Annotated in this window: 40 protein-coding genes and 1 pseudogene; 15 read left to right on the plus strand and 26 right to left on the minus strand. The window is 70.8% G+C overall.

Annotated elements, in window-relative coordinates; genetic code table 11:
* Positions 1–352 precede the first annotated feature (352 nt).
* From ACF1B9_RS34935 to thyX, 3 genes are all read right to left on the minus strand, one after another.
* Positions 353–2,038 carry a ribonuclease J gene (locus tag ACF1B9_RS34935; RefSeq protein ID WP_391746615.1) on the minus strand — a complete coding sequence of 562 codons (1,686 nt, stop codon included), beginning with the start codon at positions 2,036–2,038 and terminating at the stop codon, positions 353–355.
* Between the two features lie 129 nt (positions 2,039–2,167).
* A complete protein-coding gene (dapA, locus tag ACF1B9_RS34940) occupies positions 2,168–3,067 on the minus strand; it encodes a 4-hydroxy-tetrahydrodipicolinate synthase (RefSeq protein ID WP_376286619.1) in 900 nt (299 codons plus the stop codon).
* A 152-nt stretch (positions 3,068–3,219) separates the two neighbouring features.
* Positions 3,220–3,957: an FAD-dependent thymidylate synthase gene (gene thyX, locus ACF1B9_RS34945; RefSeq protein WP_351084661.1), complete on the minus strand. Its 738-nt coding sequence runs from the start codon at positions 3,955–3,957 to the stop codon at positions 3,220–3,222.
* Between the two features lie 186 nt (positions 3,958–4,143).
* Between thyX and ACF1B9_RS34950 the strand changes: the two genes are divergently transcribed.
* Both ACF1B9_RS34950 and ACF1B9_RS34955 read left to right on the plus strand, forming a co-directional pair.
* On the plus strand, positions 4,144–4,383 hold the full coding sequence (locus tag ACF1B9_RS34950; RefSeq protein ID WP_391746616.1) for a hypothetical protein: 240 nt from the start codon (positions 4,144–4,146) through the stop codon (positions 4,381–4,383).
* Positions 4,384–4,477: 94 nt separating this feature from the next.
* Entirely contained in the window at positions 4,478–5,029 is a 552-nt protein-coding gene (locus ACF1B9_RS34955) for a hypothetical protein (RefSeq protein ID WP_391746617.1), read from the plus strand.
* A 143-nt stretch (positions 5,030–5,172) separates the two neighbouring features.
* On the opposite strand, the gene ACF1B9_RS34960 is transcribed toward ACF1B9_RS34955, so the two are convergent.
* The 6 genes from ACF1B9_RS34960 to eccD form a co-directional block, all read right to left on the minus strand.
* Positions 5,173–5,631: a hypothetical protein gene (locus ACF1B9_RS34960; RefSeq protein ID WP_391746618.1), complete on the minus strand. Its 459-nt coding sequence runs from the start codon at positions 5,629–5,631 to the stop codon at positions 5,173–5,175.
* 12 nt (positions 5,632–5,643) lie between these two features.
* Positions 5,644–6,396, minus strand: coding sequence for a 4-hydroxy-tetrahydrodipicolinate reductase (dapB, locus tag ACF1B9_RS34965; RefSeq protein WP_391746619.1), 753 nt, complete (start codon positions 6,394–6,396; stop codon positions 5,644–5,646).
* Between the two features lie 22 nt (positions 6,397–6,418).
* Complete coding sequence (locus ACF1B9_RS34970; RefSeq protein WP_391746620.1) at positions 6,419–7,798, minus strand: M16 family metallopeptidase; 1,380 nt, start codon at positions 7,796–7,798, stop codon at positions 6,419–6,421.
* Entirely contained in the window at positions 7,795–10,032 is a 2,238-nt protein-coding gene (locus ACF1B9_RS34975; RefSeq protein WP_391746621.1) for a polyribonucleotide nucleotidyltransferase, read from the minus strand. Before ACF1B9_RS34975 ends, ACF1B9_RS34970 begins: the two co-directional genes overlap by 4 nt.
* A gap of 334 nt (positions 10,033–10,366) precedes the next feature.
* Complete coding sequence (gene rpsO, locus ACF1B9_RS34980) at positions 10,367–10,657, minus strand: 30S ribosomal protein S15 (RefSeq protein WP_351084700.1); 291 nt, start codon at positions 10,655–10,657, stop codon at positions 10,367–10,369.
* Positions 10,658–10,959: 302 nt separating this feature from the next.
* Complete coding sequence (eccD, locus tag ACF1B9_RS34985; RefSeq protein ID WP_391746622.1) at positions 10,960–12,441, minus strand: type VII secretion integral membrane protein EccD; 1,482 nt, start codon at positions 12,439–12,441, stop codon at positions 10,960–10,962.
* A 186-nt stretch (positions 12,442–12,627) separates the two neighbouring features.
* Between eccD and eccCa the strand changes: the two genes are divergently transcribed.
* Positions 12,628–16,587, plus strand: coding sequence for a type VII secretion protein EccCa (gene eccCa / locus ACF1B9_RS34990; protein ID WP_391746623.1), 3,960 nt, complete (start codon positions 12,628–12,630; stop codon positions 16,585–16,587).
* A 309-nt stretch (positions 16,588–16,896) separates the two neighbouring features.
* Positions 16,897–17,130, plus strand: a complete 234-nt coding sequence (locus ACF1B9_RS34995) for a DUF397 domain-containing protein (protein WP_351084679.1) — start codon at positions 16,897–16,899, stop codon at positions 17,128–17,130.
* Between the two features lie 71 nt (positions 17,131–17,201).
* Here ACF1B9_RS34995 and ACF1B9_RS35000 read toward each other — a convergent pair whose 3' ends face one another.
* The 4 genes from ACF1B9_RS35000 to eccB form a co-directional block, all read right to left on the minus strand.
* Positions 17,202–17,507 carry a WXG100 family type VII secretion target gene (locus ACF1B9_RS35000; RefSeq protein ID WP_391746624.1) on the minus strand — a complete coding sequence of 102 codons (306 nt, stop codon included), beginning with the start codon at positions 17,505–17,507 and terminating at the stop codon, positions 17,202–17,204.
* Positions 17,508–17,560: 53 nt separating this feature from the next.
* Positions 17,561–17,911, minus strand: a complete 351-nt coding sequence (locus ACF1B9_RS35005; RefSeq protein ID WP_351084682.1) for a hypothetical protein — start codon at positions 17,909–17,911, stop codon at positions 17,561–17,563.
* Between the two features lie 261 nt (positions 17,912–18,172).
* Entirely contained in the window at positions 18,173–19,396 is a 1,224-nt protein-coding gene (gene mycP, locus ACF1B9_RS35010) for a type VII secretion-associated serine protease mycosin (protein ID WP_391746645.1), read from the minus strand.
* Positions 19,397–19,443: 47 nt separating this feature from the next.
* Positions 19,444–20,988: a type VII secretion protein EccB gene (eccB, locus tag ACF1B9_RS35015; RefSeq protein WP_391746625.1), complete on the minus strand. Its 1,545-nt coding sequence runs from the start codon at positions 20,986–20,988 to the stop codon at positions 19,444–19,446.
* A 224-nt stretch (positions 20,989–21,212) separates the two neighbouring features.
* Between eccB and eccE the strand changes: the two genes are divergently transcribed.
* From eccE to ACF1B9_RS35055, 8 genes are all read left to right on the plus strand, one after another.
* Positions 21,213–22,550, plus strand: a complete 1,338-nt coding sequence (gene eccE, locus ACF1B9_RS35020; RefSeq protein ID WP_391746626.1) for a type VII secretion protein EccE — start codon at positions 21,213–21,215, stop codon at positions 22,548–22,550.
* On the plus strand, positions 22,550–23,272 hold the full coding sequence (locus tag ACF1B9_RS35025) for a hypothetical protein (protein WP_376279653.1): 723 nt from the start codon (positions 22,550–22,552) through the stop codon (positions 23,270–23,272). The genes eccE and ACF1B9_RS35025 overlap by 1 nt, the downstream gene beginning before the upstream one ends.
* A gap of 318 nt (positions 23,273–23,590) precedes the next feature.
* The gene (locus ACF1B9_RS35030) at positions 23,591–26,293 is read left to right on the plus strand and encodes an SCO5717 family growth-regulating ATPase (protein ID WP_391746627.1); all 2,703 of its coding nucleotides are present in this window, start codon (positions 23,591–23,593) and stop codon (positions 26,291–26,293) included.
* A 197-nt stretch (positions 26,294–26,490) separates the two neighbouring features.
* The gene (locus ACF1B9_RS35035) at positions 26,491–28,362 is read left to right on the plus strand and encodes an ABC transporter substrate-binding protein (RefSeq protein WP_391746628.1); all 1,872 of its coding nucleotides are present in this window, start codon (positions 26,491–26,493) and stop codon (positions 28,360–28,362) included.
* A gap of 91 nt (positions 28,363–28,453) precedes the next feature.
* A complete protein-coding gene (locus ACF1B9_RS35040) occupies positions 28,454–29,536 on the plus strand; it encodes an ABC transporter permease (RefSeq protein ID WP_391746629.1) in 1,083 nt (360 codons plus the stop codon).
* Between the two features lie 11 nt (positions 29,537–29,547).
* Positions 29,548–30,468, plus strand: a complete 921-nt coding sequence (locus ACF1B9_RS35045; protein WP_391746630.1) for an ABC transporter permease — start codon at positions 29,548–29,550, stop codon at positions 30,466–30,468.
* Complete coding sequence (locus tag ACF1B9_RS35050; protein WP_391746631.1) at positions 30,465–31,496, plus strand: ABC transporter ATP-binding protein; 1,032 nt, start codon at positions 30,465–30,467, stop codon at positions 31,494–31,496. Before ACF1B9_RS35045 ends, ACF1B9_RS35050 begins: the two co-directional genes overlap by 4 nt.
* Entirely contained in the window at positions 31,493–32,488 is a 996-nt protein-coding gene (locus tag ACF1B9_RS35055) for an oligopeptide/dipeptide ABC transporter ATP-binding protein (protein ID WP_391746632.1), read from the plus strand. Before ACF1B9_RS35050 ends, ACF1B9_RS35055 begins: the two co-directional genes overlap by 4 nt.
* Positions 32,489–32,710: 222 nt before the next feature.
* On the opposite strand, the gene ACF1B9_RS35060 is transcribed toward ACF1B9_RS35055, so the two are convergent.
* From ACF1B9_RS35060 to rimP, 9 genes are all read right to left on the minus strand, one after another.
* On the minus strand, positions 32,711–33,664 hold the full coding sequence (locus ACF1B9_RS35060) for a bifunctional riboflavin kinase/FAD synthetase (RefSeq protein WP_351086220.1): 954 nt from the start codon (positions 33,662–33,664) through the stop codon (positions 32,711–32,713).
* A gap of 43 nt (positions 33,665–33,707) precedes the next feature.
* Complete coding sequence (locus ACF1B9_RS35065; protein WP_391746633.1) at positions 33,708–37,457, minus strand: serine protease; 3,750 nt, start codon at positions 37,455–37,457, stop codon at positions 33,708–33,710.
* 204 nt (positions 37,458–37,661) lie between these two features.
* Complete coding sequence (truB, locus tag ACF1B9_RS35070) at positions 37,662–38,672, minus strand: tRNA pseudouridine(55) synthase TruB (RefSeq protein ID WP_391746634.1); 1,011 nt, start codon at positions 38,670–38,672, stop codon at positions 37,662–37,664.
* Positions 38,669–39,121, minus strand: a complete 453-nt coding sequence (gene rbfA, locus ACF1B9_RS35075) for a 30S ribosome-binding factor RbfA (RefSeq protein WP_361456037.1) — start codon at positions 39,119–39,121, stop codon at positions 38,669–38,671. Before rbfA ends, truB begins: the two co-directional genes overlap by 4 nt.
* A gap of 25 nt (positions 39,122–39,146) precedes the next feature.
* Positions 39,147–39,443 (minus strand): DUF503 domain-containing protein, encoded by a 297-nt coding sequence (locus ACF1B9_RS35080; RefSeq protein ID WP_391746635.1) that lies wholly within the window; start codon positions 39,441–39,443, stop codon positions 39,147–39,149.
* 167 nt (positions 39,444–39,610) lie between these two features.
* Positions 39,611–42,697, minus strand: coding sequence for a translation initiation factor IF-2 (infB, locus tag ACF1B9_RS35085; RefSeq protein ID WP_391746636.1), 3,087 nt, complete (start codon positions 42,695–42,697; stop codon positions 39,611–39,613).
* Between the two features lie 147 nt (positions 42,698–42,844).
* A complete protein-coding gene (locus ACF1B9_RS35090) occupies positions 42,845–43,123 on the minus strand; it encodes a YlxR family protein (RefSeq protein ID WP_391746637.1) in 279 nt (92 codons plus the stop codon).
* A 181-nt stretch (positions 43,124–43,304) separates the two neighbouring features.
* Positions 43,305–44,345 (minus strand): transcription termination factor NusA, encoded by a 1,041-nt coding sequence (nusA, locus tag ACF1B9_RS35095; protein ID WP_351086206.1) that lies wholly within the window; start codon positions 44,343–44,345, stop codon positions 43,305–43,307.
* A gap of 2 nt (positions 44,346–44,347) precedes the next feature.
* Positions 44,348–44,845: a ribosome maturation factor RimP gene (rimP, locus tag ACF1B9_RS35100; RefSeq protein ID WP_391746638.1), complete on the minus strand. Its 498-nt coding sequence runs from the start codon at positions 44,843–44,845 to the stop codon at positions 44,348–44,350.
* Between the two features lie 176 nt (positions 44,846–45,021).
* Between rimP and ACF1B9_RS35105 the strand changes: the two genes are divergently transcribed.
* From ACF1B9_RS35105 to ACF1B9_RS35115, 3 genes are read left to right on the plus strand one after another with little or no spacing between them, the layout of a single operon-like run.
* A complete protein-coding gene (locus ACF1B9_RS35105; RefSeq protein WP_391746639.1) occupies positions 45,022–45,549 on the plus strand; it encodes a hypothetical protein in 528 nt (175 codons plus the stop codon).
* Positions 45,546–46,064: a ferritin-like domain-containing protein gene (locus ACF1B9_RS35110; RefSeq protein WP_391746640.1), complete on the plus strand. Its 519-nt coding sequence runs from the start codon at positions 45,546–45,548 to the stop codon at positions 46,062–46,064. The genes ACF1B9_RS35105 and ACF1B9_RS35110 overlap by 4 nt, the downstream gene beginning before the upstream one ends.
* A gap of 28 nt (positions 46,065–46,092) precedes the next feature.
* Positions 46,093–46,995, plus strand: coding sequence for an aminoglycoside phosphotransferase family protein (locus tag ACF1B9_RS35115; protein ID WP_391746641.1), 903 nt, complete (start codon positions 46,093–46,095; stop codon positions 46,993–46,995).
* Between the two features lie 60 nt (positions 46,996–47,055).
* On the opposite strand, the gene ACF1B9_RS35120 is transcribed toward ACF1B9_RS35115, so the two are convergent.
* From ACF1B9_RS35120 to ACF1B9_RS35135, 4 genes and pseudogenes are all read right to left on the minus strand, one after another.
* Complete coding sequence (locus ACF1B9_RS35120) at positions 47,056–48,756, minus strand: proline--tRNA ligase (RefSeq protein ID WP_391746642.1); 1,701 nt, start codon at positions 48,754–48,756, stop codon at positions 47,056–47,058.
* A 121-nt stretch (positions 48,757–48,877) separates the two neighbouring features.
* Complete coding sequence (locus ACF1B9_RS35125) at positions 48,878–49,465, minus strand: GNAT family N-acetyltransferase (RefSeq protein ID WP_391746643.1); 588 nt, start codon at positions 49,463–49,465, stop codon at positions 48,878–48,880.
* A gap of 64 nt (positions 49,466–49,529) precedes the next feature.
* Positions 49,530–50,375, minus strand: a complete 846-nt coding sequence (locus ACF1B9_RS35130) for a GNAT family N-acetyltransferase (RefSeq protein WP_391746644.1) — start codon at positions 50,373–50,375, stop codon at positions 49,530–49,532.
* Between the two features lie 167 nt (positions 50,376–50,542).
* Positions 50,543–50,728 (minus strand): annotated as a pseudogene (locus tag ACF1B9_RS35135) (4-hydroxy-3-methylbut-2-en-1-yl diphosphate synthase); the annotation flags it as partial.

The following is a 50,728-nucleotide window of genomic DNA, read 5'->3' on the forward strand; positions in this document are numbered from 1 at the left end:
TCTTGCGTTTCCGACTCTATCAGACTCTTTCGTGTCCGATTCCCGGTCGAAGCGGGGCCGCTTTCCAGTTCCACGCTTTCGCGTTTCCCTTTCCGACGATTCCAATCTTACCAGACTCTTTTCTCACCGTTTCCGGTTCGAATTTGAATTCCGGTGGCCTTTGGAGTGGCCTTGCCTTTCGGCGGAACCGACTTTATCAGAACTTCTGAGTCGGAATTCCCGCTCTGTTCGGGGTGACCACTGCACACAAGTGTGCGCGGTGCTTCCCGGTCAGGCGGAGCCGTAAACGTACTGGAGCGGGGCGCCCCGATGCAAATCGGGGGCCCCGCTCCGGAGTTCGCGCCTGTCGGGGTCAGACCTCGACGACGACGGGAAGGATCATCGGTCGCCGACGGTAGGTGTCGGAGACCCACTTGCCCAGCGTGCGGCGGACCAACTGCTGGAGCTGGTGGGGCTCCATGACGCCGTCCTGGGCGGACCTGTTGATCGCTTCCTCGATCTTCGGCACGACGGCGCTGAACGCCGAGTCGTCGATGCCGGAGCCGCGGGCATGGATGTCCGGGCCGCCCGTGATCTTGCCGGATGAGCTGTCGACCACGATGAAGACGGAGACGATGCCCTCCTCACCGAGGATCCGACGGTCCTTGAGGGAGGTCTCGGTGACATCGCCGACCGAGAGGCCGTCGACGTATACGTAACCTGCCTGGACCTTGCCGACGATCTTGGCCTTGCCGTCGACGAGGTCGACGACGACGCCGTCCTCGGCGATGACGATGTGGTCCTTGGGTACGCCGGTGAGAGCACCCAGTTCGGCATTGGCCCTCAGGTGGCGCCATTCGCCGTGGACCGGCATCAGGTTCTTCGGCTTGCAGATGTTGTAGAAGTACAGCAGCTCGCCGGCTGAGGCGTGGCCCGAGACATGGACCTTGGCGTTGCCCTTGTGGACGACGTTGGCCCCCCAGCGCGTCAGGCCATTGATCACGCGGTAGACCGCGTTCTCGTTGCCCGGGATCAGGGACGACGCCAGGATCACCGTGTCGCCCTGCACGATCCGGATCTGGTGGTCACGGTTGGCCATGCGGGAGAGTGCGGCCATCGGCTCGCCCTGGGATCCCGTACACACGAGCACGACCTCGTCGTCCGGCAGGTCGTCGAGGGTCTTGACGTCGACCACCAGGCCCGCGGGCACCTTCAGATACCCCAGATCACGGGCGATGCCCATGTTGCGGACCATGGAACGGCCGACGAAGGCGACCCGACGTCCGTATTCGTGGGCCGCGTCGAGGATCTGCTGGATGCGGTGCACGTGGCTGGCGAAGCTCGCCACGATGATGCGCTTCTGGGCGTTGGCGAAGACCGTGCGCAGGACGTTGGAGATGTCCCGCTCGGGCGGCACGAAGCCGGGGACCTCCGCGTTGGTCGAGTCGGAGAGGAGGAGGTCGATGCCTTCTTCGCTCAGCCGGGCGAACGCGTGCAGGTCGGTGAGCCGGCCGTCCAGCGGGAGCTGGTCCATCTTGAAGTCGCCGGTCGCGACGGCCATGCCCGCCGGCGTGCGGATGGCGACCGCGAGCGCGTCCGGGATCGAGTGGTTGACCGCGATGAACTCGCAGTCGAAGACGCCGATGCGCTCGCGCCGGCCCTCCGCGACTTCGAGGGTGTACGGGCGGATGCGGTGCTCCTGGAGCTTCGCCTCGATCAGCGCGAGGGTCAGCTTGGAGCCGATGAGGGGGATGTCCGGCTTCAGGCGCAGCAGATACGGGACGCCACCGATGTGGTCCTCGTGGCCGTGCGTGAGGACGATGCCCTCGATGTCGTCGAGACGGTCCCGGATCGTGGTGAAGTCGGGCAGGATCAGGTCGATCCCGGGCTGCTCCTCCTCGGGGAAGAGAACTCCGCAGTCGACGATGAGCAGGCGGCCGCCGTACTCGAATACCGTCATGTTGCGGCCGATTTCACCGAGGCCGCCGAGCGGGGTGACGCGGAGGCCGCCCTTCGGGAGCTTCGGCGGGGTGCCGAGTTCGGGGTGCGGATGACTCAAAAGACTCTCCTTACCACGCGCGCCACGTACCGCTTGGGCACGTGGCGCGCATGTCATTCGTGCACTTGCTGTTGTCTGTGATGTCGCTCTTGCGAGTGTTCTTCGCTTATTCAGTTGTGAAGTCTGTGGTTACAGCTCTACCCCACCGGCGGCGAGATCGATCTTGAGCTGCGCCGTTTCCTGCGGGGTGAGTTCCACCAGAGGAAGGCGCAGAGGGCCTGCGGGGAGGCCCTGGAGCGCCAGCGCGGCCTTGGTGGTGATCACTCCCTGAGTACGGAACATGCCGGTGAAGACCGGCAGGAGCTTCTGGTGGATCTCCGTGGCCTTCTGGACGTCGCCGCCGAGGTACGCCTCGATGAGGGCGCGCAGGTCGGGAGTGACGACATGGCCGACGACGGAGACGAAGCCGACGGCGCCGACCGAGAGGAGCGGCAGGTTCAGCATGTCGTCGCCGGAGTACCAGGCGAGGCCGGACCGGGTGATCGCCCAGCTGGCGCGGCCGAGGTCACCCTTGGCGTCCTTGTTGGCGACGATGCGCGGGTGCTCGGCGAGCCTCACCAGGGTCTCCGTGTCGATCGGCACACCGCTGCGGCCGGGAATGTCGTAGAGCATCACCGGCAGACCGGTGGCGTCGGCGATGGCCGTGAAGTGGCGGAAGAGACCTTCCTGCGGCGGCTTGTTGTAGTACGGCGTCACGGCGAGGAGGCCGTGCGCACCGGAGCGTTCGGCCGTGCGGGCGAGTTCGATGCTGTGCCGGGTGTCGTTGGTGCCGATGCCGGCGACGACATGGGCCCGGTCTCCCACCGCCTCCAGTACCGCCCGTACGAGCTGGTCTTTCTCCGCGTCGCTGGTGGTCGGGGACTCGCCGGTGGTGCCGTTGACGATCAGGCCGTCATTGCCTGCGTCCACCAGATGGGCGGCGAGCCGCTGGGCGCCGTCGAGGTCGAGTGCACCGTCCGCCGTGAAAGGCGTGACCATAGCGGTGAGGACCCGCCCGAAGGGGGTCTGCGGAGTGGAGATCGGAGCCATGGGTAACACGCTACTCGTTGCTCGGCGCCGAGTGCCCCCTCGGGGGGACACGCAAGAGGAGCCCGGCACTGCCTGCTCGGGGGTTCAAGCAGTGCCGGGTCCGTTTGATCAGCCTAGATGAACTTCACGAAACGCCGCAATACGGACACCGCTTACGGGGCCACGCGTCCGTTTTTGTTGAAGGCTGCATGGGTGAGCGGCATGAGCCGGGCCCAGTGCTCTTCCATCTGCTGACCGACCATCTCGATCTCGCGCTGCGGGAAGGACGGCACCTTCGCCAGCTCGTGCTGGGTGCGCAGGCCGAGGAAGTGCATCAGCGAGCGGGCGTTGCATGTGGCGTACATCGAGGAGAACAGGCCCACGGGGAGCACCGCGCGGGCGACCTCGCGGGCCACTCCCGCAGCGAGCATCTCCTGGTACGCCTCGTACGCCTGGCGGTAGGAGTCCTCCATGATGCGGCCGGTGAGCTCCTGCTGGGCCTGGGTGCCCTCGACGAACTCGTACTTGCCGGGACGGCCCTGCTGGACGAGCTTGCGGGACTCCCCCGGAACGTAGAAGACGGGTTCCAGCTCCCTGTAGCGGCCCGATTCCTCGTTGTACGACCAGCCGACACGGTGACGCATGAACTCGCGGAACACGAAGATCGGGGCGCTGATGAAGAAGGTCATCGAGTTGTGCTCGAACGGGCTGCCGTGCCGGTCACGCATCAGGAAGTTGATGAGCCCCTTGGAGCGCTCAGGGTCCTTCGTGACCTCCTCCAGGGACTGCTCACCGGCCGTGGAGACACGGGCCGCGAACAGCACGTCGGAGTCGCCTGCAGCGTGTTTCACCAGGTCGACGGTGACATCGCTGCGGAAGCTGGGCTTTGCGGGCTCGGGGGTCTCGGTCACCGGCGGGGTCCTTCCAATTGCGTCGCTCGGGCGGCGCCCACTCTACGGGCCGCCACTGACAACGAGGGCAGGAAGGGCTGTCCAGGGATTTCTTCGACGAATTCGGCGATTCGGGGCACCGAACGGGCCTGTCGTGCGTCTGACTCAGTAGCAGCATCCACAAGAGAGTTCAAGGAGAGTTACCTCATGTTCCGCCGGCGTGAATCCGTCCCGTTCTCGTTCGTAGCCGAGGCCGACCGATTCCGCAGTAACGTCACCCCGCCCCCGCGGGAGCGCAGCAGCGTCTCCCAGCTGGCCGGGCGTTCCCTCATCGGGCTGACGGTCGTCGCGGGCCTCGTGGGGTCGCTGATCCTCGGCCTGCCCGCCCTGAGCCCCGCCCAGGGCCCGTCGGACACCCAGCAGACCCAGGCCTCGCACGGGAGCTGACTCGCACGGCCCCCCTGGGGTGGTCCCGTCGGTGATCTCCTCGATAGCCTCACCGGGCACAGCAATCGAGCGTGCTTGTGAGTGAGGATCAGTCGTGCCCCTGCCCTTTCTGACGGCCGACCGCGCGTTTGACGCGAGCGCCGAGGACATCGCGCTGCCGTTCGACGACCACGACGACTGGCGGCGCCCGTACCGCCCCGGGCCCTGGCGGGTCGGGGCCGCGGCCTTCCTGCTGCTGTTCGCCTCGTTCATCCTGTTCGCAGGGATGATCATCGCGTTCGCCGGGGCGGTACCGGGCGCCGCCGTCTGCCTGGGGCTGGCCCTCGTGGTCATCGCCTGCGCCCTGCGGCTGCTGCGGGTCGGCGCCTGGGTGAGCCGGCACGGCGTGCGCCGGGTGGGCTTCGTCACGACGACGACCGTGCCGTGGGACCAGGTCGCGGCCGTCCGTACGGTGCAGCAGCCGGTGAAGTGGCTCGGATTCCCGCGCACGGTACAGGGCCAGGCGCTGGTCGTCGTACGCCGGGGAGGCGACGCGATTCCGCCGCTGCTCACCGACAGCAACGCGGATTTCCTGACGCGGGGCGAGGCGTTCGACCGTGCTGCCGACACGGTCGAGGCGTGGGGGGACGAGTACCGGCGGGACTGAGGCGCGGGGCGACGGGGCCGTTCGGCAACCGGTTCGCCCTCCGCCCCCGGGCGCACACGAAGGGCGTCCGCGACCGCCGACCGGCCACCTGATCCGGACACATCGGCCCGGATCAGGTGGCCGGTCGGCCCCGGCAGCCCGGATCAGGGCGTGCTGGGCCGGGTGGCCTTCGCATGCAGGGCGATGGCCCGCTGCATGGCCTTACGGGCCCGAGGGGTGTCCCTGGCGTCCTGGTAGGCGACGGCCAGGCGGAACCAGCAGCGCCAGTCGTCCGGAGCGTCCTCGGTCTCCTCACGGCGGCGTGCGAACACGGCGTCGGCCGAGGCCCGGTCGATGCGACCGGACGGGGTACGGATCAGTTCGTCGACCGGCAGACCGCCCTCCGCGTCGAGTTCCGCGGCCAGCGCGTTGGCCCGCGCCACGAACTGGGTGTTCTTCCAGAGGAACCAGATACCGATCACCGGAAGGATCAGCACCGCGACTCCGAAGGCGACCGTCAGCAGTGTGCCGTGCCGGATGAGAAGGACGCCACGGCTGCCGACCAGGGCGAAGTAGAAGACCAGGACGGCAGCGGTGACGAAGTAGGTGATCTTTGCGCGCATGGCGGGGCTCAGTCAGTTCAGGTCGAGGAAGTGTTCCAGGCCGAACGTGAGACCCGGGGTGGTCACCACACGGCGTGCGCCGAGCAGGATGCCCGGCATGAAGCTGCTGTGGTGCAGGGAGTCGTGGCGGATGGTGAGGGTCTCGCCCTCGCCGCCGAGCAGCACCTCCTGGTGGGCGAGGAGGCCCCGCAGCCGGATCGAGTGGACCGGGACCCCGTCGACGTCCGCGCCGCGGGCACCGTCGAGGGCCGTGGCGGTGGCGTCCGGCTGCGGGGCGCAGCCGGCCTTCCGCCGCGCCTCGGCGATCAGCTGGGCGGTGCGGGTGGCGGTGCCCGAGGGGGCGTCGGCCTTGTTCGGGTGGTGCAGTTCGACGACCTCGACGGACTCGAAGTACCGGGCGGCCTGCTCCGCGAACTTCATCGTGAGGACGGCGCCGATGGAGAAGTTCGGCGCGATGAGCACACCGGTCTCCGGGGAGCCGGCGAGCCAGGTGTTCAGCTGCGCGAGCCGCTCTTCGGACCAGCCCGTCGTACCGACGACGGCGTGGATGCCGTGCCGGACGCAGAAGTCGAGGTTGTCCATCACCGACGCGGGAGTGGTGAGTTCGACGACGACCTGGGCGCCGGAGTCCACGAGGGTCTCCAGCTTGTCGCCGCGGCCCAGGGCGGCCACCAGTTCCATGTCGTCGGCGGCCTCGACGGCTCGTGCCGCCTCGGACCCGATGCGGCCCTTGGCGCCGAGAACGGCCACGCGCAGCTTGCTCATTGCTCTGCTTCCTTACGGGGAGTTAGGAGACCGCTTCGTCGAGGCGGTCGGCCTGCTTGTCCTTGAGCGGGCCGATGACGGAGAGCGAGGGGCGGTGTCCGAGGACCTCGCCCGCCACCGCGCGGACGTCATCGGGGGTGACCTGCGCCATCCGGGCCAGCATGTCGTCGACCGACATCTGGTCGCCCCAGCACAGCTCACTCTTGCCGATGCGGTTCATCAGCGCGCCGGTGTCCTCCAGGCCGAGGACCGTGGAGCCGGAGAGCTGCCCGATGGCGCGGCCGATCTCCTCGTCGCTCAGTCCTTCGGACGCCACTCGGTCGAGCTCGTCACGGCAGATCTTGAGGACGTCGTGGACCTGGCTGGGCCGGCAGCCCGCGTACACGCCGAAGAGACCGCAGTCGGCGAAGCCCGAGGTGTACGAGTAGACGCTGTAGGCGAGGCCGCGCTTCTCCCGTACCTCCTGGAAGAGGCGCGAGCTCATGCCGCCGCCAAGGGCGGTGTTGAGCACGCCGAGCGCCCAGCGGCGGTCGTCGGTGCGGGCCAGGCCCGGCATGCCGAGGACGACGTGCGCCTGCTCGGTCCTGCGGTTCAGCAGCTCGACGCGGCCCGCGGTGCGCAGGGTGCGGGAGCCCGCGCGCGGGGCGACCGGGACGGCCTCGGTGCGGGACAGCGCGCCCGCCCGCTCGAAGGCCTTGCGGACCTGGCGCACGACCGTGGCGTGGTCGATGTTGCCCGCCGCGGCGACGACGAGGTGGGTGGGGTCGTAGTGCTTCTTGTAGAAGCGGGCGATCCGGCCGCGGTCGAGCGCGTTGATGGTGTCGACGGTGCCGAGGACCGGGCGGCCGAGGGGGGTGTCACCGAGCAGCGTGTGCGCGAACAGGTCGTGCACGCAGTCGCCCGGGTCGTCCTCGGTCATGGCGATCTCTTCGAGGATGACGCCGCGCTCGGCGTCGACGTCCTCGGCGGTGATCAGCGAGCCGGTCAGCATGTCGCAGACGACGTCGATGGCCAGCGGCAGGTCGGTGTCGAGGACCCGCGCGTAGTAGCAGGTGTACTCCTTCGCCGTGAAGGCGTTCATCTCGCCGCCGACCGCGTCGATGGCGGCGGAGATGTCGAGGGCGCTGCGCTTCGCGGTGCCCTTGAAGAGGAGGTGTTCGAGGTAGTGCGTCGCACCGTTCAGGGTGGGGGTCTCGTCGCGAGATCCGACGTTGGCCCAGATCCCGAAGGTGGCGGAGCGGACGGAGGGCAGGGTCTCTGTGACGACCCGGAGGCCGCCGGGGAGGACGGTGCGGCGGACCGTACCGATGCCGTTGCTGCCCTTGAGAAGCGTTTGGGTACGGGCGACGGCCCGCGCCTTCGAGGAGGCGCGGGCCGTCGTCGCGGAACTACGGGACGTCACTTGGCGGCGTCGTCCTTCTTCTCGTCCCCTGCGGCGGAGCCGCCATCGGACTCAGTACCCTCGATGACCGGGATCAGGGAGAGCTTGCCGCGGGAGTCGATCTCGGCGATCTCGACCTGGACCTTGGTGCCGACGCCGACCACGTCCTCGACGTTCTCCACGCGCTTGCCACCGGCGAGCTTGCGGATCTGCGAGATGTGCAGCAGGCCGTCCTTGCCCGGCATGAGGGAGACGAACGCACCGAAGGTGGTGGTCTTGACGACCGTACCCAGGTAGCGCTCGCCGACCTCCGGCATGGTCGGGTTGGCGATCGAGTTGATCGTGGCGCGGGCGGCCTCGGCAGCCGGTCCATCGGCGGCACCGATGTAGATGGTGCCGTCGTCCTCGATCGTGATGTCGGCGCCGGTGTCCTCCTGGATCTGGTTGATCATCTTGCCCTTGGGGCCGATGACCTCACCGATCTTGTCCACCGGGATCTTGACGGTGATGATCCGCGGGGCGTTCGGGGACATCTCGTCCGGGACGTCGATGGCCTCGTTCATCACGTCGAGGATGTGGAGGCGGGCGTCGCGGGCCTGCTTCAGCGCGGCTGCCAGGACCGAGGCGGGGATGCCGTCGAGCTTGGTGTCGAGCTGCAGCGCGGTCACGAACTGCTTCGTTCCGGCGACCTTGAAGTCCATGTCACCGAAGGCGTCCTCCGCACCGAGGATGTCGGTGAGGGCGACGTAGTGGGTCTTGCCGTCGATCTCCTGGGAGATCAGGCCCATGGCGATACCGGCGACGGCGGCCTTGAGCGGCACACCGGCGTTCAGCAGCGACATGGTGGAGGCGCAGACCGAGCCCATGGACGTCGAGCCGTTGGAGCCCAGCGCCTCGGAGACCTGGCGGATCGCGTAGGGGAACTCCTCGCGCGTCGGCAGCACCGGCACGATGGCGCGCTCGGCGAGCGCGCCGTGGCCGATCTCACGGCGCTTGGGCGAGCCCACGCGGCCGGTCTCACCGACGGAGTACGGCGGGAAGTTGTAGTTGTGCATGTAGCGCTTGCGGGTCACCGGGGAGAGGGTGTCCAGCTGCTGCTCCATACGGAGCATGTTGAGGGTGGTGACGCCCAGGATCTGGGTCTCGCCACGCTCGAACAGCGCCGAGCCGTGCACGCGCGGGATGGCCTCGACCTCGGCGGCGAGCGTACGGATGTCCGTGACGCCACGGCCGTCGATGCGGACCTTGTCCTTGATGACGCGCTCGCGGACCAGCTTCTTGGTCAGCGCACGGTACGCGGCGGAGATCTCCTTCTCCCGGCCCTCGAAGGCCGGGAGGAGCTTCTCGGCGGCGATCTCCTTGACGCGGTCCAGCTCGGCCTCGCGGTCCTGCTTGCCGGCGACGGTGAGCGCCTGGGCCAGCTCGGACGTGACGGCGGCGGCGAGCGCCTCGAAGACGTCGTCCTGGTAGTCCAGGAACACCGGGAAGTCGCCGGTGGGCTTGGCGGCCTTGGCGGCGAGGTCCGACTGGGCCTTGCAGAGGACCTTGATGAAGGGCTTCGCGGCCTCGAGACCGGCGGCGACGACCTCTTCGGTCGGGGCCTCGGCGCCGTCCTTGACCAGCTGGATGGTCTTCTCGGTGGCCTCGGCCTCGACCATCATGATCGCGACGTCGCCGTCCTCCAGGACACGACCGGCGACGACCATGTCGAAGACGGCGTCCTCGAGCTCGGTGTGCGTCGGGAAGGCGACCCACTGGCCCTTGATCAGGGCGACACGGGTGCCGCCGACCGGGCCGGAGAAGGGCAGGCCGGCCAGCTGCGTGGAGCAGGAGGCGGCGTTGATCGCGACCACGTCGTACAGGTGGTCGGGGTTGAGCGCCATGATCGTCTCGACGATCTGGATCTCGTTGCGCAGGCCCTTCTTGAAGGAGGGGCGCAGCGGGCGGTCGATCAGGCGGCAGGTGAGGATCGCGTCCTCGGAGGGCCGGCCCTCACGACGGAAGAAGGAGCCGGGGATCTTGCCCGCGGCGTACTGCCGCTCCTCGACGTCCACCGTGAGGGGGAAGAAGTCGAGCTGGTCCTTGGGCTTCTTGGACGCGGTGGTGGCCGACAGCACCATGGTGTCGTCGTCCAGGTACGCGACGGCGGAGCCTGCGGCCTGCTTGGCCAGGCGGCCCGTCTCGAAGCGGATGGTGCGGGTGCCGAAGGTTCCGTTGTCGATAACGGCCTCGGCGTAGTGGGTCTCGTTCTCCACTAGCGTTTTCTCCGATACATATCGTCTTCTCGTCCCCACGCCCGTGTGGCGGGGGACGGTAGCGGAGAAGCCCTCCATCGGCGGGCCGGTCTTCGATCGAAGCACCCGGGTCGATGAGTCCGGGGGCCACTACCGAGGACCGGCGGCGGGGAGGTCTGCTTCTCGCTCGTCCGTGGGTCGTCCTGCGACCAGGTTACTGAGATTCGGCTCAGCTTGGCATTCCGGTGGTGCGGGCGGACGCGCCACACCCCGTACATGCGTACGTACGCATTCCTGTACGTACAGCAAAGGGAGCGGCCCCCTCAGTGGTGGGAACCGCTCCCTTCACGGCGTACTACTTGGCGCCGCCGGCCGCACCGCGGCGGATGCCGAGGCGGTCGACCAGGGCACGGAAGCGCTGGATGTCCTTCTTGGCCAGGTACTGCAGAAGGCGGCGACGCTGGCCGACCAGGATCAGCAGACCACGACGGGAGTGGTGGTCGTGCTTGTGGACCTTGAGGTGCTCCGTCAGGTCCGAGATGCGACGGGAGAGCATCGCGACCTGGACCTCGGGGGAACCGGTGTCACCCTCCTTGGTGGCGAACTCGGCCATGATCTGCTTCTTCGTAGCGGCGTCGAGCGACACGCGGTACTCCTCTTTGATGTTCGATGCGTCCACGAGTGCCCCTGGTCTTGGTCTCAGGGGGTCTTCCGTTACTCGGGGGCGAGGGTCCGATGGGCGCAGCTTCCAGGATGTTCCGGAAGCGCGTACACAAACGGCCGTCACACAGCGTACCAGCCCCTGCGGGGCGCAGTGCGTCGGGGCGGTTCCGGTGGTCCGGGAACGGTCCGTGCCGCTGCGTCCTCGGTCGTCGAGGGCCCGATCGCGCCCGGTCGGCCCGGTTCCGGCCGGCCGGGGCGACAGGGCCCGGCCGGGCTCAGCCGGGCTCAGCCGGTCAGGGACCTGGCCCTGGCGAAGACGTCCAGTACCGCCAGGCAGAGCGGGACCAGGGAGAGGAGGACGGTGCTCTCGGCCAGGTCGAGCAGACGGCCCCAGAACGGCGAGAGGCCCTTGCGGGGAATGATCAGGCCGATCGCGGTGAGCAGCGCGGCCCCGGCGGCCACGGCCGTGGAGAGCCAGATCGTTCGGATGTCCAGGGAGCTGCGGTCCCCGTACCGGACCAGATCGAACAACAGGTCCGTCGGCGGATTGAGGGAGAGGCCGAGGACGAGCAGGGCGACCGCGCCGAGGCCCGCCACCAGCACGCAGGCGACCTGCGAGGTGTAGCGGAAGAGGCGGGCGCGCAGCAGCATCGCGAGCCCGGCGGCGAGCGCCAGGAACTGCCCCCAGACGTTGTCCGAGAAGCCGAGGACGGCCGCGCACCCCACGACGACCGCGGCGCAGCCCCCGACCAGGCCCAGCAGCATCTCGTGGCCGCGGCGGGCCTGGGCCGCGATGCGGTCGGCCTCGACGGGGGTGGTCTGTGCCCGGGGTTCCGCGTTCGGGTCGGCGACGTTGTCGTCGTAGCCGCCGGGGGCGGTGTGGGGCGAGGCGTAGCCGATGGGCAGCCGGGCGAAACGGGCGGAGAGGCCGGGCAGGAAGGCGACGAGACCGAGGGCGACGGGAGCGCAGACCGCGGCGGTCTCGGTGGCGGACGCGTCGGTGAGGATCGCGACGAAGGTCGCCAGGGTGCCGACGGTGGCGAGGAAGGTCGCCGCGACGAACGGGGCGTCGCCGCTCGGAGTGAGGGCGACCAGCGTGACCGAGGCGACCAGGACCGCGACGCAGCCGAGGAGGAACTGGAGCCTGCCGGGCCCCTGGCCGGCGTCCGGGCCGATGATGCCGGAGCCGGCGATGAGGACGAGGGGCAGGGCGCCGAGGCCGAGCGCGACGGCGGTGGCCCGGTCCGCGTAGACCCGGGCGCGCACCCCCGCGAACGCGGTCAGCAGGAGCCCGGCGGAACCGGCGATGATGCCGGGCAGGCTGTGCATGTCGTGGCGGACCGGGTCGGCGAACCAGAGCACGAAGCCCATCAGGACGAGCAGCAGTACACCGCCGACGAGGCCCGCACCGCGCAGCAGTTCATCGCTCCACAGGTGGCGGTCGCGGGTGACGGCCGAGGCGACAGCGTCCGAGACGTCGTCGAAGACGGCGGGCGGCAACGACTGGGCGAAGGGGCGCAGGCTGAGGAGTTCGCCGTCGAGGACCTGCTGGGCGGCGAGGGTGCGCGCGCCGTCGAGGACCGTGCCGTCGCGGCGTACGAGGTGATACCCCGTGGGACTTCCGGCCTCCTGGGTCTGGCCGGTGAGACGGAGGATCTCCGGGTAGACGTCGGCGACGGCGATGTCCTCCGGCAGGGCCACATCGATCCGGCTGTCGGGTGCCACGACAGTCACGCGGCAGAAGCCCGTCGCTGCGGTCGAACTCACGTGTCTGGTCCCCCTGATTCGCGGTTGCGCACGGTGCGCGCGCCACCCTACCGGGAGGAGGGCAGGTCATCTGCAAGTAGGATCGCCGTCTCGCGGAGGGACGTCCGCAAGCACAGGCAGCCACGGGGGCTTCGGTGCACGTCCGGCCGGCCTTCCGTCCGTCCGTACCGAGGGATTGATGTTTCGGTGAGCCAGATCGTCGTGAAACGACCTCCGCGGTCCCTGCCGCCGGAAGTCCCCATGGACGAGTTGACGTTGGAGTCTCCTCCCGAACTGCCCCGCGGGCAGCAGGAGGGCATGCTGATGCAGATCCTGCCGGTGCTCGGCATGGGTTCGTCGGTGGTCTTCTTCTTCTCGCCCCAGGCGCCTCCGTTCATGCGGATAATGGGCGTTCTGATGCTTGTCTCGACCGGCGGGATGGTGGTCGCGCAGCTGGTCCGTCATCGCCGCGGTACGCAGGGGCAAATGGCAGATGTCAGGCGCGACTACCTCAAATACCTGGCGCAGACGCGGCGTACGGTACGCCGGACCGCGCGTCGGCAGCGGGATGTGCAGCTGTATCTGCAGCCGGCTCCCGAGCAGTTGTGGTCGGTGGTCGCCGAGGGCAGCCGGGTGTGGGAACGGCGCGTCGGCGACAACGACTTCGGGCAGGTGCGGGTCGGGCTGGGGGTGCAGCAGCTGGCCACGCCGCTGATCGCTCCCGACACCGCTCCGGTGGACGAGCTGGAGCCGTTGTGCGCGGGTGCGATGCAGCGGTTCCTCGCCGTGCACGGGTCGTTGGACGGACTGCCGATGGCCGTGTCGATGCGGGCGTTCTACCACGTGACGGTCTCCGGTCAGCCGGAGGCGGCGCAGTCGGCGGCGCGCGCGCTCGTCGCGCAGTTGGTGACGCTGCACTCCCCCGAGGATCTGATGGTCGCCGTCGTGACGGCGCGGGGCGCGGTGCCGCGCTGGGAGTGGACGAAGTGGCTTCCGCATCTGCAGGTGCCCGGGCAGATCGACGGGGCCGGCACGAAGCGGCTGTTCGGGGACGACCTGGGCGAGCTGGAGCAGTTGCTGGCGAGCCGGCTCGACGGGCGGCCGCGGTTCGGCCGGGAGGGTCAGCCGTTGCTGGACCAGCCGCACATCGTGGTGGTGCTGGACGGTGCGATGGTGCCGCCGGACTCGTTGTTCGCGGCGGCCGAGGGCATGCAGGGGGTGACGATCGTCGAGGTGGTGCCGGGCGAGCTCGACGAGCCGCGCGGCGGTCTCTCGGTGGTGGTGCGGCCGGGGCTGCTGCGGCTGGAGTCGGGTGCGGGGCTGGTGTACGAGGGGGTGCCGGACGGGATCTCGCTGCCGGCGGCCGAGGCGCTGGCCCGGCAGCTCGCGCCGCTGCGGATGGGCGGGGGCGACGGCGACGAACCGCTGCTGGCCAATCTGGACTTCACGGATCTGCTGAATCTGGGCGATGCGGCTTCGGTCGACGTGGCACGGACCTGGCGGCCCCGGTCGGTCTCCGAGCGGCTGCGGGTGCCGATCGGGGTCGGCGAGGACGGCCAGCCGGTGATGCTGGACCTGAAGGAGGCCGCGCAGGACGGCATGGGGCCGCACGGCCTGTGCGTGGGCGCGACGGGGTCCGGCAAGTCGGAGCTGCTGCGGACGCTGGTGCTCGGTCTCGCGGTCACGCACTCCTCGGAGACGCTGAACTTCGTGCTCGCGGACTTCAAGGGCGGTGCGACGTTCGCCGGGATGTCCCACATGCCGCATGTGGCGGCCGTCATCACCAACCTCGCGGACGACCTGACGCTGGTCGACCGCATGGGGGACGCGATCCGCGGTGAGCTCCAGCGCAGGCAGGAGCTGCTGCGGTCCGCGGGCAACTACGCCAACATCCACGACTACGAGAAGGCGCGGGCGGCGGGGGCGGCGCTGGAACCGCTGGCCTCGCTCGTCCTGGTGATCGACGAGTTCTCCGAACTCCTCACCGCCAAGCCCGACTTCATCGACATGTTCATCCAGATCGGCCGGATCGGCCGTTCGCTGGGTGTGCATCTGCTGCTCGCCTCGCAACGTCTGGAGGAGGGCAAGCTGCGCGGTCTCGACACGTATCTCTCGTACCGGATCGGGCTGCGGACCTTCTCCGCCGCCGAGTCGCGTACAGCGCTGGGTGTGCCCGACGCGTACCACCTGCCTTCGGTGCCCGGTTCCGGATATCTCAAGTTCGGTACGGACGAGATGACGCGGTTCAAGGCGGCGTACGTGTCGGGGACGTACCGCACCGGTGGCCCCGATCTGTCGGTGGGGGCGCTGCCGATCGAGCGGCGGGCCGCGGTGTTCAGCGCTCTTCCGGTGCCGGTGGTGTACGCGGCGCCCGACCCGGCGCATCTGGTGGCCGCGCGGGCGAGCGCCGAGGACGAGGCGCTCGCCGACACGGTGCTCGATGTGATCGTGCGCCGGCTCGAAGGACAGGGGGTGCCCGCGCATCAGGTGTGGCTGCCGCCGCTGGACCGGGCGCCGACGCTGGACCAGTTGCTGCCGGGGCTCGCACCCACCGCCGAGCGGGGGTTCACGGCCACGGAGTACACGCGTCCGGGCGGGCTGACCGTGCCGCTCGGGCTCATCGACAAGCCCTTCGAGCAGCGGCGCGAGGTGCTGTACCGGGACTTCTCCGGCGCGGCGGGCCACATGCTGGTCGTCGGCGGGCCGCAGTCCGGCAAGTCGACGCTGGTACGGACGCTCATCTCGTCGTTCGCCCTCACCCACACCCCGCACGAGGTGCAGTTCTACGGACTGGACTTCGGTGGCGGCGGCCTGGTCTCGCTGGCAGAACTGCCGCACGTCGGCGGAATGGCCTCCCGGCTGGACCCGGAACGGGTGCGGCGTACGGTCGCCGAGGTCGCCGGTGTACTGAACCGGCGTGAGGAGTTCTTCCGCGCCCACTCCATCGACTCCATCGCCACGTACCGGCGCAGGCGCGCCCTGGGCGAACTGCCCGGCGAGGCCTGGGGCGACGTCTTCCTGGTGGTCGACGGCTGGGGCGGATTCCGGTCCGAGTACGAGATGCTGGAGCAGGTCGTCACCGACATCGCCGCACGCGGGCTCGGCTACGGCATCCATGTCGTCATCACGGCCGCCCGCTACATGGAGGTGCGGGCCGCGCTGAAGGACCAGATCCTCGGCCGGCTGGAGCTGCGGCTCGGCGACGTCATGGACTCCGAGTTCGACCGCAAGGTCGCGGCCAATGTCCCCGCGGGTGTCCCGGGCCGGGGACAGGTGGCGCAGAAACTGCACTTCATGGGCGCGTTGCCGCGCATCGACTCCTCCAGCAGCGCCGCGGATCTCTCCGACGGTACGGCCGCGCTCGTCGGGTCGGTGAAGGCCAACTGGGCGGGGCCCGCGGCGCCGGCCGTACGGCTGCTGCCGCGCAAGCTGCCGGCCGATCATCTGCCGAAGGGCTTCGAGTTCCCCCAGCGGGGCATCGCGATCGGTATCGACGAGACCGATCTGGAGCCGGTGTTCGTCGACTTCGAGACCGATCCGTTCTTCCTCGTCTTCGGCGAGAGCGAATCGGGGAAGACCAATCTGCTGCGGCTGATCGCGAAGCAGATCGCGGAGCGCTACTCCCCCGACGAGGCGAAGCTCGTCGTCGGCGACTACCGGCGGGCACTGCTGGGTGCGCTGCCGGAGAGCCATCTGCTGGAGTACGCGCCGATGGCGAGCTCGATGCAGATGCACATGGAGGCGCTGGCGGGAGTGTTCGCGCGTCGGCAGCCGCCGACGGACGTCACCCCGCAGCAGCTGCGGGACCGCAGTTGGTGGACCGGTCCGCAGATCTTCATCATCGTCGACGACTACGACCTGGTGGCGACGAACGCGGGCAATCCGCTGGCCCCGCTGGCGGAGTATCTGCCGTTCGCGCGGGACACCGGGGTCCGCTTCATCATCGCGCGGAACTCCGCCGGGGCGTCGCGGTCGATGTACGAGGCGTTCATGCAGCGCATCAAGGAGCTGGGCGCGCAGGGCGTGGTGCTCTCCGGTGACCCGTCCGAGGGCGACCTGATCGGCTCGGTGCGCGGGCACGCGATGCCGCCGGGACGCGGGTACTTCGCCTCGCGGCGCCGGGGGAACCCGCTGGTGCAGATCGGTCGGCTGCCGGAGCAGCGCTGACGGCGCGGGGAGCCGGGGCGGGGTTCCTCCCGCGCCCCGGCTCCCTCGGCGGGCACCCGGTGTATGAGCGTCTCCCGGTGTGATCTTCACGCGTGCGGGCGAGGGCCATCGGGTGTACGACAGTCGCTGTTCCGGCGACGGCCGGGAGCGGCACCGATGCGTGCTCCGGCGAGGTCCGCCGCGCGTGCGCGATGCGCGGGTACCACCGCGGTGCGGAAGCTGTCCATTTCCGGCAGTGGTGCGCGGTGGCGGGGATAGTCTGCTCGCGGGCGACGAACACGTTCCGCCACGGGAGAGGAAAGGCACCTGATGGGCACGCAAGCGGAGAAGGACGAGCTGTACGCACTCGACATCTCGGGAGTGGAGTGGCTGAGTGCGCCCGGTACCGAGGAGGCCGAGGAGCGCGTCGAGATCGCGCATCTGCCGGGCGGCGCGGTGGCGATGCGGTCCTCGTTGGATCCCGGGACCGTGCTGCGGTACACCGAGGCCGAGTGGACTGCCTTCGTCCTGGGCGCGCGGGACGGCGAGTTCGACCTGAAGTAGTCGCCGTGGCATGACACGAAGAGGGGCACGCCCGTCGGAGCGTGCCCCTCCTCGTGTGCGGCCGCGGGCGGTCAGTACGCCTCGGTGAAGGTGCGCGAAGCCTTGAGGTCCGTGGCGCGGTAGCTGTCCTTGCCGGACTCGATGATCTTGGCGACCTGCTCCAGGCGGTTCTTCATGTGGTCCGCCTTCTCCTTGTACTTGCGCTGCAGGTTCACGTACTCCCGGTGCGCCTCACCGTCCCAGGTGTCGGTGACGATCTTGAGTGAGGCGTCCATCTCCGTGAGGTCGTTGACGATGTCCTGCGAGACCTTGCGGATACGGTTCGCCATCTCCTGGACGCTCTCGTACCTGACCTTGGTGTTCGGGTCGTGCCCCATGTCGTGTCTTCTCCTCGGTGCTCACGTGTGCGGAAGGGGTGGTGCGGCGTGGCTCAGACGGTGTTCAGACCGGAGGTGTTGGCCGACGGAGCCTGGTCCTTGACCGCGTTGAAGGCCGCACGGACCTCCTCGTCATTGGCGTTGCTGAGGTTCTTGGTGCTGCCCACCGCGTTGAGCAGGACGTTGAGGAGCCGGCGGATCTCGTCGTGGTCCTCGTTGATCATGATCTGCGCGGAGGTGAACCCCGAGGCGCCGACACCCGTCCATCCGGCGGCGGCCGTCGCGAGGATGTCCGCCAGCTCCCTGGACTGCCGGGACACCCCCTGGGCCGTCTCGATGATCTTGTTCTTCGCCTGGACGATCGGATCGTCGGCGAGTCCGAAACCGCCTGCGGGATTGGTCATCCGGAGGTCCTATCTCTCAGTTCCCGGGCCTGCCCGCGTGTCGCGGTCAGGCTTCTTCCTGCCCCCGTGTGCTCCGGCAAAGGGGTGGGGAAAGCACGGGACCGGGCAGCGCGTCGTCGGCATTTCCGCGCTCCGAAATCGGACTCGGCCACTTCTCGTTCCCCCGTCACACACGTGAAGTCTGCTACCACCCTAGTCATTTCGTCGGCTCTCCCCAACTGTGGTTCGGGAAGGCCGAGTCACCGCTTCGGACGGGCGGTGTCATCGCGGCGCGCGCCTTCGGCGGACGTCCCGGACGACCGTCGCGGTCCCGGCGATCACACTGACCACGACGGCCGCCGCGGCGAGCGCGTAGGTGGCGTACCGCTCGTCGCGCTCCTGCGGGGTCTCCGAGAGGGAGAGGTGCGCGGGCTCGGGGGCGGGGGCCCTGGGCGGTGCCGGGTCGGGATGCGGGGCGTCCTGCGGGGCGTCGTCGCCGGACAGGGCACGGACCGGGTCGACCACGCCCCAGCCGACGAAGGCGTCGTGGCCGGTGACGGAGCGCTCGGCGGTCTGCTCGATCCGGGCGACGATCTGGGCCGCCGTCCACTTCGGGTACTTGGCGCGCATCAGGGCGGCGACCCCGGCGACGTACGGGGCGGAGAAGCTCGTGCCGTTGTCGGTGCACTGGCCGTTGCCCGGGACGGTGGAGACGATGTCGACGCCCGGTGCGGCGACCCCGACGAACTCCCCGGCCTGGGAGAAGGGGGCGCGCTCGTTGTTGCGGTCGGAGGAGGCGACGGCAAGGACCCCGTCGAAGGCCGCGGGATAGGTGAGCTTCAGCTTGCCGTCCATGCCGTCGTTGCCCGCGGAGGCGACCACGACGATGTTCTTGGCGAGCGCCCTGGCCACCGCCCGGCCGAGGGCGGACGTCTGCGTCAGGGGTTTGGTCGTGTCCTGGGAGATGTTGATGACGTGGGCCCCCTTGGCGATCGCGTGGTCGATCGCGGTGGCCATCGTGGTGTCCTTGCCGCTGTTCTTCTCGTCGTTCTGGCGGATCGGGATGATCGTGGCCTCGGGGGCCAGCCCGACGAATCCGGTGCCCTTTCGGGGGCGGGCGGCGATGATGCCCGCGACCTTGGTGCCGTGTCCGACCTCGTCGACCGTGCCGTCGCTCTTGCCGCCCTTGAGGTAGTCGGCGCCCGCCGAGGTGTCGACGGCCGACTTGAGCTGGGGATTGACGTTGTCGACGCCGGTGTCGATGACCGCGACGCGTACGCCCTTGCCCTTGGTGTCCTGCCACAGTTCGTCCAGCAGGACGCGCTGCAGCGACCAGGGGCGGCCCTCGTACTGCCGCTTCATCGGGAAAGTGCATTCGCCACTGCCGTCCACGCCCAGCGCGCCGGGGTCCCGGGCTCCGTCGGGGGCGTACGCGGCTGTGGGCGCCGCCAGTGCGAGCAGCATGGCGACGACCGCCGTCGGCAGGACCGTCCTGCGGTACGACATCTGTTCCTCTCCCCCGGCGTCCGCGATGCCCGCGGCGCTCCGGAACGTCATGAACCCTGGGGCTGGCGGGCGCTGTTGGTGTCGAGCCGGGGGCCCTTGGACAGGAAGTCCGACCAGGCGATCGGTACGAGGGCGGGCGTCACCTTCTCGTATCCGAGCCTGCTCTGCGCCTGGCTGGGCTCGGGGCGGCCGTCCGACTGCTTCTGCCCGTCGCCGGCGCCGATGTCGGAGCGCCGGGCATCGCTGTCGCCGTTCGCCTGGACCGCGTACCGCAGTCCGGTGTCCGTCACCAGGAAGAGCGATCCGTCGGGACTGGTCCCCCGGACCTGGGTGTAGAGCAGGCCGCTGCCGGGGGTCACATAGGTGCTGGTGCCTCCGGCGCCGATGGTGGCGGGGTAGGCGGTGCCCGCCCAGGTGCTCAGGGTCGTACGTCCCGAGCCGTCGACCTTGCGCAGCACGCTGCAGATGGTGTCGCGGCTGCCGCTGCCGCCCTCCGCGGAGTTCACCTGGTCGGCCTTGCGGGCCGGCCAGCGTGCGGCCTGTCCGGCGAACGGCGCCGCATCGGGCACGAAGTCCTGCAGACCGACGGCGCGCGCCTCGCCGTCCAGGTTGAGGACGGCCGTCTGCGGGGAGCTGATGAGCAGCCAGGCGGTGAACTCGGAGACCGGCTGCACTTTTCCGTCGAGCACGACGTAGTAACCGGTGCCTTCGCCGGTCTTGGTCCTGAGGACCATGCCGACCCTGTTCTCCTCGGCGGAGAGCTGCCCTTCGACGTGGGCCGGGGCGCCGACGGTGCCCGGGATCCGCGGAAAGACGATCGGGCTGCCGTCGTGCAGGGTGGCCAGCCAGTCGTCGGTGACGGACTGCGGCCGCATGCTGCCGACCAGGGCGTTGGTCAGATGGCCGTTGTCCGCGGCGGTCTCCTTGATGCGGTACTTGGTGCCGCCCGCGTCGACGAGATAGCGGGCCCGGTCCTGTCCCTGCACGTACAGCACCTGGCCGCCGACGAGCCTCCTGCTGCCCTCGGTCAGCCCGGTGTCGCGTTCACCGAAGACGAAGGCGGCCTTCTGCACGGTGTTGCCCTTGCCGCCCGGCTGCACGCAGACGGCCCACCGCTTGGCCGTGCCGGCGTCCTTCGCGTCGGGCAGCCGGTCGGGGGCGTAGGGGATGCCCAGGATCGGTCCGCGCGGGGGTTTGCCCGCGTCCAGGACCTCGTCGGCGACCTGGATGACGTCGTAGTTCTGCGGGTTGAGGAGCAGCCGGGCCGAGGCGAGGTTCAGCACGGGGTGCAGGAGGGTCTTCTTCTTGCCGTCCTGGCCGGTGGTGAGCACGACGTAGCGGGTGGTGGACTTCTTGCCGACGATCACCTTGGTGCCGGGCTTGTCCCAGTCCTTGGGCGCGGTGGGCTTGAACATGCCGAAGGCGCCGAAGCCCGCGAGGATCAGCGCGCCGACGACCATGCTGGGAAGGACCGCGCGCAGCGGTCGCGGAGCGCCCTCCTCGGTGCCGGTGGGCGAGGGTTGGAGGAATGCCGCCACCGTACGTTTCTTCGCAAAGGTGTATGCGTTGAGCTCATCCCGCCGTGATGCCATGAGTCGCTTTTCTCCCGTGTCTCCCCGCGCGGCACCAGGAGCGGTCGCTTCCGGCCCCCGTGCCGGGCCCGCGATGCCGGACCTCGGTGCCGGACCGGCCCCTACTATGCCTGCTGACCGTCGGTGACGGTGGGCCGGGTAGGGTGTTCCAGCCGCCGAAGCCCCGTACGGGGCAGGCGGAATACGGGCGGAGTTGGGGACTGATGAACGGGGGGAATGCCGGAATGACGGCTTCCGCGACACGGACGCGTCCGGCCGGGAACGCACATGCCCCCGCTGCTCCCCCGGCCGGTGGGCCACCGGCCTCCCGCGGCCCCGCCCGGGGCTCGCGCGGACGGGCCGCCGGCCGGCTCGGCAGGCTTCCCGGGTTGTTCGGTTCGTTCCGATTGCAACAGCTCGTGCTGCTGGAGATCGCGGCCGCGCTGCTGCTCACGGCATGGGTGATCGAACCCCTGTTGCTGGCCCCGGCCGCCGTTCTGGCCGCGCTGCTGGTGCTGTTGGCCGTCGTGCGCAGACACCGCCGCTCGCTCCCGGAGTGGCTGGGCACCGTGCTTTCGCTGCGCGCGCGCTCCCGCAGGGCCGGTTCGCTGGAGCTTCCCGCAGGCACGGAGCCGGGAATCGCGCCCGTCGTCGAGTGCGATCCGGCGCTGCGTACGTATTCCTTCAGCGACCGTGACCGGCGGCCCGTGGGCATGATCGGTGACGGTACGTTCGTCACGGCCGTGCTCCAGGTGGAGTCGGACGCCACGGCGCTCAGGCCGGACCGGTCCGCGCAGCCACTGCCACTGGAGCTCGTGAGGGACGTTCTCGAAGTCGACGGCATCCGGCTGGAGTCGGCGCAGATCGTGCAGCACACCCAGCCCGCACCCGCCCCGCATCTGCCCCCGCAGTCCGTCGCCGCGCGCAACTACGCACCGCTGCAGGCACAGACGGGTTCACCCGCCGTCCGGATCACCTGGATCGCGCTGAAGCTGGCCCCGGAGCTGTGTCCCGAGGCGGTACAGGCGCGCGGCGGCGGCATCACGGGTGCGCAGAAGTGTGTGGTGCGCGCGGCCGACCAGCTGTCCAGCAGGCTGACCGGGGCGGGTTTCCGCGCAACGGTGCTGACCGAGCAGGAGCTGACGTCCGCCCTCGCGACCTCGGTCTGTGCCAGTGCGCCGGCCATGGCGCAGGCCGGCCGGACCGGGACGCCGGCGCGGCGTACCGAGGAGACCTCGCGGACGTGGCGCTGCGACGACCGGTGGCACACCACCTACTGGGTGGCCCGCTGGCCGCAGTTCGGCGAGGGCGGCGGGGGCGCGGCGATGCCGCAGCTCGTCGCGCTGCTCACCTCGATGCCCGCGCTCGCCACGACGTTCAGTCTCACGCTGGGGCACGGCGAACGGCAGGGCGTCTCGATCACCGGGCACATCCGGATCACCGGGCGCAGCGACGAGGAACTGCTGGGCGCCCGGCATGAGTTGGAGCGCACCGCGCGCGGCGTCCGGACCTCGCTGGTCCGGCTCGACCGCGAGCAGCTGCCCGGTGTGCTCGCCACGCTGCCGCTCGGGGGTACCCGCTGATGTCCGTACCCACGCATGCCCGTGCCCGGCTCGGCTTCGGGCTGATCGGTCCGCGTCGCGGACGGCAGTCGGTCTCGCTCGACCAGTTGGCGTCACTGGCCCTGCCGGTCGGTGACGACGGCATGGTGATCGGCGTGGACGCCCACGGCCGCCCCGCCGTGCTCGGCGTCAACCGGCCGACCCCGTACGACATCACGCTGATCGGCGGGCTGTGGACGGCGCAGGTGTTCGCGCTGCGGGCCGCCGCGACCGGCGCGCGGATCGTCGTGGAGACCGGGCGGGCCCAGACCTGGACGGGACTTGCGCACGCCGCGGGCGGCGGTCAGCCGTGCATCACGCTGCACGATGTGGGACGGGTGCCGCCGCAGGGGCCGTCGGCCGGTGCGCCGGTGGTCGTGGTGCGGGACTGCGGCATGCGGCCGCCACGCGGGCGCGTGGTGTCCGGACCGTGGCAGTCGGTGCTGACACTCCTGCCCTATCTGAGTCCGGTGGCGCCGAGACTGATCGAGAAGTCGGCTCTGGTCGGCATTCAACGGGTGTCTCCGGACGAAGCGGCACAGCTCGGCCGCATCCTGAATCTTCCGGCCGCCGAGACGCAGGCGCTGTCCACCCTGGCGGACGGGGTCACCCTCTGGTGCTCGGGGCAGGACCGGCAGTTCGTGATGACCCAGGCGACCGATGCCGAGACCGGACTGCTGGGCGGCGCGCGCCGGATGGACTGACGGGCTCCGGCTTCCTCATGGCGCGCACAGAACGTTCGTCATTCCATACGTAGTTGCACGAGTTTGACCGTTTCGCCCTTCACGTTGTGCCGTACTCGGTTCGCTTGGGGGCAGTGCGTGATGTACGGGACAGCTCTTGCGGTGCCGTACGGCCTGCCGGAGCGGGCCCCATGACGATTAGGGTGGGTCCGGGCGCGGCAGAAGAACCTGCGGGCAGGCGATGCGGGGCCCGGGGGGAGAGCCGGGCGGTCTGGAAGTCGGAAACGGTCGCCCCCACCCACCACGGCACAAGGGTGCTCGACCACACCAGGAGGCAAAGTGAACGGCGATCGGGACGAGATCCGCGGGGGCTGGAACAAGCCCGTCGACGAGTCGTCCGACGCGGAGCCCGCCGAGATGACGGGTGAGTTCACCATCGACTACACCCCGCCCGCCTGGTACACGCAGAACGCGCCGGGGGACTCGTCGGGCGGTGCCGGAACACACCTGGCGCCGCCTCCGCCGCCCAACGGGGCGCCGTTGTCCGTGCCCCCGCCGCCGGCCGGGGGCGGTTTCGACCCCGACTGGGCTCCGGCACCACCCGCGCCGGCTCCGGTTCGGTCCGCGGCGGGGGACCCCACGCCCACCCCTGCCCCGGCTCCTGCCGAGGGGACCGCGGCGGCGGCTCCCGACGGGATGACGGACCCGTTCGGGGGCGGCGATGTGGAGAGCGGCGCGACGATGCGATTCTCCCCGGCCGCACTGAAGCGCGAGATCGCGGAGCGCGAGGATACGTCGAGGAACGCGAACGCGGGCGCGGACGGCTCGGGTTCGGGTACAGGGTTGGCGGGAGCCGGTGCCGGTGCCGGTGCCGGTATCCACGGTGCCGACGGCACGGGCGAGAGCGAGGCGTCCGTTTCCGAGCCCGTTTCCGACTCCGCACCGGTGGCGGACACGAACGCCGATGAGCCGGACGGCGCCGCCGTCGCGGATTCCGGTGCCGACGCCGCGGCGACCACCGGGGTTCCGGCCGATGTCGCGGGTGGCGCCGCCGACGAGCCCGAGGGCTCCGCGCCCTCCGACGCCGTCACGGACGCCGTACCGCAGGACGCACCGCCCCCCGCCGTACCGCAGGACGCACCGGCTCCCGCCGCGCCGACCCCCTGGGCCCCGGGGCCGCCGCAGGCCGGTCTGCCGCCGCTGCCGCCCGCTTTCCAGCCCGCCGCGCCGCAGCCCCTCGCGCCCCAGCCGGCGCAGCACTGGCCCGCCTCCGGCCCGGCAGCCCAGGGGCAGCCCGGCGGCTACGGATTCCCCAACGCCGCAGCGCCTCAAGCGCCGCAGTCGCCGCAGGGCGGTTACGGGTTCCCGCAGCAGCCCGCGCCCCCGGCGCAACAGACACCGCCGCAGGGCGGTTACGGGTTCCCGCAGCCGCCTCGGACGGCGCTGCCCCCTCAGGCCCCGCACGTGCCCCAGCAGTCGCAGCCGTCCCAGGGTCCGCAGGCACCTCAGGCACCTCAGTGGCCCGCGCAGCAGGGCGTTCCCCTGCCCCCGCAGGCCCCCCAGCGGCCGGCCCAGGGCGCTCCGCCCCATCTGCCCGCGCAGCAGCCCATGCCCCCTGCGCCACAGCAACAGCAACAGCAACAGCAACAGCAGGCCCCCGCGCAGGGACAGCCCATCGACCCGCGTACCGGGGCAGCCTGGCCGACGCCGGTGACCCACGACCAGCGCGAGCGTTCCGTGCCCGGCGCCCCGCTCGGCTACACGGCGGCGGTGGAACTCTCCTCCGACCGACTCGTCCGGGGCAAGCAGAAGGCGAAGAGCAGCCGTACGCCGTCCGGCGCGGCCCGCTTCAAGCTGGGCGGCAAGAAGGAGGAGGCCGAGCGGCAGCGCAAGCTCGACCTGATCCGTACACCCGTGCTGTCCTGCTACCGGATCGCGGTCATCAGCCTCAAGGGCGGCGTCGGCAAGACCACGACGACCACCGCCCTCGGCGCGACCCTGGCCACCGAGCGCCAGGACAAGATCCTCGCCATCGACGCCAACCCGGACGCGGGCACGCTCGGCCGCCGGGTGCGACGGGAGACCGGGGCCACCATCCGTGACCTGGTCCAGGCGATCCCGTACCTCAACTCGTACATGGACATCCGCCGCTTCACCTCCCAGGCGCCCTCCGGCCTGGAGATCATCGCCAACGACGTGGACCCGGCGGTCTCCACGACGTTCAACGACGAGGACTACCGGCGCGCCATCGACGTGCTGGGCAAGCAGTACCCGATCATCCTCACCGACTCGGGCACCGGTCTGCTCTACAGCGCGATGCGTGGAGTGCTGGACCTCGCCGACCAGTTGATCATCATCTCGACGCCGTCGGTCGACGGTGCGTCCAGCGCGTCCACCACGCTGGACTGGCTGTCGGCGCACGGGTACGCGGAACTCGTGCAGCGTTCCATCACCGTGATCTCCGGTGTCCGGGAGACCGGCAAGATGATCAAGGTCGATGACATCGTGCAGCACTTCGAGACACGCTGCCGCGGCGTGGTCGTCGTACCGTTCGACGAGCATCTGGCGGCGGGCGCCGAGGTCGACCTCGACATGATGCGCCCCAAGACCCGCGAGGCGTACTTCAATCTGTCCGCCATGGTCGCCGAGGACTTCGCACGCGCCCAGCAGCAACAGGGACTGTGGACGTCGAACGGCGCCAACCCGCCCCCGCAGTACGCCCCGCCGATGCCCGGCCAGCAGCAGTACGCCCCTCAGCAGCAGCCCCAGCAGCCCTACCCACCGCAGCAACAGCCGCCGTACGGTGGCCCGCAGCCCCAGCAGCCTTATCCGCCGCACGCCGGCCCCGGAGTGCAACAGAACGGCTGGCAGCAGTCGTTGCCCTCCCAGGCGCAGTCCGCGGCGAGCCCGGCCGGCCCGCCGCAGCCGCACCAGCAGCCCGGACAGCCAGGTCACCCGGGTCAGCCGACCCCGCCCGAGCCGCAGAGTCCCCTCCCGCCCGCCGGTTGGCCGCAGCAGCCGCCGCCAGCGCCTCAGCAGTAAGGCAACAGAGGTCTGAACCAATGAGGGCCCGCACCGTCTCCACGGTGCGGGCCCTCCGCGCATTCCCGCAGACCACAAGCCGTTTCGATGACCGTTGACGCGGCTCGACAACCGCTGATAAACCTTCGCTTCACCAGCTGGCGAACCACAGATCAACCCGCCTTCTCCGTGCGAGTCATGACGCGAGGTCCCTGACCATGGTCGAAAGAGTTCCACCACCCTCCGCCCAGCCACGCTCACGTCTGCGTGTCCTCCTGGCCTCCGGTGCCGCCGCTCTGGCGCTGACCGCCGGATCCATCGTCCCGGGCGTGCCCCTGGGTGCCGCACCGCAGCAGGCGCAGGCCGCCGACAGCGGCAAGTCGACGCTGACCGTCGCCGTCGCTCAGAGCGTCGACTCCCTGAGCCCGTTCCTCGCTCAGAAGCTGATGAGCACGAGCATCAGCCGGCTCATGTACGACTTCCTGACGAACTACGACCCCAAGGACAACCACGCGGTCCCCGCCCTCGCCACCAAGTGGGAGCCGTCCGCGGACAAGTTGACCTGGACGTACACCATCCGGTCCGACTCCAAGTGGTCGGACGGCCGGCAGGCCACCGCCGAGGACGCGGCATGGACGTTCAACAAGATGATGACCGACGAGGGCGCCGCGCAGGCCAACGGCAACTTCGTCGCGAACTTCAAGAAGGTGACGGCTCCGAGCCCGACGCAGCTGGTCATCGAGCTCAAGGAGCCACAGGCCACCATGGCCGCGCTCGACGTGCCGATAGTCCCGAAGCACGTCTGGGAAAAGGTCGGTGACTTCTCCAAGTTCAACAACGACACGAAGTTCCCGATCGTCGGCAACGGGCCGTTCATCCTGACGGACTACAAGGTCGACCAGTACGTGAAGCTCAAGCCCAACAAGAGCTTCTGGCGCGGTGCGCCGAAGTTCGACGAGCTGGTCTTCAAGACGTACAAGGACCAGGACGCCGCGGTCGCCGCACTGCGCAAGGGCGAGGTCTCCTTCGTCGCCGGCTCCCCCGCGCTGACGCCCGCCCAGGCCGCGTCCCTCAAGGGCGAGAAGAATGTCAAGGTCAACGAGGGTCCGGGCCGCCGCTTCTTCGCGCTGGCCACCAACCCGGGCGCGCAGACCAAGGACGGCAAGAAGTTCGGCGACGGCAACAAGGCCCTTCTCGACCAGAAGGTGCGCCAGGCCCTCTTCCTGTCGATCGACCGCAAGACCATCATCGACAAGGTCTTCCAGGGCCACGCCGTCGAGGGTCAGGGCTACATCCCGCCGCGCTTCTCCACGTACTTCTGGCAGCCCTCCGCCGACCAGAGCCTCGCCTACGACCCGGCCAAGGCGGCCAAGCTCCTCGACGAGGCGGGCTACCGGCTCAAGGGCGACCAGCGCGTCGGCAAGGACGGCAAGCCGCTCGACCTGCGCATCCTGTGCCACGCCACGGACCCGAACGACAAGGCAATAGGGAAGTACCTCAAGGAGTGGTGGGGCAAGCTCGGCATCGGGCTCAAGGTCGACTGTCTCGACGACGTCTCGGTGCCGTGGTACGCCGGTGAGTACGACCTCGCCTTCGACGGCTGGTCGGTCAACCCGGACCCGGACTTCATCCTCGGCATCCACACCTGTGACGCCCTGCCGGCGAAGGCCAAGGAGAGCGCCACCACCGACAACTTCATCTGCGACAAGACGTACGACGAGCTCTACAAGAAGCAACTCGCCGAGTACGACCCGGCCAAGCGTGCGGACATCGTCAAGCAGATGCAGTCGTGGATGTACGACTCGGGGTACATGAACATCATCGCGTACCCGAACGCGGTCGAGGCCTACCGCACCGACCAGATCAAGTCGATCAAGACCATGCCCGAGGCGGCGGGCAACATCTACGGCCAGGACGGGTACTGGAGCTGGTGGTCGGCCGTTCCGGCGGGCAGCAGCAGTTCGGACAGCTCCGGCGGGTCCGGCTCCACCGGAGTCGTCGTAGGGATCATCGTGGTGGTCGTGGTACTCGCCGGTGGCGGACTGTTCATCGCGATGCGCCGCCGCACCACTGCGGACGACCGGGAGTAGTCACGCGGACGGATGGAGAGGGCCGGCCGGGGCGGCGCGCCGCCGCCCCGCCGGTTTCCTCCAAGTGCAGCACGAGTAACGAGAGTTCCCCATGACAGCTGAAAGCACTCCGGCGCTCGTGCAGATCGCGGATGCGGACACCGAAGGTCCGGCTCAGGCCGGCCCGGCGGCCGCCCGCGGCCCACGGGCGCGTAACACCAAGGCCTACCTCCAGTACGTGGCGGCCAAGATCGTGGGAGCGGCCGTCTCCCTGTTCGCGGTCCTGGTCACCAGCTTCTTCCTCTTCCGGCTCATTCCCAGCGACCCGGTGAAGCAGATGACGGGCGGCCGTCCCGTCTCCGCCGAACAGCTCCAGTCGCTGCGTCATCAGTTCGGCCTCGACCAGCCGATGTGGCGGCAGTTCACCAGCTACGTCGGCGACGCCCTCACGGGCGACTTCGGCACTTCGTTCCAGTTCCACACGCCCGTCATCGACAAGATCACCGAGGCGCTCCCCGCGACCCTTCTCCTCACCGGCACGTCGTACGTCCTGTACACCGCGCTCGGCATCTGGCTCGGCACCCGTACCGCGTGGCGCAACGGCTCCATGAGCGACCGCTTCAACACGGCCTTCGCGCTGACGCTCTACTCGGTGCCGTCGTTCTGGCTGGGCCTGCTCCTGATCATCGTCTTCTCGGTGGGCATCGGACCGATCCCCGGGATGTTCCCGACCGGCGGAATGCAATCGGGCGGCGAGAGCGGATTCGCGTACATCCTCGATGTGGCGCATCACCTGGTCCTCCCGGTGATCACGCTGGTCGCGGTCGGGTACGCGCAGACGCTTCTGGTGATGCGCTCCTCACTGCTGGACGAGATGGGCAGCGACTATCTGACGACGGCCCGCGCGAAGGGGCTGCGGGACGACGTCGTACGCCGCAAGCACGCCGTGCCGAACGCGATGCTGCCGACGTTCACGCTGATGTTCGTGAACCTGGGGCATGTGGTCGCCGGGCAGATCCTGGTCGAGACGGTGTTCTCCTGGCCCGGCCTCGGCGGTCTCTTCTACCAGGCGCTCAGCGTGCCCGATCTTCCCCTCGTGCAAGGGCTGTTCTTCGTCTTCGCCACCGCTGTGATCCTGGCGAACACCCTTGCAGATGTGCTCTATCCGCTGCTCGATCCCCGGGTGGGCCGATGACGACCGAATCCATGCCCACGCCCACGAAGGCCGAACCGGCCGGGAATCCGCGGGCGCTGGCCCGCGCCCGCAAGCGGCAGTCCGCCGCCCGGTTCTGGCGGGAGTACCGCAAGCACAGGAGCGGATTGTGGGGTCTGGGCGCCCTCGTCCTGATCGCGCTGATCGCTCTGTTCGCGCCGCAGCTCGTCGGCGCCGACTCCCAGAGCGTCACCGACGCGCCCGGCGGGGCGCTGGAGTCTCCGAGCGGTGAATTCCCGCTCGGCACCGATCAGTTCGGACGCAGCGTGCTGGCCCTGCTGGTCTGGGGCACCCGTGTCTCATTGACGGTGGGCCTGCTCGCTGCATTCCTGTGCGTCGCCATCGGCACGGTCGTCGGCATCGTCGCGGGGCACTTCCACGGCTGGTACTCGACGGTCCTGATGCGGATCACCGACTGGTTCCTGGTGATGCCGACCCTGGTCCTCGCGATCGCGCTCGCCACCGTGATGGACCGCTCGATGTGGACGGTCATCATCGCGATCGGCGTCACGACCTGGCCGACCACGGCCCGGCTGGTCCGCGCCCAGACCCTGGCCGTGGAGTCCCGCCCGTACATCGAGCGGGCCCGCGCCCTGGGCGGCGGCCATGGACACATCATGGTCCGGCACGTCCTGCCGAACGTGATGCCGCTGGTCCTCGCGCAGACCACGCTGGTGATCTCCAGCGCGATCCTCACCGAGGCCACCCTGGCGTTCCTCGGCCTGAGCGACCCGACCACCACCTCCTGGGGCGGCATGCTCCAGGACGCCCGTGAGGCGGGCGCGGTGAGCGCGGGCGACTGGTGGTACCTGGCGCCTCCCGGCATCGCCATCGCCCTGGTGGCCCTGTCATTCACGCTGTGCGGCCGCGCCATCGAGTCCGTCCTCAATCCCAAGCTGGGGGTGGCCCGTTGAGCACGACGAGCATCCACAAGTCGCCGCTTCTCGACGTACGGGACCTCACGGTGACGTACGCCGGTGGGGCGCAGGCGGTCCGCGGCGTGAACCTCACCGTCGACGCGGGGCAGAAGCTCGGCATCGCCGGTGAGTCGGGCTGCGGGAAGTCGACGCTGGCGCTCGCCCTGCTGCGACTGCTGCCCACCGGGACGAAGGTCTCCGGCGAGATCCTGCTGAACGGCGAGGACGTCCTCACCATGAAGTGGGGCCAGGTCAGGGCGGTGCGCTGGGCGGGGGCGTCGATCGTGTTCCAGGGCGCGATGCACTCGCTGAACGCGGTGCACCGCATCGGGGACCAGATCGCCGAGCCGATCCTGCTGCACCGGAAGGCGACTCAGGCGGGGGCGACGAAGAAGGTCGGCGAGCTCCTGGAACAGGTGGGACTGCCGGCCGCCCGTGCGAGCGCGTATCCGCACGAGCTCTCCGGCGGGCAGCGGCAGCGCGTGATGATCGCGATGGCGCTCGCCTGCGATCCCGGACTGATCATCGCGGACGAGCCGACCACGGCTCTCGATGTGATGATCCAGGCCCAGATCCTGCGGCTGATCGAGCAGTTGGTGTCCGAACAGGACCTCGGCCTGATCATGATCAGCCATGACCTCGCGGTGCTCTCGGACACCTGTGACCGGCTCGCGGTGATGTACGCGGGCCGGGTCGTGGAGGAGGGCCCGGCGTCCGAGGTCTACGAGAACGCGCACCACCCGTACGGCAAGGCCCTGTCCGGCGCGTTTCCGCGCATCGGTGACCCGGCCTCCCGGTTCGCGCCACGCGGGCTGCCCGGTGACCCGCCGGACCCGTCGGCGCTGCCCGGCGGCTGCACGTTCCATCCGCGCTGCCCGGTGGCCCTGGAGTCCTGCACGACGCAGGACCAGGAGCTGCGCGAGGCGGGGCCGGAGCGGCGGGCCGCCTGTGTGCTGGTGGAGGCGGGGGCGACGGCCACGTCCCCGGCCCGGCCGGATGCCGAGGAAGCAAGGTGCACATCATGACCACCACCACTCCCCTGCTCAGCGCGGAGGATCTGAAGGTCACCTTCCCAGGCCGGCGCGGGGCCGCACCGGCGCGGGCCGTGGACAGCGTGGATCTGGACATCCGGCCCGGCGAGATCGTCGCGCTGGTCGGCGAGTCGGGCTGCGGCAAGACGACGCTGGCGCGCTCGCTGCTGGGTCTGGTCCCGCCGACGTCCGGGCGGGTGACCTTCGGCGGGCAGCCGCTCGACTATGCGAGCCGTGCGCTGAAGGCGTACCGCAAGCGGGTCCAGCTGGTGCTCCAGGACCCCAGCGGTTCACTCAATCCGCGGCACACGGTGTACGACGCCGTCGCGGAGGGCCTGCGGATCCACGGGTACGGGGGCGACGAGCGGGCCGCCGTCGCCGAGGCGCTGTCGCGGGCGGGACTGCGCCCTCCGGAGCGGTTCTTCCTGCGCTATCCGCACGAGCTGTCGGGCGGCCAGCGCCAGCGGGTCGTGATCGCGGGCGCGCTCGTGCTGGAGCCCGAACTCATCGTGGCCGACGAGCCGGTGGCCTCGCTGGACGCTTCGGTGCGGGGCGAGATCCTGGCCCTGCTGCTGCGGTTGCGGGACGAGCTCGGCCTGTCCGCACTGGTGGTCACGCACGACCTCGGCCTGGCGTGGAACATCGCCGACCGGGTCGCGGTGATGTACCTCGGGAGGATCGTGGAGACGGGCGAGGTGGAGCAGATCCTCACCTCTCCGCAGCACCCGTACACCCAGGCATTGTTGTCGGTGCTGCCGGAGTCCGGGGACGATCCGGCAATTCTCACCGGCGAGCCGCCGGACCCGTCCAAGGTGCCGTCCGGGTGCCGGTTCCACGTCCGCTGCCAGGTACTGGCCTCGGGCGAGGCGGAGCGGGCGGGCGTCGCGGACGCGTGCCGTACGAAGGATCTGCCGGTGCTCGCGGGCGGCGGGCAGACCCAGGTGGCGTGCCACTGGGCGACCGCGGCGGCGCAGGCGCGGGCGTAGCACGGTGACGGGGCACGCGAGCCCGCCGGGATCCGAACGAAAGGCCCTGAGGGTCTTCCGTTCGGATCAGGCCGGATCAGCGGGCGGGGCCGGTGTCGTGATCGCATGGTTCGCCGTGGAGACCACAAGGCGCACGCCTGAGGCGCTGAACGGCTGACATCTCGCGCGACCGGGCCGGGACCGTCGAGGACGGTCCCGGCCCGGTAGCGTGCGGCGAAGAGGTCAGCCGCGCTCGTACGCGGCGACCAGTTCGCTGCACCGCTTCACATCGGCGGCCATCGCCACGAGCAGCTCGTCGATCGAGTCGAACTTCAGCATCCCGCGCACGTACGCGAGGAAGTCCACCGAGACGTGAAGGCCGTACAGGTCGAGGCCGACGCGGTCGATCGCGTACGCCTCCACCGTCCGCTCGGTGCCGTCGAACTGCGGGTTCGTGCCGACCGAGATCGCGGCGGGCATCGCCTCGCCGTCCACATTGAGCCAGCCCGCGTAGACGCCGTCGGCGGGGATGGCGGTATGCGGCAGGGTCTCCACGTTGGCCGTGGGGAAGCCCATGTCGCGGCCGCGCTGCGCGCCGCGGACCACGATGCCCTCGACCCGGTGCGGCCGGCCCAGGATCTCGGCGGCGCCCGCGACATCGCCCTCGGCGACCAGTCGCCGGGTGAGTGTGGAGGAGAACGGCTCGCCGCCGCCCGCCTCACCGCTCACATACAGGTCTATGACCTCGACGCGGTAGTCGTAGGTCTCGCCGAATTCTGTGAGCAGCCGCACGTTCCCGGCGGCCTTGTGGCCGAAGCGGAAGTTGGGACCCTCGATGACCAGCTGCGCGTGCAGCTTGTCGACGAGCACCTTCACGATGAAGTCGGCCGGTGCCAGCTTCGAGAACTCCGTGGTGAACGGCAGGATCAGCACCGCGTCCACCCCCAGCTCCGCCATCAGCTCGGCGCGCCGGTGGTGCGGGGCGAGCAGCGGCGGGTGGCTGCCGGGCCGCACGACCTCGCTGGGATGCGGGTCGAAGGTCACCACGACCGACGGCACGCCCAGCTCGCGGGCGCGCTCCACGGCCCGCCCGATGATCAGCTGGTGCCCGCGGTGCACCCCGTCATAGGAGCCGATGGTGACGACGCTGCGTCCCCAGTCCTGGGGGATGTCCTCCAAGCCACGCCAGCGCTGCACTGTGACCGCTCCTCGCCCGAACCTGTGTACGTGAGATTGCCTGTTACGCAGGTCTAAGACTGCCATGCTCACGCCCCACGGCCCGCATCGGCATCGTCTTCGGGCTCGCCAGGGCCTCCATCGTCCGCCGTGCGCTGGGGCCGACGAGCGCCGCCCACTCCTGCGGGGCGTCGGCCAGCCACCCGGTCACCAGGGCGGCGAATCCGGGCTCCTCACGAGCCAGTTCGACCAGTCGGCCGTCGAAGCGGACCGCGCCCTCGGGCGTGCGGACCAGGAGCATCCCGGTGCGGTGGACCAGCGCACGGGTACGCGCCGGTGCGCGGGCGCCGGAGCCGGTCGCGGCGGCCCGCAGCAGCGCGTCGAGCACGGCCGGCTCGCGGTGGGCCTCCTGCTCGAAGTCCAGCAGGACCTCCAGCAGCTCGCCCCTGAGCTGTCCGGAGGCGGGGCTGCCCGGCGCGGCGAGCACCCCGGCGAGCGCACCGCGCACGGGCGGCGGCACCGGCCGGTCCCGCAGCAGTCCGGTCACCAGGGGCAGCAGCAGGGCGCGGGCGGCGGGTCCGTGCTCCAGCCGCCGGTCGATGTACGAGGCGGCGTGCACGGCGTCGTCCGGGTGGCTGTCGATGTACGCCCGCACGAGCCCGGCGGCGTGCAGCGCCAGCTCGGGCGCGTCGACCCCGGCGAGCGCGCACAGCGCCTCGCCCGCCCCGTCGCCGGGCCGGGTCAGCCGCTCCCGGAACGCGGCGAGAACCGGCTTCGGATGGGAGGACAGCGCGACGGCCAGCGCCTCGGCGGACAGCTGCGGCTCACCCGCGACAAAGGCCCGCAGCGCCTGCGGGAGGTGGCGGTCCCGGCTCCGTGGATCCTGTACGAGGAGGGTGAGCGCGGCCCCGTGCAAGGGGGCGTCGGCCGGGCGGGCCAGCAGGGCGAGGGCGGCCCCGCACAGCAGCTCGCGGTCGGCGTCACGCGTCGCATGCACGGCGGCGAGCAGGGCGTACGAGGCGGCGGCGGCCCGGCGGCCGGGCCTGCCCTCGTCGCGCGCCCAGCGGGCGACGGCGCGGCACAGCGCGGCGGGCTCGTCCTCGGCCAGCGCGGCGAGCAGCTCCTCTGCGCGGGGGTGGGCGGTCGAGACGAGCGCCTCGGTCAGGTCGTCGACGGCCAGGTCCCGACAGGCGTGGAGCAGCGCCTGAGCGGCCGCGGCCACGGTCGGGCGCATCGCACCCCCCTCCTCGGCGGGCAGCGGGCGCTCGTCGGTGAACCAGTCGCAGAGCAGCGGCTGCACGGCCCGGGGCCGGGCGGCGAGCCGCCGCGCGACGGCGTCCAGGAAGCGTTCGCCGCCGTCGCCGTCGGGATGCGGGTCACAGCCGTGGTCCCCGTCACCGCGGGAGGCTCCCCGGTGCGGGCCGTCGGCGGGGAGGAGACGCCGGAACAGATCGATCCGGTCCGCCTCCGGAAGTCTCAGGCGCCGCCAGAACCAGGGACCGAACTCCGCGTAGGTCCCCGTGCCCGTCGGCCCTCCTGCGGCGGCGCATCCGACGACGCGGTCGGCCAGCAGCCGCAGCACCCCGAGCTGGGTCCGGGCGTCGGGCACCCGCAGCAGGGTCTCCAAGAGCAGGTGGACCGCCCACCAGCGGGCGTCGTTGCGGGCCTCGGCGGGTGATCCCGGCTCCGGTGCCGACCGGTCGAGGGCCTCGATGAGGCCGGTCAGTCGGTGTGCCAGCGCTGCGGGCCCCTGCCTGCGGCCCAGGAGCAGCAGGGCCTGGATGACCGGGCCGGTGCGATGGCGCGGTACGGGCAGGGTGCGCGGTACGGTCGCCGGTGCGGCTTCCCCGGCGGCTCCCGGCGCGGGGACGCGGCTGAGCTCCGCTCGCGGCCCGTTCGGCCCCCGAAGCACCGCCACGACGTCCTGCACGGGCCCCGGGCCGCGCCCGGTACGCGGGCTCCGCGGCTGCGGAACACGGGCCTCCACCGCCCGTGCCGCGTCCTCTTTCGCCCGCCACCGGTGGACCAGCGCGTACAGCGCCGCGTCCAGGTCCAGGTGGGCGCCCTGCACCCAGTCCCCCAGCTCCTCGTGCGCGAAGCGGTAGCCCGCTCCCGCCGGCACGAGCAGGCCCTCGGCGAGGACCGCCGACGCCCAGCCGGTGCGCCAGGGGAACACCTCCTCGAACGCCACCCGGTCCAGCTCCCCCTGTCCCGGGCCCAGACAGCGCCGCGCCGCCTCGTGGACCTGCCCGGCCACCCGCGCGGCGAGCCGCCGGACCGCGCGGGCCCCGGGCGCCGGGCCCGACAGCGCCGCGACGCGGACCGCGATCCGCAGGCACATCAGATCCAGGTGGGCACCGAAGACGTCCTCCGCGTCGGGCCGCCCGGGGACGTCCCCGGGCAGCGCCTCGCGGACCTCCGCGAGCAGGCGCAGGGTGAGCGGGTGCCGGTCGTGGCCGGGGGCGAGCGCACCGGACGGAATGGCGTACCGCTCCCGGGCCTGTTCGGCCTGGCCCGCGGTGAGCTCGCCGATCCGGACCGCGGGCGGCAGCCGTCCGGCCGGCCTGGCGGGACGGTGCAGCGCACCGGCCGGGCAGAGCGCACCGGCGGTCTCCCAGTGCCCGGGCGCGCAGGCCATCACGAGCCGCGCCCCGTTCGCCCGCAGCCAGTCGACGGTGCCCGCGGTCCACCGGGCCGCCCCCTGGGCCAGTACGGGCGGCATCTCCTCGGGGCCGTCCAGCAGGACGAGCAGCGGGCTCCCGGACTCCGCGGCCAGCCGGGCCACCCCCTCGGCGGTGACGGTCGTCATGTCCCCCCTCGCCCCGGCTGCGGTGACGATCCGGCAGGACCGCCGGAGCGCTCGGGCGATCGCGTCGGCGACCGAGGAGTCGTCGGCCAGCAGATCGGCACCGCGGAGCCAGAGCGTGGGCGCCGGCACGGAGCCGCGGGCACGGCGGGCGGCGAACGCGGCCAGTTCGGTGGTACGGCCGGTGCCCGGCGCTCCGACGAGGCCGAAAACCACGGCGGGACCGGGCAGCGCGGACGAGGGACTGCCGGGCATCGAGAAGGCCGTCAACTCCGCGATCACATCCGGGCGTTCGACCGGGTCGGGGCAGGCGGCCGGACCACCCGCCGAGCCGAGCGAGGTCGCGGTGAGGTGCAGGGCGCCCGCGAGATTCAGGTCGCGTCCGTATCCGGGAACGCTCCTTGCGTTGCGCCACAGCAACGCGCCCAGCGGACCGTCGGCGTCCGCGCTCCCGAGCGGCACGGCGAAACCGGCGGCGGGATGTCCGGCACGCAGCGCGGTGCCCAGCACGGCGAGGACCGCGCCGCTGTCCGGGTCGAGGACGGGCCCGCCCACGGCGGCGCCGCCGAGCCGCAGCGCGTCCGAACCGTCCGTGCCCAGCGCCAGTTCCAGCGCGGCACCGATCCGATGGGCGCGCCCGTTCGCGGTGTACGTCACCGGGGCGGTGCCGAGCACTCGCGCCTCGCGCCAGCCGTGGGCGGCGATCGTCACGTACGTACCGGCGTCGATACGGTCCCGTGACGCGATCGGTGTCGGCTCCACGCCGAGCGCGAAGGGCCCCCCGGTACGCAGCAGGGCCAGGCCCTGTTCGGGCAGCGCGGTGACATCGGCGGCCCCGACGGGGCAGCTGCGGCCGTCCGTCCCGTACAGGACGAGCCGCGTGAGCCCCTCGGCCGCTTCATGACTGGTCACCACCGTGCCCCGGTCGTCCGCGACGAACCCGGTCCCCCGCGGCCGGCCGGTCTGATCGCAGATACGTACCAGCGCTGTCCGGTCCCCGCTTCCCATGGTCCGACGTTAGGTCGGCGATCACCGGCACGTGTACCACTCGGAGTAAATGCGCCCCTGAATGCACCCCCGATTCACTCCGAGCGCCTGCTCATCGGGGTGAATTCATGGCGCCCGGTGGACAGGAACCGTTGGGGGGATCGTGGAGCGGGCGAGGGGGCTCCGCCCGCTCCACGATGAGGCTCTCCGGCCCCGGGCCGCCCGTCAGGCGAAGACGGCGAGGCTCTTGGCCTTGCCCTTCTGCTCCTCGACGAGAACCAGGAAGCGCCCGTCGGGCCCGAAGACCCCGACCGGTCCCGGCGGGAAGGCGGGCATGTCCAGCCGCACCCCGTTCAGCAGCAGCTTGGCGCGCTTCTCGTCCACGTCCCAGCGGGGGAACGCCGAGGCGGCGGCCTCGGCCACCGGCATCACGGTCAGCTCCTGCTGATGCTGGTCGAGCGTCCGCGCCACGTCGAGACCGTACGGCCCGACGCGGGTGCGCCGCAGCGCCGTCAGATGCCCGCCGACGCCGAGCCCGGCGCCGAGGTCGCGGGCGATCGCGCGGATGTACGTGCCGGAGGAGCAGACGACGGAGACGACCAGGTCGACGACCGGCGTGCCGTCCTCGGCGACCTCCTGGCGGACGTCGTAGACGTTGAAGGACGAGATCGTCACCGGCCTGGCCGGGATCTCGAACTCCTCGCCGCCGCGCACCCTGGCGTAGGACCGCTTGCCGTCGATCTTGATGGCACTGACCTTGGACGGCACCTGCATGATCGGTCCGGTCAGGGCCGCGACCCCGGCGTCGATGCCGTCACGGGTCACACCGGAGGCGTCGGTGGACGAGGTGATCTCGCCCTCCGCGTCGTCGGTGACGGTGTCCTGGCCGAGCCGGATCGTACCCAGGTACTCCTTCTCGGTCAGTGCGAGATGGCCCAGCAGCTTGGTGGCCTTCTCGACACCGAGCACCAGAACGCCCGTCGCCATCGGGTCCAGCGTGCCGGCGTGGCCGACACGGCGGGTCCTGGCGATGCCGCGCATCTTGGCGACGACGTCGTGCGAGGTGAAGCCGGACGGCTTGTCGACGATGACGAGGCCGTCCTCCCGGGGCCCACCACCACCCTTGTCCGAGGTCGCAGTGCTCCCCCTCCCCTGATCCCGGGGCCCACCACCACCCTTGTCAGAGGCCGCCGCGCTCGCGCGCCCCTGACCGGGTGTCCTGTTCTGCGATGTCATTCGGAGGCGGTGTCCTCGTCGTTCTCGTCATCCGCCTTGCGATACGGGTCCGCGCCACCGGCGTACGTGGCGCCCGAGGACGCCTCACGCACCCGCGCGTCCGAGGCCCGTGCCCGGTCGAGGAGGTCCTCGATCGCCTTGGCATTCTCCGGGAGAGCGTCGGCCACGAAGGCCAGCGTGGGGGTGAACTTCGTCCCCGCCGCTGCACCGACCGCCGAACGCAGGATGCCCTTGGCGCTCTCCAGGCCGGCCGCCGCGCTCGCCCGCTCCTCGTCGTCGCCGTAGACCGTGTAGAAGACCGTGGCCTCCCGCAGGTCACCGGTGACCCGGGTGTCCGTGATCGTCACGTGCGTACCCAGACGGGGGTCCTTGATACCGCGCTGCAGTTTCTCGGCGACCACCTCCTGGATGAGGTCCGCCAGCTTTTTCGCCCGCGCGTTGTCGGCCACTGGTCCGTCTCCTTCTCAGCCTTGCTCAATCGTCTTCGTCGCTGTGCAGCCGCCGTCGTACGGAAAGCAGCTCCACTTCCGGCCGGGCGGCCACCAGCCGCTCGCACCGGTCCAGAACGTCTGTGAGGTGTCCGGTGTCCCCGGAGACCACGGCAAGGCCGATCTCGGCCCTGCGATGGAGATCCTGACTGCCCACCTCCGCCGCGCTCACCGCGAATTTGCGCTGGAGCTCGGCGACGATCGGGCGGACGACGGAGCGCTTCTCCTTCAACGACCGTACGTCGCCGAGAAGCAGATCGAAGGACAGTGTCCCCACATACATGTATGTCCGGATGTCCCGCCGGTTCGGGTTCGTGCCCTGCCATCGCTTGGCAGGAACACAAGAACCGTACACGGAACGGCCGGGGCCGATCGACGGAAATATGACCCGCCGACCGGCCCCGACTCTTGAAGAGAGGTCCGGGGTCTCCCCCCGGAAATCCCCGCGGATCAGCCTCGCGGCTTCTCGCGCATCTCGTACGTCGCGATGACGTCGTCGATCTTGATGTCGTTGAAGTTTCCGAGGTTGATACCGCCCTCGAAGCCTTCGCGGATCTCGGTGACGTCGTCCTTGAAGCGGCGCAGACCGGAGATGTTGAGGTTCTCCGCGATGACCTTGCCATCGCGCAGCAGGCGCGCCTTGGTGTTGCGCTTGACCTCGCCGGACCGGACCAGCACACCGGCGATGTTGCCCAGCTTGGACGAGCGGAAGATCTCGCGGATCTCCGCCGTGCCGAGCTCGACCTCTTCGTACTCCGGCTTGAGCATGCCCTTGAGGGCCGCCTCGATCTCCTCGATGGCCTGGTAGATCACCGAGTAGTAGCGGACGTCGACACCCTCGCGCTCCGCCATCTGCTGGGCACGCCCGGCAGCCCGGACGTTGAAGCCGATGACGATGGCGTCGGAGCCGGTCGCCAGGTCGATGTCCGACTCGGTGACCGCACCCACACCGCGGTGCAGGACCCGGATGTCGACCTCGTCGCCGACGTCGAGCTGGAGCAGCGAGGACTCGAGAGCCTCCACCGAACCGGACGCGTCGCCCTTGATGATGAGGTTGAGCTCCTGGACCAGACCGGCCTTGAGCGCCTCGTCCAGGTTCTCCAGGGAGAACCGGACACCCTTGCGGGCGAAGTTGGCGTTGCGCTCACGGGCGGCACGCTTCTCGGCGATCTGACGGGCCGTACGGTCCTCGTCGACCACCAGGAAGTTGTCGCCGGCACCCGGGACGTTGGTGAGACCGAGCACGAGGACGGGGGTCGACGGACCCGCTTCCTCGACGTTGTTGCCGTTGTCGTCGAGCATCGCCCGGACACGGCCGTACGCGTCGCCGACCACCATCGTGTCGCCGATGCGCAGCGTGCCGCGCTGGACCAGGACGGTCGAAACGGCACCGCGGCCGCGGTCGAGGTGGGACTCGATCGCAATACCCTGCGCGTCCTGCTCCGGGTTGGCCCGCAGGTCGAGCGAGGCGTCGGCGGTGAGGACGACGGCCTCCAGCAGTGCCTCGATGTTGAGGCCCTGCTTGGCGGAGATGTCGACGAACATCGTGTCGCCGCCGTACTCCTCGGCCACCAGACCGAACTCGGTGAGCTGACCGCGCACCTTGGTCGGGTCCGCGCCCTCGACGTCGATCTTGTTGACCGCGACCACGATCGGCACCTCGGCCGCCTTGGCGTGGTTCAGCGCCTCGATCGTCTGGGGCATCACACCGTCGTTCGCCGCCACCACGAGGATCGCGATGTCGGTGGACTTCGCACCACGGGCACGCATGGCGGTGAACGCCTCGTGACCCGGGGTGTCGATGAAGGTGATCCGGCGGTCCTCGCCGTTGACCTCGGAGGAGACCTGGTAGGCACCGATGTGCTGCGTGATGCCGCCGGCCTCGCCCGCGACGACGTTCGTCTTGCGGATCGCGTCCAGCAGTCGGGTCTTACCGTGGTCGACGTGACCCATGACGGTCACGACCGGCGGACGGGAGACCAGGGCCTCTTCGCCGCCCTCGTCCTCACCGAACTCGATGTCGAAGGACTCGAGCAGCTCGCGGTCCTCCTCCTCCGGGCTGACGATCTCAAGGACGTAGTTCATCTCGTCCGCGAGCAGCCTGAGGGTGTCGTCGGAGACGGACTGCGTCGCCGTGACCATCTCGCCGAGGTTCATCATCACGGCGACGAGCGACGCCGGGTTGGCGTTGATCTTCTCCGCGAAGTCGGTGAGGGAGGCACCGCGCGACAGACGGACGGACTGTCCGTTGCCGCGAGGCAGCATGACGCCGCCCACCGACGGGGCCTGCATGGCCTCGTACTCCTGGCGCCTCTGCCGCTTCGACTTGCGACCGCGACGCGCGGGACCGCCGGGACGGCCGAACGCACCCTGTGTGCCACCGCGGCCACCGGGGCCGCCGGGACGTCCACCGAAGCCGGGACGACCGCCGAAGCCGCCGCCACCACCGGGACGACCGGCACCGCCACCGCCACCGCCGCCACCGGGACGACCGGCGAAACCGCCGCCACCGCCACCGGGACCGGCCGGACGGCCTGCGAAGCCGCCGCCACCGGGACGACCGGCGCCACCGGGACGACCGCCGCCACCGGGACCACGGCCGCCGCCGGGGCCACCACCGGGGCGCGGGCCGGCAGCGGGACGCTGCGGCATCATGCCCGGGTTCGGACGGTTACCACCGGGGGCACCGCCCGGACGGGGAGCCTGCGGACGGGGCATGCCGCCCGGAGTGGGACGGGCGCCGCCCTGACCCTGGGGACGCGGGGCGCCACCGGGGCCGCCCTGCGGACGCGGGGCGCCCGGACGGTCCTGACCGCCACCGGGACGCGGGGCGCCACCGGGACGGGGCGCCTGCGGACGGGCCATGCCCGTCGAGCCACCGGAGGTGAAGGGGTTGTTGCCCGGACGGGGACCGGCCGGACGGGCGCCGGGGCGCGGGGCGCCCTGACCCGCGGGACGCGCGGGACGGTCGCCACGCTCGCCACCGCGACCGCCGTCACGCTGACCGCCGGACGGAGCCGGACGGGCGTGGCCGCCGGCAGGACGGGGCCCGGGGGTGGCGCCGGTGGGACGCGGGCCCTGCTGCTGCGGGGCAGCGGGCTGGGCCGGAGCCGGAGCCGAGAACTCGGCAGCGGGGACCGGAGTCACCGGGGCGGGCTTGGGCGCGGGCTTCGGGCCCGGCCGCGGTCCGGCGGACGGCGCGGAAGGCGCCGCGGGGGTGCTGCTCACCGGTGCGGCGGGGGCCGGCTTGGGGGCCGGGGCGCCGGGCTTCGGGGCAGCGGGACGTGCCGCAGCGGCCGGGGAGGGCGCTGCGGGCTTCGCGGGCGTCGCCTTGCGGGGCGCCCCAGGCTTGGCAGCGGACTTGCCGGCGTTGCCGCCGGGCCCCTGCAGTGCGTCAGTCAACTTGCGTACAACCGGCGCCTCGATCGTCGAGGACGCCGAACGGACGAATTCACCGAGCTCTTGGAGCTTGGCCATGACGACCTTGCTCTCGACGCCGAACTCCTTGGCGAGTTCGTATACCCGGACCTTAGCCACTTCGCTCCTTTTAGGTCCGGGTTACCGCCGGACCGTCGCTACTTCATGGGCGTACTCATCGCGTACTCATCGAGTGCTCATCGCAATCTCGACCTACTTCCAACTCGCGAGGTACCTGACCGCACGGGGTCCCGTGCCGTTCACTTCTTACGGTGTCGCCCGCTCGACGAACCGCTGCACTGCGGCGGGGTCGAACGGCCCCTTGGCCTTGAAGGCCCGGGGGAATGCCCGGCGGCGAACCGCCAGGTCCAGACAGACGGGGACGGGGTGTACATAGGCACCCCGGCCGGGCAGCGTACCGCGAGGATCGGGGACGCAGGCGTCCTCGTCCGCGACGATGCGCAGCAGCTCGCTCTTGGCCGCCCGCTCCCGGCATCCCACACAGGTTCGCTCAGGGCAAGCGCGGTCGTGCGTCCGGCCAGACACGGCTAAGTCTACCTCCCCGCACCGACCTCACCCCTTTGGGGCAAAAATCGAACGGATGTTGTCGTGTTCTCAGCGGCGTGCCGCTCAGATGTATTCCCCGGGGCCCGCACCCTCGCCCCCGGACGCCCGTTCCCGACGGTGTCCGGTGGTCCGGTGCGGGCCGGCTGTCCGCGTCGCCGGGTCAGCCGCGCTCGGAACGCTCACGGGCCCGCTCGGCCCGCTCACGGTCGGCGACATCGCGCTCGGCGTCGGTCTCGGTGTCCGGACGGATGTCGATGCGCCAGCCGGTGAGGCGGGCGGCGAGGCGGGCGTTCTGCCCCTCCTTGCCGATCGCCAGCGACAGCTGGTAGTCCGGAACGGTGACCCGGGCGGACCGTGCACCGAGGTCCACGACCTCGACCTGGCTCACCCGCGCGGGCGACAGGGCGTTGGCGACCATCTCGGCCGGGTCGTCCGACCAGTCCACGATGTCGATCTTCTCGCCGTGCAGCTCCGCCATGACGTTGCGCACCCGGCCGCCCATCGGGCCGATGCAGGCGCCCTTGGCGTTCAGCCCGGAGCGGGTCGAACGGACCGCGATCTTGGTGCGGTGACCCGCCTCGCGGGCGATCGCGCAGATCTCGACGGAACCGTCCGCGATCTCCGGGACCTCCAGCGCGAAGAGCTTCTTGACCAGGTTGGGGTGGGTCCGCGACAGCGTCACGGACGGACCGCGCACCCCCTTGGCCACGCGTACGACATAGGTGCGCAGGCGCAGACCGTGGGTGTACTCCTCGCCCGGCACCTGCTCCTGCACCGGCAGGATGGCTTCCAGCTTGCCGATGTCGACCAGGACGTTCTTCGGGTCCTTGCCCTGCTGGACGACACCGGTGACGACATCGCCCTCGTGGCCCGCGTACTCCCCGAACGTCCGGTCGTCCTCGGCGTCGCGCAGCCGCTGCAGGATGACCTGCTTGGCGGTGGTCGCGGCGATCCGGCCGAAGCCGGACGGGGTGTCGTCGAACTCCTTGGGCTCCTGGCCGGGTTCGAGGTCGGCCGGGTCCTCCTTCGCCCACACCGTCACATGGCCGCGCTCGTCGAGCTTCACGCGCGCGCGGCGGTGGCTTCCGTCCGTACGGTGGTAGGCGATGAGGAGGGCCGACTCGATCGCCTCGACGAGCACGTCGAAGGGGATCTCCTTGTCCTGTGCCAAGCCCTTCAAGAGCTTCACATCGATGTCCACGGCTACGCCTCCTCTTCCTTCTTGTCCTTGCGGCTGAATTCGATCTCCACGCGCGCCTTGGCGATCTCGTCGAAGGCGACCCGGCGGGACGTGGGCTTGCGGCCCTTGACGCCTGGGACTTCGAGGTCGAGCCCCTCCTCGTCCACGGCGAGGATGCGGGCCACCAGCTCACCGCCCTCGCGCAGCTGCAGCTTGGCCAGGCGGCCCGTGGCACGTACGTAGTGGCGGCGCTCCGTCAGCGGACGGTCGGCACCGGGCGAGCTGACTTCGAGGACGTACTCGTCGTCGCCCATCGCGTCGGTCTCGTCGAGCTTCTCGGAGATCGCGCGGCTCAGCTGGGCACAGGCGTCCAGCTCCACGCCCTCATCGGAGTCCACGACGATCCGCAGCACCCGGCGGCGGCCGGCCCGGGACACCTCGATCTCTTCGAGATCCAGCTGCTCGGCGCTGACGAGCGGTTCGAGCAGTCCGCGCAGCCTCTCGCTCTGGGTGGTGCTCATCCGGGTGACTCCTCGGCCGCGTGTGCTGTTGTGGGGATCTCGCGTGTCAGGTCAAAGGGTATCCGGTCCCGAGGGGTGTTGCCGTCCGCATGCTCCGCGACCGCGGGTACGCTCGCCTGCGGTGATCACTTCAGGACAGATCCAGTCAAGACAGGTGCAAGCCCGAAGGAGAACAAGTGCGGCGCACGGGGACGACGCGCAGAGGCGCGTTCACCGCGACGGGAGCGATCGCCTTGGGGGCGGTGCTGGCCGGCTGCGATGACGGGTCCGGGCAGCGGGAGGGCTCGGCCCGGCCCGACGGGGCGACCCCGGCCGAGCAGGCCTCGGCCGCGCGGGCGGAGCGGACGCTCCGGGCGGCTGCCGCCCGTACCAGCAGGGATCTGCTCGCCCGGTACGAACTGGTGGTCAAGGCCCACCCGGCGACCGCCGCCGGGCTCTCGCCGCTGCGAAACGCCGTGCGGGCCCACGTCAAGGCGCTGGCGCCCGATGGCGGCGGGACGCCGGCGTTCGCGCCGACCCGCGCGACCGGCGCCAGGGCCGCCGTCAAGGAACTGGCCGAGGCGGAGCGCCGCGCCTCGGACGCCCACACGGCGACGCTCCTGAAGGCCCCGCCGGAGCTGGCCCGGCTGCTGGCGTCGATCGCGGCGGCGAGCGCGGCGCACGCCTATCTGCTGACCGAACTGGCCAAGGAGACCTCGTCATGACCGCCGGGACACAGAAGGCGGCGCAGGCCGCCCTGGCCGCCGAACACGCGGCGGTGTACGGGTACGGAGTCGTCGGCGGCCGGATCGCCGACGGCCGCCAGGCCGAGGCCGCGGCGGGCTACCACGCGCACCGCGCCCGGCGCGACGCGCTGCAGCGGACCGTGGGTGACCTGGGCGGTGAACCGGTGGCCGCGCAGGCCGCGTACGCTCTGCCGTTCGCGGTGCCGGACCCGGCCGCGGCGGTGCGGCTGGCCGCCCTGCTGGAGGACCGGGTGGCGGACGTCTACTCCGATCTCGTACGGGCCGCCGAAGGGCCGCTCCGGCGGGAGGCGGCGGACGCGCTGCGGGAGGCCGCGGTGCGCGCGGTCCGCTGGCGGGGCAGCGGCGTACCCTTTCCCGGGCTCGCCGAGCGGACCGCCGACGGGTCCGGCACGACGGCGGGGTCCGACGCGAAGGCCGGGGCCGGCACGAAGGACGGGGCCGGTGTGAGGAACGGGACCGGCGCGACGCACTGAAGAAGCTCTGAAAGGGAACAAAGCACGTATGGGTTTCGAACCGCCGCAGCGTCTGGTGCGAGCGCTCGGCGAGTCGTACGGGGATTCCGCCGCCGACTGGCTCGCGCGCCTTCCCGCACTGACCGAACAAGCGCTGGCGTCGACCGGGCAGGAGTTGACCGTGGACCGGGTGGCCGCCCCCGGCGGCCGCAGCAGTCTGGTCCTGTTGGTGACATGCTCCGACGGCACCCCGGCAGCGCTGAAGATCGCCCCGTCCACGGCCGCGCCCGAGCTGGAGCAGGCGGCGCTCGCGCACTGGAACGGCTGGGGCGCGGTGCGGCTCGTCGCCACCGGCCCCGGCGCGCTGCTGCTCGAACGGCTGCACCCCGAGGTGTCACTGCGTTCACTGCCGGAGGCGAAGGCGCTGCTGGAGGCGGCGGGGACGGTGCGCCGGCTGTGGGTCGAGCCCCCGGCCGGCCATGGGTTCGAGACGGTCACCGAGCGGACCGCGCGCCGTACGGAGCCGATGCGGGCCTTCGCCGCGGCGGACCCGGCTCTGGAGCCACTGGTCTCCGCGGCGCTCGCGGCGCGTGCGGAGCTGGTCGCCGACTCCCCCGAACTCCTGCTGCTGCACGGCAACTTCCGCCAGAGCAAGGTGCTCGCGGGCGAGCGGGCGCCCTGGCTGACGGTCGGGCCTGAGCCGCTGGTCGGTGAGCGCGCCTACGATCTGGCGCGCCTGGTGCGCGACCGTGTCGAGGACCTGATCGCTTCCCCCGGCGGCGCGGTGACGGCCCGGCGCCGGATCAAGAAGCTCGCCGACTCGCTGGACGTGGACCGGGAACGGCTGCACGGCTGGACGCTGTTCCGTGCGGTGGAGTCGGGAACCCGGGCGCTGGCGGTCGGCCGTCGCCAGGAGGGCGAGCTGACGCTGGAGTTCGCGAGCTGGCTGTAGCGGGCACGGCAAGCCGCAGGCCCCCGCGCGCTGCGCGGGGGCCTGCGGCTTCGTCCGGTGTCAGCCCTGGACGGTGAGACGGGCGATCGCCTCGTCGACCGTGAGCTCCTCGCGCTCGCCCGTACGGCGGTCCTTGAGCTCCAGGACGCCTTCGGCCGAGCGGCGGCCCGCGACCAGGATCTTCGGGATGCCGATCAGCTCGGCGTCGGTGAACTTCACACCGGGCGAGACACCCGCGCGGTCGTCGACCATGACCCGCGCACCGGCGGCGGCGAGCTTGTCGGCGACATCGAGGGCCAGCTCCGTCTGGAGGGCCTTGCCCGCCGCGACGACATGGACATCGGCCGGGGCGATCTCACGGGGCCAGCACAGCCCCTGCTCGTCGGCGGTCTGCTCGGCGAGCGCGGCGACGGCGCGGGAGACGCCGATGCCGTACGAGCCCATGGTGACCCGGACCGGCTTGCCGTTCTGACCCAGCACATCGAGCTGGAAGGCGTCCGCGAACTTGCGGCCCAGCTGGAAGATGTGGCCGATCTCGATGGCGCGGTCCAGCTTGAGGCCGGTGCCGCACTTGGGGCACGGGTCGCCCTCCTGGACGACGACGACGTCGAGGTACTCGTCGACCTCGAAGTCACGCCCGGCGACGACGTTCTTCGCGTGGGTACCGGGCTTGTTCGCACCGGTGATCCAGGCGGTACCCGCGGCGATGCGGGGGTCGGCGATGTAGCGGACCTTCTCCAGGCCCTGCGGGCCGACGTAACCGCGGACCAGGTCGGGGCGGCCCTCGAAGTCCTCCGCGGTGACCAGCTCGACGACGGCGGGCGCGAGGTGCTCGCCCAGCTTGCCGAGGTCGACCTCGCGGTCGCCGGGCACGCCCACGGCGACGATCTCGCCGTCCACCTTGACCAGCAGGTTCTTCAGGGTCGCGGAGGCCGGGACACCCAGGTGCGCGGCGAGCGTCTCGATGGTCGGAGTGTCGGGGGTGTCCAGCTCCTCGACGGAGCCGTGCGCCGAGCCGTCCACGGCAGTGGCCTTGAAGGTGACTGCCTCGGTGTTGGCCGCGTAGTCGCAGGCGGGACAGTCGACGAAGGTGTCCTCACCGGCCGGGGCGGGGGCCAGGAACTCCTCGGAGGCCGAGCCGCCCATCGCGCCGGAGACGGCGGAGACGATGCGGTGGTCGAGGCCGAGCCGCTCGAAGATCCGGATGTAGGCGGCGCGGTGCAGCTGGTACGCCTCGACGAGCCCCTCGTCCGTGGTGTCGAAGGAGTACGAGTCCTTCATCTGGAACTCGCGGCCGCGCAGCACACCGGCGCGCGGGCGGGCCTCGTCCCGGTACTTGGTCTGGATCTGGTACAGGATCACGGGCAGGTCCTTGTAGGACGTGATCTGGTCCTTGACGACCTGCGTGAAGATCTCTTCGTGGGTCGGGCCGAGGAGGTACTCCGCGCCCTTGCGGTCCTTGAGCTTGAAGAGCAGATCGCCGTACTCGACGTAGCGGCCGCTGGCGTCGTACGACTCCTTCGGGAGCAGCGCGGGCAGCAGTACTTCCTGGCCGCCGATGGCGTCCATCTCCTCGCGCACGACGCGGGTGATGTTCTCCAGGACCTTCTTGCCCAGCGGCAGCCAGGTCCAGATTCCGGCAGCCGTGCGACGTACGTATCCGGCCCGGACGAGCAGCTTGTGGTTGAGCGTCTCGGCGTCCGCCGGGTCGTCGCGCAGTGTCTTGATCATCAATCGGGACATGCGCTGGACCTGGGCCATGATGAACTCCTGCTCGGAAGGGTGATGAGCAGGAGGTTAGCCGGGCGGCCCCGGTGGGCGGAAATCGATTGGTGCCGGCCTCGGGTTCTTTCGCCGTACGAGAAGCGCTGGGGTCTTTCGTTCACCGGTCCCCGCGAACCCGGCCCCTGCGAAGCAGCGGAAGCGGAGCTCCCATCACCGCGTACGGCTTGGGAGCGCTGGGAAAGAGCACCTGCCGGGCCAGGTCCTGGTATCCGAGACTGCGATACAGACCACGTGCCGGGCTGTCCGTGTCGATCGCGGAGAGGATGGACCGCGGCTGGTCGGCGGCGTCCGTGAGGGTGGTGATCAGCGAGCGGCCGATGCCCCGGTTCTGGAATTCCGGGAGGACGTGCAGTTCGGTGATGACGAACGAGTCGTCGAGCCAGTGTGCGGAGCCGGTGGCGCGCAGGTAGGGCTCGACGACGGTGGACCACCACTGGTGGCGTTCGTTCGGCATGCCGTAGACGAAGCCGACGAGCCGGCCGCCGGGAGTGGCGGCGCCCAGCGCGCGGGCGTGGGGGTGTTCGAGGTGTCTGAGAACGATGTGGCGCCGTACCTCGATCTCCTCCGGGGCCAGGCCGAAGGCGACGGCCTGCACGGCGAGCGCCTCGTCCACGCGTGCGGCGAGATCGATCGGTCCGATCCGGACGCTGGGAGTGCGGGGACCGCCCCCGGGAAGTGCTGCCATGGGCCGACCCTACTGGCCCGGACGGGGCGGGCGGTACGGGGTGGTGGAGCCGGTCGTCGACCGGTCAGAACAGCACGCTCATGAACGCGCCGGTCTCACGGAAGCCGACCCTGGCGTACGCCTTGCGCGCGGGGGTGTTGTAGTCGTTCACGTAGAGGCTGACGACGGGTGCGACGTCGGCCAGTGCGTAGCGCAGGACGGCCGCCATGCCGGTTTCGGAGAGTCCCCGGCCGCGGTGTTCGGGGGCGACCCAGACGCCCTGGATCTGGCAGGCCTGGGGGGTGGCCGCGCCGATCTCCGCCTTGAAGACGACCCGGCCGTCCTCGATCCGGGCGAAGGAGCGGCCGGCGCCGATGAGTTCGGCGACGCGTGCCTGGTAGAGGAGTCCGCCGTCGCCCGCGAGCGGGGAGATGCCTACCTCCTCGGTGAACATCGCCACGCACGCAGGCATCAGGACGTCCATCTCGTCCTTGCGCATCCGGCGGACCAGAGGGTCGGGGGTGACGTCGGCGGACGGGCTCTCGGTGACCATGAGCGGCTGATGGGCCCGGACCTCGCGGGCGGGGCCCCAGCCGGGTTCGAGGAGCCGCCACAGCTGAGCGGTGGGCTCCGCGGGGCCGACGATCGAGGAGCAGCGGCGGCCGGCCCGGCGGGCACGGTCGGCGAAGGCCCTGACCGCCTCGGGGGTGGCACAGATCGGTACGAGGTTGGCGCCGGAGTAGCACAGTGAGCGCAGCCGGCCGCCGGCGTACCAGCCCCACATCTCGCCACCGAGGCGCCATGGATCGAGACCTGCGATCCGGACCCGGGACGTCACGAACGCGTTGGCGACCGGTTCGCTCTCCAGGACGGCGAGAGCGGCGCCGAGGTCGCTGGGTTCGAGGACCCGGGTGGTGGTCTGCGTCAACACGAGGGGGCCTCACCATGCGGTCTGCTGATTTCCGCACTGTACCCAAAGAGGCTGGGTGGCGCCGCCCGTGCCCGGGAAGAGCGTTTGCGGGGCACCGTGAGGTCGCTCACGACCGCGCCCCGCCGGGCGGTGTACGTCCGGCGGGGCGCGGTGGGGCACTTCGTGGTTCAGCTGATGGAGACCTCGGGCTCGCCCGAGGCGACGCCGTCCTTCTCCATCTGTTCGGCGATCTTCAGGGCTTCCTCGATCAGCGTCTCGACGATCTTCGACTCCGGCACGGTCTTGATGACCTCGCCCTTCACGAAGATCTGCCCCTTGCCATTGCCCGAAGCGACACCCAGATCCGCCTCGCG

The sequence above is a fragment of the Streptomyces sp. NPDC014727 genome, assembly GCF_043083485.1.
Taxonomy (GTDB): Bacteria; Actinomycetota; Actinomycetes; order Streptomycetales; family Streptomycetaceae; genus Streptomyces.

Excerpts from the sequence above, each read along its gene's own strand:
- dapA (WP_376286619.1), bottom strand. The coding sequence starts at position 3,067 with ATGGCTCCGATCTCCACTCCGCAGACCCCCTTCGGGCGGGTCCTCACC.
- ACF1B9_RS34950 (WP_391746616.1), top strand. The coding sequence starts at position 4,144 with ATGTTCCGCCGGCGTGAATCCGTCCCGTTCTCGTTCGTAGCCGAGGCC.
- ACF1B9_RS34960 (WP_391746618.1), bottom strand. The coding sequence starts at position 5,631 with ATGCGCGCAAAGATCACCTACTTCGTCACCGCTGCCGTCCTGGTCTTC.
- dapB (WP_391746619.1), bottom strand. The coding sequence starts at position 6,396 with ATGAGCAAGCTGCGCGTGGCCGTTCTCGGCGCCAAGGGCCGCATCGGG.
- ACF1B9_RS34995 (WP_351084679.1), top strand. The coding sequence starts at position 16,897 with ATGGGCACGCAAGCGGAGAAGGACGAGCTGTACGCACTCGACATCTCG.
- ACF1B9_RS35000 (WP_391746624.1), bottom strand. The coding sequence starts at position 17,507 with ATGGGGCACGACCCGAACACCAAGGTCAGGTACGAGAGCGTCCAGGAG.
- ACF1B9_RS35005 (WP_351084682.1), bottom strand. The coding sequence starts at position 17,911 with ATGACCAATCCCGCAGGCGGTTTCGGACTCGCCGACGATCCGATCGTC.
- mycP (WP_391746645.1), bottom strand. The coding sequence starts at position 19,396 with ATGTCGTACCGCAGGACGGTCCTGCCGACGGCGGTCGTCGCCATGCTG.
- eccB (WP_391746625.1), bottom strand. The coding sequence starts at position 20,988 with ATGGCATCACGGCGGGATGAGCTCAACGCATACACCTTTGCGAAGAAA.
- eccE (WP_391746626.1), top strand. The coding sequence starts at position 21,213 with ATGACGGCTTCCGCGACACGGACGCGTCCGGCCGGGAACGCACATGCC.
- ACF1B9_RS35025 (WP_376279653.1), top strand. The coding sequence starts at position 22,550 with ATGTCCGTACCCACGCATGCCCGTGCCCGGCTCGGCTTCGGGCTGATC.
- ACF1B9_RS35035 (WP_391746628.1), top strand. The coding sequence starts at position 26,491 with ATGGTCGAAAGAGTTCCACCACCCTCCGCCCAGCCACGCTCACGTCTG.
- ACF1B9_RS35040 (WP_391746629.1), top strand. The coding sequence starts at position 28,454 with ATGACAGCTGAAAGCACTCCGGCGCTCGTGCAGATCGCGGATGCGGAC.
- ACF1B9_RS35045 (WP_391746630.1), top strand. The coding sequence starts at position 29,548 with ATGCCCACGCCCACGAAGGCCGAACCGGCCGGGAATCCGCGGGCGCTG.
- ACF1B9_RS35055 (WP_391746632.1), top strand. The coding sequence starts at position 31,493 with ATGACCACCACCACTCCCCTGCTCAGCGCGGAGGATCTGAAGGTCACC.
- ACF1B9_RS35065 (WP_391746633.1), bottom strand. The coding sequence starts at position 37,457 with ATGGGAAGCGGGGACCGGACAGCGCTGGTACGTATCTGCGATCAGACC.
- truB (WP_391746634.1), bottom strand. The coding sequence starts at position 38,672 with ATGACATCGCAGAACAGGACACCCGGTCAGGGGCGCGCGAGCGCGGCG.
- ACF1B9_RS35080 (WP_391746635.1), bottom strand. The coding sequence starts at position 39,443 with ATGTATGTGGGGACACTGTCCTTCGATCTGCTTCTCGGCGACGTACGG.
- rimP (WP_391746638.1), bottom strand. The coding sequence starts at position 44,845 with ATGAGCACCACCCAGAGCGAGAGGCTGCGCGGACTGCTCGAACCGCTC.
- ACF1B9_RS35110 (WP_391746640.1), top strand. The coding sequence starts at position 45,546 with ATGACCGCCGGGACACAGAAGGCGGCGCAGGCCGCCCTGGCCGCCGAA.
- ACF1B9_RS35115 (WP_391746641.1), top strand. The coding sequence starts at position 46,093 with ATGGGTTTCGAACCGCCGCAGCGTCTGGTGCGAGCGCTCGGCGAGTCG.
- ACF1B9_RS35120 (WP_391746642.1), bottom strand. The coding sequence starts at position 48,756 with ATGGCCCAGGTCCAGCGCATGTCCCGATTGATGATCAAGACACTGCGC.
- ACF1B9_RS35125 (WP_391746643.1), bottom strand. The coding sequence starts at position 49,465 with ATGGCAGCACTTCCCGGGGGCGGTCCCCGCACTCCCAGCGTCCGGATC.